Origin of the sequence: Mannheimia haemolytica (assembly GCF_004342115.1) — a bacterium.
GTDB classification, from domain to species: Bacteria; Pseudomonadota; Gammaproteobacteria; order Enterobacterales; family Pasteurellaceae; genus Mannheimia; species Mannheimia haemolytica.
This window is the reverse complement of sequence record NZ_SMAC01000013.1, coordinates 1-56,718: the sequence shown is the minus strand read 5'-3', so window position 1 is coordinate 56,718 and position 56,718 is coordinate 1. Positions and strand designations below refer to the sequence as shown.

General features: G+C 41.2%; 60 protein-coding genes, 1 other RNA gene and 1 pseudogene (1 of these 62 only partly in view). 40 read left to right on the top strand and 22 right to left on the bottom strand.

Annotated elements, in window-relative coordinates:
- The 4 genes from rsmH to rnr all read right to left on the bottom strand — a co-directional run.
- Positions 1-544, bottom strand: partial view of a 16S rRNA (cytosine(1402)-N(4))-methyltransferase RsmH gene (gene rsmH / locus EDC41_RS06290; RefSeq protein ID WP_006251636.1) — the 5' portion only. Its footprint begins 395 nt before the window's first position; 544 of the gene's 939 nt are visible here — the first part of the coding sequence; its start codon is at positions 542-544; its stop codon lies off the left edge, out of view.
- A 15-nt stretch (positions 545-559) separates the two neighbouring features.
- On the bottom strand, positions 560-1,018 hold the full coding sequence (gene mraZ, locus EDC41_RS06285; protein WP_006249739.1) for a division/cell wall cluster transcriptional repressor MraZ: 459 nt from the start codon (positions 1,016-1,018) through the stop codon (positions 560-562).
- Positions 1,019-1,240: 222 nt separating this feature from the next.
- Positions 1,241-1,507, bottom strand: coding sequence for a hypothetical protein (locus tag EDC41_RS06280; RefSeq protein WP_006251635.1), 267 nt, complete (start codon positions 1,505-1,507; stop codon positions 1,241-1,243).
- Positions 1,508-1,510: 3 nt separating this feature from the next.
- Entirely contained in the window at positions 1,511-3,874 is a 2,364-nt protein-coding gene (rnr, locus tag EDC41_RS06275; protein WP_006249741.1) for a ribonuclease R, read from the bottom strand.
- Between the two features lie 140 nt (positions 3,875-4,014).
- Here rnr and EDC41_RS06270 point away from each other — a divergent pair, with 140 nt between their 5' ends.
- On the top strand, positions 4,015-4,335 hold the full coding sequence (locus EDC41_RS06270; RefSeq protein ID WP_006249742.1) for a zinc ribbon domain-containing protein YjdM: 321 nt from the start codon (positions 4,015-4,017) through the stop codon (positions 4,333-4,335).
- Between the two features lie 51 nt (positions 4,336-4,386).
- Here the strand turns inward: EDC41_RS06270 and znuA are convergent, their stop codons facing one another.
- Positions 4,387-5,361, bottom strand: a complete 975-nt coding sequence (znuA, locus tag EDC41_RS06265) for a zinc ABC transporter substrate-binding protein ZnuA (RefSeq protein WP_006251634.1) — start codon at positions 5,359-5,361, stop codon at positions 4,387-4,389.
- 136 nt (positions 5,362-5,497) lie between these two features.
- Here znuA and ubiD point away from each other — a divergent pair, with 136 nt between their 5' ends.
- Positions 5,498-6,961: a 4-hydroxy-3-polyprenylbenzoate decarboxylase gene (gene ubiD, locus EDC41_RS06260; protein ID WP_032844835.1), complete on the top strand. Its 1,464-nt coding sequence runs from the start codon at positions 5,498-5,500 to the stop codon at positions 6,959-6,961.
- Between the two features lie 83 nt (positions 6,962-7,044).
- On the opposite strand, the gene EDC41_RS06255 is transcribed toward ubiD, so the two are convergent.
- Entirely contained in the window at positions 7,045-7,869 is an 825-nt protein-coding gene (locus EDC41_RS06255; RefSeq protein ID WP_006251631.1) for an AraC family transcriptional regulator, read from the bottom strand.
- Between the two features lie 126 nt (positions 7,870-7,995).
- On the opposite strand from EDC41_RS06255, the gene EDC41_RS06250 reads away from it, so the two are divergent.
- The 3 genes from EDC41_RS06250 to EDC41_RS06240 all read left to right on the top strand — a co-directional run bounded on the left by EDC41_RS06250 (position 7,996) and on the right by EDC41_RS06240 (position 12,946).
- Positions 7,996-8,841: a cysteine hydrolase family protein gene (locus EDC41_RS06250; RefSeq protein WP_006251630.1), complete on the top strand. Its 846-nt coding sequence runs from the start codon at positions 7,996-7,998 to the stop codon at positions 8,839-8,841.
- A 456-nt stretch (positions 8,842-9,297) separates the two neighbouring features.
- Positions 9,298-12,240, top strand: coding sequence for a ribonuclease E (gene rne / locus EDC41_RS06245; RefSeq protein WP_006251629.1), 2,943 nt, complete (start codon positions 9,298-9,300; stop codon positions 12,238-12,240).
- Between the two features lie 145 nt (positions 12,241-12,385).
- A complete protein-coding gene (locus tag EDC41_RS06240; protein ID WP_006249749.1) occupies positions 12,386-12,946 on the top strand; it encodes a hypothetical protein in 561 nt (186 codons plus the stop codon).
- Positions 12,947-13,034: 88 nt separating this feature from the next.
- On the opposite strand, the gene EDC41_RS06235 is transcribed toward EDC41_RS06240, so the two are convergent.
- From EDC41_RS06235 to EDC41_RS06220, 4 genes are all read right to left on the bottom strand, one after another.
- Complete coding sequence (locus tag EDC41_RS06235; RefSeq protein WP_226318009.1) at positions 13,035-13,325, bottom strand: HU family DNA-binding protein; 291 nt, start codon at positions 13,323-13,325, stop codon at positions 13,035-13,037.
- A 117-nt stretch (positions 13,326-13,442) separates the two neighbouring features.
- Positions 13,443-14,033: a YjaG family protein gene (locus tag EDC41_RS06230; protein WP_020824246.1), complete on the bottom strand. Its 591-nt coding sequence runs from the start codon at positions 14,031-14,033 to the stop codon at positions 13,443-13,445.
- A gap of 146 nt (positions 14,034-14,179) precedes the next feature.
- Positions 14,180-15,244, bottom strand: coding sequence for a uroporphyrinogen decarboxylase (gene hemE / locus EDC41_RS06225; protein WP_006250854.1), 1,065 nt, complete (start codon positions 15,242-15,244; stop codon positions 14,180-14,182).
- 97 nt (positions 15,245-15,341) lie between these two features.
- Positions 15,342-15,899 (bottom strand): UPF0149 family protein, encoded by a 558-nt coding sequence (locus tag EDC41_RS06220; protein ID WP_006250350.1) that lies wholly within the window; start codon positions 15,897-15,899, stop codon positions 15,342-15,344.
- A 78-nt stretch (positions 15,900-15,977) separates the two neighbouring features.
- Here EDC41_RS06220 and EDC41_RS06215 point away from each other — a divergent pair, with 78 nt between their 5' ends.
- The 6 genes from EDC41_RS06215 to EDC41_RS06190 all read left to right on the top strand — a co-directional run bounded on the left by EDC41_RS06215 (position 15,978) and on the right by EDC41_RS06190 (position 20,855).
- Positions 15,978-16,268, top strand: coding sequence for a cell division protein ZapA (locus EDC41_RS06215; protein ID WP_006250856.1), 291 nt, complete (start codon positions 15,978-15,980; stop codon positions 16,266-16,268).
- A 104-nt stretch (positions 16,269-16,372) separates the two neighbouring features.
- Positions 16,373-16,564, top strand: a non-coding RNA gene (ssrS, locus tag EDC41_RS06210) — 6S RNA.
- A gap of 1 nt (position 16,565) precedes the next feature.
- Positions 16,566-17,144 (top strand): 5-formyltetrahydrofolate cyclo-ligase, encoded by a 579-nt coding sequence (locus EDC41_RS06205; protein WP_006250352.1) that lies wholly within the window; start codon positions 16,566-16,568, stop codon positions 17,142-17,144.
- Entirely contained in the window at positions 17,141-17,929 is a 789-nt protein-coding gene (locus tag EDC41_RS06200) for an IclR family transcriptional regulator (RefSeq protein ID WP_006250353.1), read from the top strand. The genes EDC41_RS06205 and EDC41_RS06200 overlap by 4 nt, the downstream gene beginning before the upstream one ends.
- A 93-nt stretch (positions 17,930-18,022) precedes the next feature.
- Positions 18,023-19,537, top strand: a complete 1,515-nt coding sequence (putP, locus tag EDC41_RS06195) for a sodium/proline symporter PutP (RefSeq protein ID WP_006250857.1) — start codon at positions 18,023-18,025, stop codon at positions 19,535-19,537.
- Positions 19,538-19,688: 151 nt separating this feature from the next.
- The gene (locus EDC41_RS06190) at positions 19,689-20,855 is read left to right on the top strand and encodes an MFS transporter (protein WP_006250858.1); all 1,167 of its coding nucleotides are present in this window, start codon (positions 19,689-19,691) and stop codon (positions 20,853-20,855) included.
- Between the two features lie 244 nt (positions 20,856-21,099).
- On the opposite strand, the gene rsmI is transcribed toward EDC41_RS06190, so the two are convergent.
- A complete protein-coding gene (gene rsmI / locus EDC41_RS06180; protein WP_006250859.1) occupies positions 21,100-21,972 on the bottom strand; it encodes a 16S rRNA (cytidine(1402)-2'-O)-methyltransferase in 873 nt (290 codons plus the stop codon).
- 73 nt (positions 21,973-22,045) lie between these two features.
- On the opposite strand from rsmI, the gene EDC41_RS06175 reads away from it, so the two are divergent.
- From EDC41_RS06175 to EDC41_RS06150, 6 genes are all read left to right on the top strand, one after another.
- Positions 22,046-23,767, top strand: a complete 1,722-nt coding sequence (locus EDC41_RS06175; RefSeq protein WP_006250357.1) for a penicillin-binding protein activator — start codon at positions 22,046-22,048, stop codon at positions 23,765-23,767.
- Complete coding sequence (locus EDC41_RS06170) at positions 23,742-24,113, top strand: YraN family protein (RefSeq protein ID WP_006250860.1); 372 nt, start codon at positions 23,742-23,744, stop codon at positions 24,111-24,113. The genes EDC41_RS06175 and EDC41_RS06170 overlap by 26 nt, the downstream gene beginning before the upstream one ends.
- A gap of 5 nt (positions 24,114-24,118) precedes the next feature.
- Positions 24,119-24,703 carry a D-sedoheptulose-7-phosphate isomerase gene (locus EDC41_RS06165; RefSeq protein WP_006250861.1) on the top strand — a complete coding sequence of 195 codons (585 nt, stop codon included), beginning with the start codon at positions 24,119-24,121 and terminating at the stop codon, positions 24,701-24,703.
- Between the two features lie 9 nt (positions 24,704-24,712).
- Complete coding sequence (gene dolP / locus EDC41_RS06160) at positions 24,713-25,303, top strand: division/outer membrane stress-associated lipid-binding lipoprotein (RefSeq protein WP_006250862.1); 591 nt, start codon at positions 24,713-24,715, stop codon at positions 25,301-25,303.
- A gap of 289 nt (positions 25,304-25,592) precedes the next feature.
- Complete coding sequence (locus EDC41_RS06155) at positions 25,593-25,784, top strand: hypothetical protein (protein ID WP_006250361.1); 192 nt, start codon at positions 25,593-25,595, stop codon at positions 25,782-25,784.
- Positions 25,777-26,064 carry a type II toxin-antitoxin system RelE/ParE family toxin gene (locus EDC41_RS06150; protein WP_020824245.1) on the top strand — a complete coding sequence of 96 codons (288 nt, stop codon included), beginning with the start codon at positions 25,777-25,779 and terminating at the stop codon, positions 26,062-26,064. Before EDC41_RS06155 ends, EDC41_RS06150 begins: the two co-directional genes overlap by 8 nt.
- A gap of 146 nt (positions 26,065-26,210) precedes the next feature.
- On the opposite strand, the gene argE is transcribed toward EDC41_RS06150, so the two are convergent.
- From argE to rdgC, 4 genes are read right to left on the bottom strand one after another with little or no spacing between them, the layout of a single operon-like run.
- Complete coding sequence (gene argE, locus EDC41_RS06145) at positions 26,211-27,353, bottom strand: acetylornithine deacetylase (RefSeq protein ID WP_006250863.1); 1,143 nt, start codon at positions 27,351-27,353, stop codon at positions 26,211-26,213.
- Positions 27,354-27,356: 3 nt separating this feature from the next.
- Complete coding sequence (locus EDC41_RS06140; RefSeq protein WP_115262483.1) at positions 27,357-28,148, bottom strand: DUF998 domain-containing protein; 792 nt, start codon at positions 28,146-28,148, stop codon at positions 27,357-27,359.
- Between the two features lie 15 nt (positions 28,149-28,163).
- Positions 28,164-28,769, bottom strand: coding sequence for a beta-phosphoglucomutase family hydrolase (locus tag EDC41_RS06135; protein ID WP_006250366.1), 606 nt, complete (start codon positions 28,767-28,769; stop codon positions 28,164-28,166).
- A 20-nt stretch (positions 28,770-28,789) separates the two neighbouring features.
- On the bottom strand, positions 28,790-29,698 hold the full coding sequence (gene rdgC / locus EDC41_RS06130; RefSeq protein ID WP_006250865.1) for a recombination-associated protein RdgC: 909 nt from the start codon (positions 29,696-29,698) through the stop codon (positions 28,790-28,792).
- A gap of 76 nt (positions 29,699-29,774) precedes the next feature.
- Here rdgC and proC point away from each other — a divergent pair, with 76 nt between their 5' ends.
- Both proC and EDC41_RS06120 read left to right on the top strand, forming a co-directional pair.
- Complete coding sequence (gene proC, locus EDC41_RS06125) at positions 29,775-30,593, top strand: pyrroline-5-carboxylate reductase (protein ID WP_006250866.1); 819 nt, start codon at positions 29,775-29,777, stop codon at positions 30,591-30,593.
- Positions 30,590-31,744 carry a 3-phenylpropionate MFS transporter gene (locus EDC41_RS06120; RefSeq protein ID WP_006250867.1) on the top strand — a complete coding sequence of 385 codons (1,155 nt, stop codon included), beginning with the start codon at positions 30,590-30,592 and terminating at the stop codon, positions 31,742-31,744. Before proC ends, EDC41_RS06120 begins: the two co-directional genes overlap by 4 nt.
- A gap of 59 nt (positions 31,745-31,803) precedes the next feature.
- Here EDC41_RS06120 and EDC41_RS06115 read toward each other — a convergent pair whose 3' ends face one another.
- Complete coding sequence (locus EDC41_RS06115; protein WP_006250370.1) at positions 31,804-32,016, bottom strand: cold-shock protein; 213 nt, start codon at positions 32,014-32,016, stop codon at positions 31,804-31,806.
- Between the two features lie 327 nt (positions 32,017-32,343).
- Here EDC41_RS06115 and proQ point away from each other — a divergent pair, with 327 nt between their 5' ends.
- The 5 genes from proQ (at position 32,344) to EDC41_RS06090 (ending at position 37,968) form a co-directional block, all read left to right on the top strand.
- A complete protein-coding gene (gene proQ, locus EDC41_RS06110; protein WP_006250868.1) occupies positions 32,344-32,877 on the top strand; it encodes an RNA chaperone ProQ in 534 nt (177 codons plus the stop codon).
- An 85-nt stretch (positions 32,878-32,962) separates the two neighbouring features.
- Positions 32,963-34,975, top strand: coding sequence for a carboxy terminal-processing peptidase (prc, locus tag EDC41_RS06105; RefSeq protein WP_006250869.1), 2,013 nt, complete (start codon positions 32,963-32,965; stop codon positions 34,973-34,975).
- A gap of 90 nt (positions 34,976-35,065) precedes the next feature.
- Positions 35,066-36,598, top strand: a complete 1,533-nt coding sequence (locus tag EDC41_RS06100; RefSeq protein WP_006250870.1) for a L,D-transpeptidase family protein — start codon at positions 35,066-35,068, stop codon at positions 36,596-36,598.
- Between the two features lie 169 nt (positions 36,599-36,767).
- Positions 36,768-37,322, top strand: a complete 555-nt coding sequence (gene mepK, locus EDC41_RS06095) for a peptidoglycan L,D-endopeptidase MepK (protein WP_006250374.1) — start codon at positions 36,768-36,770, stop codon at positions 37,320-37,322.
- 16 nt (positions 37,323-37,338) lie between these two features.
- Positions 37,339-37,968 (top strand): MBL fold metallo-hydrolase, encoded by a 630-nt coding sequence (locus EDC41_RS06090; protein WP_006250375.1) that lies wholly within the window; start codon positions 37,339-37,341, stop codon positions 37,966-37,968.
- A gap of 34 nt (positions 37,969-38,002) precedes the next feature.
- Here EDC41_RS06090 and EDC41_RS06085 read toward each other — a convergent pair whose 3' ends face one another.
- Genes EDC41_RS06085 through rsgA form a run of 4 tightly spaced genes read right to left on the bottom strand, consistent with a single transcriptional unit; the run spans position 38,003 to position 40,382 of the window.
- Positions 38,003-38,374 (bottom strand): YcfL family putative periplasmic lipoprotein, encoded by a 372-nt coding sequence (locus tag EDC41_RS06085; RefSeq protein WP_006250376.1) that lies wholly within the window; start codon positions 38,372-38,374, stop codon positions 38,003-38,005.
- Positions 38,375-38,376: 2 nt separating this feature from the next.
- Complete coding sequence (locus EDC41_RS06080) at positions 38,377-38,736, bottom strand: HIT domain-containing protein (RefSeq protein WP_006250871.1); 360 nt, start codon at positions 38,734-38,736, stop codon at positions 38,377-38,379.
- 12 nt (positions 38,737-38,748) lie between these two features.
- The gene (gene rnhB / locus EDC41_RS06075; RefSeq protein WP_171814965.1) at positions 38,749-39,348 is read right to left on the bottom strand and encodes a ribonuclease HII; all 600 of its coding nucleotides are present in this window, start codon (positions 39,346-39,348) and stop codon (positions 38,749-38,751) included.
- Entirely contained in the window at positions 39,345-40,382 is a 1,038-nt protein-coding gene (rsgA, locus tag EDC41_RS06070) for a small ribosomal subunit biogenesis GTPase RsgA (protein WP_006250872.1), read from the bottom strand. The genes rnhB and rsgA overlap by 4 nt, the downstream gene beginning before the upstream one ends.
- 445 nt (positions 40,383-40,827) lie before the next feature.
- Between rsgA and EDC41_RS06065 the strand changes: the two genes are divergently transcribed.
- The 4 genes from EDC41_RS06065 to EDC41_RS06050 all read left to right on the top strand — a co-directional run bounded on the left by EDC41_RS06065 (position 40,828) and on the right by EDC41_RS06050 (position 44,105).
- Positions 40,828-41,721: a transcriptional regulator GcvA gene (locus tag EDC41_RS06065; protein ID WP_006250380.1), complete on the top strand. Its 894-nt coding sequence runs from the start codon at positions 40,828-40,830 to the stop codon at positions 41,719-41,721.
- A 75-nt stretch (positions 41,722-41,796) separates the two neighbouring features.
- Positions 41,797-42,480, top strand: coding sequence for a pyrimidine 5'-nucleotidase (gene yjjG, locus EDC41_RS06060; protein ID WP_006250873.1), 684 nt, complete (start codon positions 41,797-41,799; stop codon positions 42,478-42,480).
- Positions 42,477-43,460: an HTH-type transcriptional regulator CysB gene (gene cysB, locus EDC41_RS06055; RefSeq protein ID WP_006250874.1), complete on the top strand. Its 984-nt coding sequence runs from the start codon at positions 42,477-42,479 to the stop codon at positions 43,458-43,460. The genes yjjG and cysB overlap by 4 nt, the downstream gene beginning before the upstream one ends.
- The gene (locus EDC41_RS06050; protein ID WP_006250384.1) at positions 43,461-44,105 is read left to right on the top strand and encodes a hypothetical protein; all 645 of its coding nucleotides are present in this window, start codon (positions 43,461-43,463) and stop codon (positions 44,103-44,105) included.
- A 73-nt stretch (positions 44,106-44,178) separates the two neighbouring features.
- Here EDC41_RS06050 and ansB read toward each other — a convergent pair whose 3' ends face one another.
- Entirely contained in the window at positions 44,179-45,228 is a 1,050-nt protein-coding gene (gene ansB, locus EDC41_RS06045) for an L-asparaginase 2 (RefSeq protein ID WP_006250875.1), read from the bottom strand.
- Between the two features lie 263 nt (positions 45,229-45,491).
- On the opposite strand from ansB, the gene pyrG reads away from it, so the two are divergent.
- Positions 45,492-47,129 (top strand): glutamine hydrolyzing CTP synthase, encoded by a 1,638-nt coding sequence (pyrG, locus tag EDC41_RS06040; protein WP_006250876.1) that lies wholly within the window; start codon positions 45,492-45,494, stop codon positions 47,127-47,129.
- Between the two features lie 168 nt (positions 47,130-47,297).
- Here the strand turns inward: pyrG and nfuA are convergent, their stop codons facing one another.
- A complete protein-coding gene (gene nfuA, locus EDC41_RS06035) occupies positions 47,298-47,894 on the bottom strand; it encodes a Fe-S biogenesis protein NfuA (protein WP_006250877.1) in 597 nt (198 codons plus the stop codon).
- Positions 47,895-48,340: 446 nt separating this feature from the next.
- Here nfuA and EDC41_RS06030 point away from each other — a divergent pair, with 446 nt between their 5' ends.
- The 11 genes and pseudogenes from EDC41_RS06030 to EDC41_RS05980 form a co-directional block, all read left to right on the top strand.
- Positions 48,341-49,699: a Na(+)-translocating NADH-quinone reductase subunit A gene (locus EDC41_RS06030; RefSeq protein WP_006250388.1), complete on the top strand. Its 1,359-nt coding sequence runs from the start codon at positions 48,341-48,343 to the stop codon at positions 49,697-49,699.
- 2 nt (positions 49,700-49,701) lie between these two features.
- Positions 49,702-50,937 carry an NADH:ubiquinone reductase (Na(+)-transporting) subunit B gene (locus tag EDC41_RS06025; protein ID WP_006250389.1) on the top strand — a complete coding sequence of 412 codons (1,236 nt, stop codon included), beginning with the start codon at positions 49,702-49,704 and terminating at the stop codon, positions 50,935-50,937.
- Positions 50,930-51,703 (top strand): Na(+)-translocating NADH-quinone reductase subunit C, encoded by a 774-nt coding sequence (locus EDC41_RS06020; protein WP_006250878.1) that lies wholly within the window; start codon positions 50,930-50,932, stop codon positions 51,701-51,703. Before EDC41_RS06025 ends, EDC41_RS06020 begins: the two co-directional genes overlap by 8 nt.
- Complete coding sequence (locus EDC41_RS06015; RefSeq protein ID WP_006250391.1) at positions 51,703-52,329, top strand: NADH:ubiquinone reductase (Na(+)-transporting) subunit D; 627 nt, start codon at positions 51,703-51,705, stop codon at positions 52,327-52,329. Before EDC41_RS06020 ends, EDC41_RS06015 begins: the two co-directional genes overlap by 1 nt.
- A 1-nt stretch (position 52,330) precedes the next feature.
- Complete coding sequence (nqrE, locus tag EDC41_RS06010; protein ID WP_020824243.1) at positions 52,331-52,927, top strand: NADH:ubiquinone reductase (Na(+)-transporting) subunit E; 597 nt, start codon at positions 52,331-52,333, stop codon at positions 52,925-52,927.
- 10 nt (positions 52,928-52,937) lie between these two features.
- Positions 52,938-54,167 (top strand): NADH:ubiquinone reductase (Na(+)-transporting) subunit F, encoded by a 1,230-nt coding sequence (gene nqrF / locus EDC41_RS06005; protein WP_006250393.1) that lies wholly within the window; start codon positions 52,938-52,940, stop codon positions 54,165-54,167.
- Between the two features lie 111 nt (positions 54,168-54,278).
- Positions 54,279-54,713 carry a nucleotidyltransferase substrate binding protein gene (locus tag EDC41_RS06000; RefSeq protein ID WP_006253177.1) on the top strand — a complete coding sequence of 145 codons (435 nt, stop codon included), beginning with the start codon at positions 54,279-54,281 and terminating at the stop codon, positions 54,711-54,713.
- Positions 54,706-54,999, top strand: a complete 294-nt coding sequence (locus tag EDC41_RS05995; protein ID WP_006250395.1) for a nucleotidyltransferase family protein — start codon at positions 54,706-54,708, stop codon at positions 54,997-54,999. The genes EDC41_RS06000 and EDC41_RS05995 overlap by 8 nt, the downstream gene beginning before the upstream one ends.
- Positions 55,000-55,047: 48 nt before the next feature.
- A complete protein-coding gene (locus EDC41_RS05990; RefSeq protein WP_020824242.1) occupies positions 55,048-56,082 on the top strand; it encodes an FAD:protein FMN transferase in 1,035 nt (344 codons plus the stop codon).
- A gap of 12 nt (positions 56,083-56,094) precedes the next feature.
- Complete coding sequence (gene nqrM, locus EDC41_RS05985) at positions 56,095-56,340, top strand: (Na+)-NQR maturation NqrM (protein WP_006250397.1); 246 nt, start codon at positions 56,095-56,097, stop codon at positions 56,338-56,340.
- A 1-nt stretch (position 56,341) separates the two neighbouring features.
- Positions 56,342-56,542: pseudogene (locus tag EDC41_RS05980) on the top strand (nucleotidyltransferase substrate binding protein); the annotation flags it as partial.
- Positions 56,543-56,718: the final 176 nt, after the last annotated feature.

Here is a 56,718-nt window from a genome sequence, read left to right as displayed (position 1 = left end):
TGCGGCTGATTTTTTCATTTGCAGATTTATTGTAAGAAACGACCGCTTGTGCAATCCGTTTGGCAAAACGCTCTTCGCCAAATTCTTTCAATACCCAAGCTAAATCTTCTGCCGAAACTTGGGCAAGCCACTCGGCTGCCGATAAGCCTTTGGTGGTATCCATTCGCATATCAAGCGGCCCGTCACGCATAAAACTAAAGCCTCGTTCGGCTTCGTCAAGCTGCGGGGAAGACACACCTAAATCCAATAAAATACCGTCAATTTTGCCCACCAACCCCATTCGTTCACACAGTTCGGGAATGGCAGAAAATGCCGTATGTTCAATTTGAAAACGAGGGTCACTAATCGTTTGAGCTTCGGCTATCGCTCGTGGGTCACGATCAGTTGCGATTAATCGCCCATTTTCGCCCAGTTTGGATAAAATCAAGCGAGAATGCCCGCCACGCCCGAAAGTACCGTCAATATAGATACCGTTAGGCTTAATTGCCAAGCCGTCAACCGCTTCGTGCAATAATACTGTAATATGTTTTGGGTTCTCGCTCATCTCAATTTCCAATTACTAGAGAGACAGGTTTTTCAATGCTTCGCAGTCTAAAATTTCTGCCGAACTGCCAAAAGCAAGATCTTCGGCAATTTGTGCTTGCCATTGTTTATCTTGCCAAATTTCAAATTTGTTTAATTGTCCAACCAGCATAATTTGTTGCTCTAATTGTGCGTGTTGGCGAAGTGTAGGGCTAAGCAGTATTCGCCCTGCCGAATCCATTTCACATTCGGTAGCAAAGCCTTGCATTACTCGCTGAATACGGCGTTGAACAGGGTCAAAATTAGATAGTGCCAACAATTTCTGTTCAACCATTTCCCATTCGTGAAGTGGGTAAAGCAACAAACAAGGCTGGCGGATATCCACAGTGCAAACTAAGATCCCGTGATGTTTTTCCAATAGCTCGGCACGATAACGGGTCGGAATAGCGATCCGCCCTTTGCTATCAATGCTGATTGAACTTGCACCACGAAACATTTTACTGATTTACCTTTTTAAATGAGGTTAAATTTAAGGAAAAGTTCCACAATTTACCACTTTTTCCCACTTAATTGCTGGAATTTTATAGATATGTGATACATCTATCAAGGAGTTTTAGTTTATTTACACAATAAAGGTCTATCTTTTTTGATAGACCTTTGATCTTGGAAGGATTATTCAGATGAGATTTGCAACTTTTTGCAAAAACAAAACCGCTTGTTAGCGTTTGAGCACTGCTTGCACTAATGAAATCATGCCATAAACCGCCCAATATAATAACACCGAGCCGAAAAACAGCGTGGTAGTGTGCGGCAGCCAGTAATAAACGCCCAGAACTTCGGCAGTTCGGCACTCTAAACGTTGTGAATCGTTGAGTTTGCTCAGATCGCTACAATCAAACGGGATATAGGTAAACAAAAAATAGCTTATTATTGCAATTACTAAAGCAAATAAAAGGCTGAATAAAATTTGTTTTTTGTAATCCATTTGCTATTTTTTCCTTGATTTACTAGCGGTCGTTTTTGTCCGTTTTTTTGCAGATTTTGCCGGTTTTTTCTCAGCGACTTTTTTGGCTTTTTTTACCGTTTTAGGCTCTTTGAAAACAGGAACCTCTGTCGCTTTTGCTTTTTTCTTGGCGGTTTTGCCGGTTTTCTTATTACCGGTGAGTAACTCAAAATCAATTTTTTTCTCGTCTAAATTCACATTGATTACTTTTACTCTAACTGCATCGCCTAAACGATAGATGATCCCACTGCCACCGATTAAACGTTGTCGGTCCGCATCATAGTGGTAATAATCATTATCCAGCGTTGAAATATGAACCAATCCGTCAATTAAAAGCTCATTGAGTTTTACAAATAAGCCAAAGCCGGTAACACTCGAAATCACGCCATCAAACTCTTCGCCAAGATGATCTTGCATAAATTCGCATTTCAGCCAATCTGCCACTTCTCGGGTTGCCTCATCAGCTCGGCGTTCGGTGGCAGAACATTTATCGCCGAATTCGTCCATATCATCTAACTTGTAGTGATAACCACCGCCATCGGTATAGTAGCGAGTGTTGCCTTTGCCTTTTTCGATCAGATATTTAATTGCACGGTGTAACAGTAAATCCGGGTAACGGCGAATCGGCGAGGTAAAATGAGCATATTCGGTTAATGCCAAGCCGAAATGCCCGATATTATCCGCCGCATACACTGCTTGTTTCAGCGAGCGGAGCAACATCGTTTGAATCAACTCTTTATCGGCACGTTCGGCAATTTGCTCCAGTAGTACACCGTAATCTTTTGGGGTTGGATCTAAGCCTACGTCCCAGGTTAAGCCACACTCACGCACAAAGGATTTAAAACTGAGCAATTTTTCTTCACTCGGCTTATCGTGAATCCGATATAACGCCGGTTCGTTCGCTTTTTCCACAAAACGAGCGGCAGCAATATTGGCTAAAATCATACATTCTTCAATCAATTTATGAGCATCGTTGCGGATTAACGGCTCAATTCGCTCAATTCGCCCTTGCGGATTGAAAATAAATTGATTTTCAATGGTTTCAAATTCAATCGCCCCTCGTTTATGGCGAGCTTTCATTAAGGTTTGGAACATTGCATAGAGTTCTTCAATATGCGGCACTAATGGAGCATAGCGTTCACGCAAGGCTTCATCACCTTCCAACATTTTCCACACTTTAGTGTAAGTTAAACGGGCGTGAGAGTTCATTACCGCTTCGTAGAATTGATAATCTTGTAATTCCCCTTTGCTGGAAACCGACATTTCCGCCACCAAGCAGAGCCTGTCAACCTGTGGATTGAGTGAACACAAGCCATTGGAAAGCACTTCCGGCAACATTGGCACAACCCGATTCGGGAAATAGACCGAGTTACCACGATTTAGGGCTTCCAAATCTAATGCGGTTTTTGGGCGAACATAATAACTTACATCGGCAATCGCCACCCATAACCGCCAGCCGTTGCCCTCTTTTTTGGCAAATACAGCATCATCGAAATCTCGGGCATCTTCGCCGTCAATGGTAATCAGTGGCAGATCTCGCAAATCCACCCGCCCTTGCTTGGCTTCTTCCGGCACTTCTTCGCTACTAAATTGGCGGATTTGTTTTTCTACCCCTTCCGGCCAAATGTGCGGAATATCGTGATTGCGTAGGGCAATTTCAATTTCCATTCCCGGCGCTAAATTATCGCCTAGAATTTCAGTAATGATTCCCACCGGGCGGCTAAAACTCGCTTTTCTTTCCTGTAATTCCACCACCACAACTTGCCCCATTCTCGCCCCCATACGGTGTTCATCCGGAATGAGAATATCTTGGTTAACGCGGCTGTCATCAGGCACAACAAAACCGATACCGCTTTCAAGGAAAAAACGCCCGACAATCTGTTTCTTACGGGCCTCCAACACTCGCACAATGCGGACTTCTTTCCGACCTCTGCGGTCTGTGCCGTTTGGTTGTGCCAGCACAAAGTCACCGTGCATTACCTTTACCATTTGGGCGTTGGGAATAAACCAATCTTCGCTTTTAGTCGCCCCTTTTTCGTGTCCTTCCACTTGCAAAAAACCGTAACCGTCACGATGGCCGATAACTGTACCTTTGATTAAATCCATCTTTTCCGGCAACGCATAGCGTTTGCCTTTGGTGAACACCAATTCACCGTCATTTTCCATTGCACGCAGACGGCGGCGAATGCCTTCCATTCGTTCTTCATCGTCAATATGAAAAGCCGACAATAATTCATCACGGCTCATTGGGGCGTTATGTTCACGAATTGTATTTAAAATAAACTCTCGGCTTGGTACCGGATTTTCGTATTTTTCTAATTCTTGCTGATAATTCGGATCGACTATCATAGTATCCTCCTTTTTGTGTAATTAAGGCTATTCTAACTGACTTTTAGCTCGATTGGTAAAAAATCGGCAAAATATGACCGCTTAGCGTTTTGCTGGATTTCGGTATATAATCTGGTTCTTTATTAATTTGAGGAATTAAAATGATTTACCCAACCTGCCCTGAATGTAAAAGCGAAAATACTTACCACGACTCAATTCAATTTGTTTGCCCGGATTGTGCGTATGAATGGACGGGCGAAGAAACGGATCAAGATGATGATGTGCTAATTGTAAAAGACAGTAATGGCAATTTATTATCTGACGGGGACGATGTATTATTAATCAAAGATTTAAAATTAAAAGGCTCGTCTGAAGTACTGAAAAAAGGTACAAAATTCAAAGGAATCCGTTTAGCTCAAGGTGACCATAATGTCGATTGCGGTAAAATTATGTTGAAATCAGAATTCTTAAAAAAAGCTTAAGTGATGTAATCGCAAAATCCCCCATTTATATTTAAATGGGGGATTTTTAACTTATTTTGTTAAACATTGGCTAAATTCGTCAGCCAAAACTTGTAAAAATTCAGGGTAAGCAGTCGCACTTAACTGAACTTTTGCACCGAGTGGGTCTAATTGGCCAACATTTACTTTAGTTTCTTTTGCTAAGGTTTCAATTACTTTCGGCGTAAATTGCGGCTCGGCAAATAAACATTGTGCTTTGTTTTTCGCAATGTTTTTCTTGATTGCTGTAAGTGTTTTTGCACCCGGGGCAACAGTTGGGTTAATGGTAAATGAACCCAATGAATTTAAACCATATTCTCTTTCAAAATAGCCGTAAGCATCGTGGAATGTGTAGTAACCTTTGGCTTTTACCGGCTCTAATTGTTTCGCAATTTCGGCTTTTTTAGCGGTTAAATTTGCTTTAAATTTTGCAAGATTTTCCGCAATTTTCGCTTTGTGTTCAGGCATTTGTTCGCTTAAACGTGCCGCAATTTGCTCTGCTGCCAGCTCACTTGCCTCGCTTGAGAGCCAAATATGCCAATCTTCATCGTGGCTATGTCCGTGATGATCGTGGTTATGTCCTTCGTGATTATGCCCTTCGTGTTTATGCTCGTGCTTGTGTTCGTGCTTATGTTCATGTTTATGATCGTGATCATCGTCTTTATCTTCTTTTTTGCTTGCTTTATCGACAATATCATCAATCGCATCAACATCTTCAAGGGTTAATACTTTTTCTTTCGGCAGTTTTTCAATACTTTTTTCTAAAAAGCCTTCCAAGCCGTCACCCACCCAAACCACTAATTGAGCAGATTGTAATTGAGTCACATCTGAAGGTTTTAAGCTGTAATCGTGTGGAGAGGCAGTTACCGGTAATAATACTTTAGTTTCAGTTACCCCTTCGGTAATGGCACTGGCAATAAAGCCTAAAGGCTTAATACTGGTTAATACATCCGCTTGAGCAACACTTGCACCTAACACGGCTAGACCGATTAATGTTCTTTTAAACATAAAATTCCCCTTATGGCATTTAATTTGAACCGAGCTATTCTAACAAAATAAAACAAAATTTCTATAAATTTTTTATGGGTATTTTTCATTTACGTTTTTCTATATACTTGCAAAAAAATCGAAAAATATGACCGCTATGAAGTATAAAAATCTCCGTGAATTTCTCGATTTCCTTGAGTCTCAGGGTGAATTAGTCCGTATTCAGCAAGAAATCGATCCTTATTTAGAAATGACAGAAATCGCCGACCGCACCTTACGCAAAGGCGGGCCGGCATTACTGTTTGAAAACCCGAAAGGCTATCAAATGTCGGTGTTGTGTAATTTATTCGGCACGCCCAAACGGGTAGCTCTGGGAATGGGGCAAGAAGATACCAAAGCTCTGCGTGAGCTGGGCAAGTTACTTGCCTTTTTAAAAGAGCCTGAACCACCGAAAGGGTTTAAAGATTTGATCGGGCAACTGCCACAATGGAAGCAAATTTTAAATATGCCGCCTAAGGTACTGAGCAAAGCCGATTGTCAGCAAGTGGTGATTTCGGGTGATGAGGTTGATCTCTACAAATTACCGATTATGCACTGTTGGCCGGGTGATGTCGCTCCGCTGGTCACTTGGGGGCTGACGATTACGCAAGGGCCTTACAAAAAACGCCAGAATTTAGGCATTTATCGTCAGCAACTTATCGGCAAAAACAAACTGATTATGCGTTGGCTTTCCCACCGTGGTGGTGCGTTGGACTTCCAAGAGTGGAAAGCCGAAAACCCGGGTAAACCGTTTCCGGTGTCGGTTGCGATTGGTGCAGATCCAGCCACTATTTTAGCGGCAGTCACCCCTGTGCCGGATACGCTTTCGGAATATGCGTTCGCAGGGCTGTTGCGAGGGCATAAAACCGAAGTGGTCAAATCTATTTCCAATGAGTTAGAAGTGCCGGCAAGTAGCGAAATTGTGCTGGAGGGCTATATCGATCTGGAAGAAACCGCATTGGAAGGCCCTTATGGCGATCACACCGGCTACTACAACGAGCAAGAGTATTTTCCGGTATTTACCGTTACCCATATTACTATGCGAAAAGATGCGATTTATCACTCCACTTACACCGGCAGACCACCTGATGAACCGGCAGTGTTAGGCGAGGCGTTAAACGAAGTCTTTATTCCGATTTTGCAAAAACAGTTTCCGGAAATTGTCGATTTCTACTTGCCACCTGAAGGCTGTTCTTACCGTTTAGCGGTGGTGACAATGAAAAAACAATATGCCGGACACGCCAAACGGGTGATGATGGGGGTTTGGTCGTTCCTACGTCAATTTATGTACACCAAGTTTGTGATTGTGTGCGATGATGATGTGAATGCCCGAGATTGGAAAGACGTGATTTGGGCGATTACTACTAGGTGCGATCCGGCACGAGATACCACACTCATCGAAAATACCCCTATTGACTATCTGGATTTTGCCTCACCGATTGCCGGACTTGGCTCAAAAATGGGGATTGATGCCACCAATAAATGGGCGGGTGAAACCTCAAGAGAGTGGGGAACGCCAATCAAAAAAGATGACAATGTGGTGAAACGCATTGATGAAATTTGGGATTCTCTTGGCATTTAAGGCAACATTTAACCGCTTGTGCAACATAACAAGCGGTTAAATTTCTGATATTTTTACCATTCTGCTCTTTATTGCCAATCAGGTTACGATTCTTTATTTTGAGCTAACCACTCGGTAGGCGAAAGCCCTAATTCCCGCATAAAGACACGGCTGAGAGCAGCATTATGGCTATAACCGACTTGCTCTGCCACCAATGCTACCGGTATCCCTTTTTGTAATAAATGCTGGGCAACCGCTACTCGCCAGTTAGTGAGATAATCCATCGGTGAAACCCCCATAATTTGTTTAAAATAAGCAGCAAAGCGTGAGCGAGACATTAATGCCACATTTGCCAACTCCTCTACATTCCAATCTCGTTCCGGTGCACTGTGAATAGCTAACAGCACTTTCCCCAGTTGCTTATCTGCCAAGCCTTTTAACAAACCTGTTTGAATATACCCTTTTTCTAAACATTGACGAGCAACCTTCAAGGTAAAATAGGCACATAAATGGTGGATCATTGCCTGATAACCACACCCTTTCTGATTTACTTCACTAAAAATTTGATCGGCTAATACCCCCAATTCCGGATACTGTGCCAACTCTAAGATCACAATATTGTGCAAGGTATGCGTTAATGGGTTGCGAATCCCTTTGCCAAAATCAAAATTAATGCAGAAGATATCTAACCCACTATCATCTAACGGGTGCAAACTGTGCAAAATATTGGTCGGTGAAAAAATAATCGCTGGGCGTTCAATCGTAATCGGGCGTTCAGCAGCCTGATTTAAAATAAAACGTCCTTGGCGAACAAAATGTAAATAGCCTTTATTCTCTTCATTAAAAGTCCCGATTTGGCACAACTGACCTAGATGAAATAAGTCCGTACGAAACTGAAATTGGGTAAAAAGATGAGTCAAACTATCCACATTAAGCTCCTTGGGTAAACAATTGAGACGAACGGTTAAAACAAGCGGAAGGGAGTCATTATAATAGCAACCCGTTCGGTAACGCAAGTTATCATTACAATTTGTATATCTATTAATGAGGATAAAATGATGTCACAGGAACAATTTGAAGAAATCAACCAAGAACGCCGTCAAGCCCTTAACCACGGCTCTCGTATTGCAATGGCAGCCAGTGTATTAGGTGCATTAGGTATTGCATCAACAGCAAATGCAAAACAAGCCAGTGCAGAAAAATCACCTTATGCCGAGCCGGAACAATACGGTTTAAAACGCCATGGAATGACTATTGATCCAAAACGTGTGGCATTAGTGGTAGTTGATCCACAAATTGATTTCCTAAGCCCGAAAGGCGTGATGTGGGGCGTGTTAGGTGATTCAATAAAAGAGAACAACACGGTAGCGAATATTGAAAGTTTATTTAAAGCAGCAAAAGCAGTAGATATGCCAACCTTTGTTTCGTCACACTACTATTACCCAACCGATCACAAATGGGAATTTGGTTCACCGGGCGAACACTTTATGCACGACAGCGGAATGTTTGCAAGAAAAGGTCAATACACCATGGAAGGCTTTGAAAATTCAGGTGCAGACTTTATGCCTGAGTACAAGCCATATATTTTTGATGGCAAAACAGTGATCGCCTCTCCACACAAAATCTTTGGACCGGAAACCAATGACTTAGTGCTGCAATTACGCAAACGTAAAATCGACCAAGTAATTTTAGCCGGTATGGCTGCCAACTTATGTATTGATTCACACTTGCGTGAATTAATCGAACAAGGTTTTGAAGTAACAGTGGTGAAAGATGCAACCGCAGGGCCTCGTATTCCTGAAGGTGACGGCTACCTTGCAGCATTAACCAACTACCGTATTATCGCAAATGACCTCTGGACCACTGAAGAAGCAGTGAAAAAAATGACGGCAAAAGCATAATATTCGCTTTACAAGCGGTTAAATTTAGCTCTTTTTTTGCAAATTTAACCGCTTGGATTTCACGCTTATCTCCAGCACTCACACTAAATCTCATTATTTTTCCTTATCACCCCATTCATTTTCATTATATTCATCTCCACAACAAATAACAGCTACCATACAACAATTACCTTGCCTTTTTCAGGGTTAAAATGCGATAATGACTCGTTATTTTTGGCTTGAAAAAGCAATAGAAAATTGCAAAAAATAAAGCAAAAATAACCGCTTGTAATAGAGATAAACAAGCCTTAAGTGATTGATTTTGCAGTTTCTTTAAGACAAGACAAAGTAAACGTAAGACAACCATCAATGCACTATCGGGAATGAAGACAGTCGTGAGATAGACATTAAATCCATTCCCTTATTAATGGGTCAAAATGACCGTGTAAGACAAAAACAAAATAATGAGAAAACACAATGAAAAGAATGTTAATCAATGCAACTCAAAAAGAAGAGTTGCGTGTTGCCCTCGTTGATGGGCAACGCTTATTTGACTTGGACATTGAAAGCCCGGGTCACGAACAGAAAAAATCCAATATCTACAAGGGTAAAATTACCCGTGTCGAACCAAGCCTTGAAGCTGCATTCGTAGATTACGGTGCAGAACGCCACGGCTTCCTACCTTTAAAAGAAATTTCCCGAGAATACTTCCCGTCAGACTATGTGTTTAACGGTCGCCCGAATATCAAAGATATTATTCAAGAAGGGCAAGAAGTGATTGTTCAAGTCAGCAAAGAAGAGCGTGGCAACAAAGGGGCTGCCTTAACCACTTTTATTTCGCTTGCGGGCAGTTACTTAGTTTTAATGCCGAACAACCCTCGTGCCGGTGGTATTTCCCGCCGTATTGAAGGCGATGAGCGTTTAGAACTCAAAGAGGCATTAGACTGCTTAGATGTGCCGGAAGATGTCGGCTTAATCGTGCGTACCGCCGGTGTCGGCAAATCGCCGGAAGAGTTACAATGGGACTTAAAAGTCTTGTTACACCACTGGGAAGCGATTAAAAAAGCGGCGGAATCTCGCCCTGCTCCGTTCTTAATTCACCAAGAAAGTGACGTGATTGTGCGTGCAATTCGTGACTATCTACGCCGTGATATTGGCGAAATCTTAATCGACAACAAAAAAGTGTTCGAGAAAGCCAAAAACCACATTCGCCTTGTTCGCCCGGATTTCATCAACCGTGTGAAATTATACGAAGGCGAAGTACCACTATTCAGCCACTATCAAATTGAATCGCAAATCGAATCGGCGTTCCAACGTGAAGTGCGTTTACCTTCCGGTGGCTCTATCGTCATTGATGTCACAGAAGCCTTAACCGCGATTGATATTAACTCTTCACGCTCGACCCGTGGTGGCGATATTGAAGAAACTGCACTCAATACTAACTTAGAGGCAGCCGATGAAATTGCTCGTCAGTTACGTTTACGTGACTTAGGCGGTTTGATTGTGATCGACTTTATCGATATGACGCCGGTTCGCCACCAACGCGAAGTGGAAAACCGTATTCGTGAGGCAACCCGCCAAGACCGTGCGAGAATCCAATTTGCCCGTATTTCCCGTTTCGGTTTGTTAGAAATGAGCCGTCAGCGTTTAAGCCCATCATTAAGTGAGGCTTCATCGCATATCTGCCCTCGCTGTCAGGGAACGGGTAAAGTACGTGATAATGAATCAATCGCACTGTCAATTTTACGTTTATTAGAAGAAGAGGCAATCAAAGAAAACACTGCACAGGTTCACACCATTGTGCCGGTGCAAATCGCCAGCTACTTACTCAATGAAAAACGTAAAGCGATTTCCAGCATTGAAAAACGCCACGATGTACAAATTGTTGTAGTACCGTCTGAAAGTATGGAAACACCGCATTTCAGCGTATATCGCCTGCGTGAAAATGAAATTACCCCAACGTTAAGCTACGATTTAACCAAGCATTATGAAGCTCGCAATGAGGAAGAACACCCACATCATCACCATCAAGAAGATGTGCTGGTTACCCGTAACGAGCCGGTGATTACGGTAGAGTCTGTGTTACAAAGCTCGGAGCTGAATCTCCAACCTTCGCCAACACCTACCGAACCACCAAAACCATCGCTATTAAGCCGCTTAATTGCGACCATTAAAGGCTGGTTTAGCGAAGAAAAAGTGGAAGAAAAACCGAAGCCGAAAGCACGCAACCAGCGTGATCGTCGCCAACGCCGTGAACGCCCGAACCGCAATACCAAAGCGGAAAACCAAGAGCGTAAAACCGTGCAAGCGCAAGCTACTCCGGCGGAAGAAAAACCGGTGCGTAGCGAGAAAAAAGCACGCCGAGCGGTAGTGGAAGAAGTTTCCGGCGTAACCGAGCAAGAGAGTCGTAGCAACTCTCGTGAGGTTCAAACCGAACGCCGCCAACGTCGCGACCTACGCAAAAAAGTGCGTGTTGAAACACAAGACGTGGAAGCAGAAAACCTCACGCCAGCAGTTGAAGAAACCGTTGCGAAGCAAGTTGAAAATGTGCAAAAAAATCAGCAAATTCAACCGCTTGCAACTCAAGAGTTGCCGGTTGAAACAGTTCCTGTGGTAGAAACAACGAACGAAGGACGTGAAAATAACCGCCAACGCCGTTTACCTCGCCATTTGCGTGTGGGTAATCAACGTCGTCGTGATAATCAACGTAATCAAATAGCTTCGCCTATGCCTCTGACATCAGCGGTTGCTTCGCCGGAGCTTGCCAGCGGTAAAGTTTGGGTTCAGGTTACCTCTACTGTCAAAGTAGAGGAAAAAGCATCATTCTTATCTGTTGATCAAATGCTTGAACAGCAAGAAAATCAGCTTGTTGAGACAGAGAAAAAATCAGAAGAGAAGAAGCTTCATACAGTTAGTCCGCTAGGTGGCTTTGTAGCACAAGCAACTAACCGTGATTTGGTTAAGGAGAAGCAAGAACAGCTTTCCAAACCGAAAGAAGAAAAAGTTGCTTCTGAAGACGTAAAACCAGTAGAGGTAAAAGAGCATATTGCTCCATTTGGTAGTGTTGTTGCTCAGCATTCTGAACGTGATTTAGTTAAAGAGAAAAATGAGCGAGTCAGTAAATTCCAATCGCAAGCAACGGTTGCACCAGCGATTGTGGAAGAGGTTACTAACCCGATTGAAGTGCCAAAATCAACTTACGAAAGCGATTATCGATTTAACGGCAGATTAGGTACATTCTCTCGTGTTGAGCATACCCAAGCCGCTATGACCATTGCTTCTGCACCAAGTGACAAGCTTGAAGTAGTCGAAATTAGCCAATGGCAAAACTCTAAATACTATTTCTATGGCAAAGGGTTTGGCGGATATACCAGCGCAGTGAGCCAAGTGCAGTCAGCGCCTCGTTCAACCAATGGTTAAGTACAATTAATTGGTTTAAATGCCTATTAGTTATAACTAATAGGCATTTTTTTATCAAAGTATGAACTTTCTATCAATTTTTCTGCCTAAGTAAACGCACTTTATTACAAAGTGCGTTATTTTTAGTTTATTTAAGGAACTCGGTATGAAAAAATCATTTTTATCATTATTAGTGTTAGGTACAACTATGGCACTTGCTGCTTGTGATCAGGCAAAAGAAGCCGCGCAATCAACTACAGACAAAGCGGTTGAAGTAAAAGAAGCTGTAGCTGAAAAAGCTGCAGAAGTTAAATCGGCTACTGAAGCGAAGGTTGAAGAGTTGAAAGCGGCAGCAAATGATGCAGCTCAAGCAACAGCAGATAAAACAGAAGAGGCAAAAAAGGCAGTGGCAGAGAAAGCCACTGAGTTAAAAACCACAACTGAAGCTAAAGTGGAAGAACTAAAAGCAGCAGCAAATGATGCAGCTCAAGCAACAACAGATAAAACAGAAGAGGCAAAAAAGGCAGTAGCAGAGAAAGCTGCTGAGTTAAAAGCCACAACTGAAGCTAAAGTGGAAGAACTAAAAGCAGCAGCAAGTGATGCGACTCAAGCAACAGCAGATAAAGCAGAAGAAGCTAAAAAGGCAGTAGCTGAGAAGGCAGCAGAAGTGAAAGTTGAGACAGAAACAAAAGTTGAAGAAATGAAAAAAGCGATTGAAAGCAAATAGTGCTTTTTAGTTTCTCTGTAGCTATCGAAACACGCTAAAAATAAAGCCTGGATTATAATCCAGGCTTTATTTTTATATCTTTAAAGAATTATTTTACTAAATCTTTTAATGCTTTACCTGAAACGAATGCAGGTACTTTAGCTGCTGCAATTTTGATCTCTTCACCAGTTTTTGGGTTACGACCAGTACGTGCTTTACGCTCATTTACTTTAAAAGTACCGAAGCCGATTAATTGAACAGCGTCGCCTGCTTTTAAGCTTGCAGAGATTGCATCAAGAGTTGCTTCTAATGCTGCTTTAGCATCTTTCTTGGTTAAGTTTGCACCAGCGGCGATAGCATCGATTAACTCAGTTTTGTTCATAGTTTTATCCTCTAAGATATGTGTTTTTAATAAATGACGTAAAACGTCTGAGAAGTTATTGAAACCTTGCGATAGCTTAATTCAAAGTTAAGATTTCTCAAAGTATTATTAAGCAAGATTTTGCAAATATCAATGCTATTGGTTAATATTTAACCCGATATTACTAATCCCGCTGCTTCTGATTTCATCTTTAAGTTCAAAAATGAGATCAAGATCACGTTTTTCACATTCGTTTAGCAAGCGGTATATTTGCCACTGTACGTCCAGTTCTTCTTGAATTTCTTCAGAATTCTTTAGCTCTTGCTCGTTCAGTTCTTTATCTTGTTGCATTTCCAAATAGCTGGCAACTGTGCCTAATGAAATTTGGCTGATGCGGATTGCTTGTTCAAGGGTTGAACCAGCGATAATACTGTGAAGAAGTTCAGAAAGGGCTTCGCAAGCTTCCTGTGCAGGTAAGACACCAAAAAACGCATATTCGTTCACATCAGGAATGATTTCTTCTAATTTTTCCAGTTGGTTATCGAAATTAATTTTTGCCCCTTTTATGGTTAAATATTCCCAGACTAAATTTAAAATATTTTGGAATACCTTAGCTTTTTCAGGCTGTTCGGTTACTTCACAAAAAAGCTGATAGTTGGGGTACATTCTTTCGCATAGGCACGCCATAAATGTGGTGTTTTGCCAAGGCTCGAAATGTTCCATGCGTTTATGAATCGGGTTTCTCATTGTATTTCCTTCTTTATTTTTCAGAGAGAAGGGAACGATTTTGCAAAATTCTGTATAAAAATGACCGCTTGCCCCTCTCCCTGATTTTTCTTCTGAACAAAGAAAAATCTGTCCCTCTCCCACAAGGAGAGAGGGCATTTTATCCATTATTTATGATACTGCTTCGAGTAGTTGTGAATCGCATCAACAAACACTTTCGGGCTTTCCACCGGCACATCTAAATGAATGCCGTGTCCAAGATTAAAGACGTGTCCGCTGCCGTTGCCGAAGCCGGCAAGAATGTTTTTTACTTCTTGTTCGATTCGTTCAGGGCTTGCATACAGCACGCTTGGATCCATATTGCCTTGCAACGCAACTTTGTCGCCAATACGGCGGCGAGCATCGGCAATATCGACTGTCCAATCTAGCCCAACGGCATCGCAGCCCGTTTCTGCAATCGCTTCTAACCATAAGCCTCCGCCTTTGGTGAATAGGGTAACAGGCACTTTACGTCCTTCATTTTCTCGAATTAAGCCGTCCACAATTTTGTGCATATAGTGTAATGAGAAGGCTTTGTAATCCTCGTGAGCCAATACACCGCCCCAAGTGTCGAATACCATCACCGCTTGAGCACCGGCTTTGATTTGGGCATTTAAGTATAAGATGACACTGTCAGCTAACTTGTCCAGCAATTTGTGTAGAATGTGAGGCTCAGCGTAAAGCATTTTTTTGATTTTGGTAAATGCTTTGCTTGAACCACCTTCCACCATATAGGTGGCGAGTGTCCAAGGGCTGCCAGAAAAACCAATTAGTGGCACTTCGCCTTTCAATTCTCGGCGAATGGTACGCACCGCATTCATTACATATTGCAACTCGTCTTCCGGATCAGGAATCGGTAGCTGATTGACATCATTGAGGCTTGCCACCGGGCGGGCAAATTTAGGGCCTTCACCTGCACCAAAACTTAAACCTAATCCCATTGCATCAGGCACAGTTAAAATATCGGAAAATAGGATAGCTGCATCGAGTTCATAACGGCGTAGCGGTTGTAAGGTGACTTCACACGCTAAATCAGCGTTACGGCAGAGTGACATAAAATCGCCGGCTTCTGCTCGGGTGGCTTTATATTCCGGCAAATAACGCCCGGCTTGACGCATCATCCAGACCGGGGTCATATCCACAGGTTCACGCAATAACGCTTTTAAATAGCGATCGTTTTTTAATTCTGACATTGGTTTTTCCTTTGATTTTGGTAGGGGCGAAATATTTTTCGCCCCGCATAATATATTTGCAAAATAGAGATGAAATTGAACCGCTTGTATTTATTCATTAGTGTAATGGTGGCTTTTCTTCGGTTTTCGGCACGCCTAAAGCAAAATGGCTGTGCAAGAATAAGGCTAAAACTCGCAGATATTCCAACACTTCTTCGCCAGCCTCCAGTAGTTCCTCGTTATTATCATCGTCACTGTAGCCTAGTTTGGCGATTTCATCTAAATCATCGATTGCCTCGCCAACCTCATCGGTTTCTTGTTGTAATTTAGGTTGAGCAACGCCAAGTCCAAGTAAGAAACTGTTTGTCCATTCGGAGATACCATCAGCTAAGGCAAAACCATCTTCTTCGTTTTGTGGCAACCAAAGGCTAAACAGCGTGTTGGCTTCTGAAAAGCTTTCACTTAATTGCTGATAAAAATCGGTTAAAGTGTTTAACGGCTCGATGGAAAATGCGTGTCCGTCATTGGTAAATTGGTAGGTGAGGGTTTTCCAAGACTCATCTTGAATACCGCCGGCAATTAAACCGCATAAAAAACCGTGAAACTCTGCCGGTGTATCATCAATTTGTAATTGTGATACCAGTTGTTTAAATTGTTGGGAATCTGTGATAGCCATAATGGGATTATTTGTGATTTTGCTAAAGAATGGCATAATATAGCAAAAATTTTGCGATTAAGTGAGGATTTCGTATTTATGTCGGCAAATAATATCGAACTACAGATTTTTGGGCAGGTTTTACGCTTGCAATGCCCTGTTGAACAGCAAGAGCATTTACTGGCTTCAGCACAGCGTTTGGAAGAGCGTGTGGCGGTATTGAAAGAGCAGTCCGGCATTATTCAGCTTGAAAAAGTGTTAGCGATTGTGGCACTGAATTTAAATTATGAACTGGAGCAAGCCCAACGCCAAAATGCAGAAAATAAAAATGTGTTGGTGGCTTGTATTGAGCAGTTAGATAATTCGCTTGGCAAATTTCAATCCAATTAGGTAATTTTTAATCGAATTGATTAGGAATAGAGCCAAAAAGATTGAGAATTTGCATTTTGTGGGATTAAATACTAGGAAAAATCATCAAATTCCGTTACTATAAGTCTTGCCTGGGGTGTGCGTTACGAGTTACGTCCCTGAGCCGATAATTTGAAACTTTGAGTTGGACATCTAACGCTGGTGAGCAAGCTTACCCTAATTTAATTAGGAGTAAGAAGCCTAAAAGCAGTTAAGTTTGACTCCCTTGAACCGACTGGTTCAAGGACCATTACTGGTAGCGGCATCTCGGGTCTTTATATGAATCAATCATCTTTAACCGATCTTCGTAGCCAATTACGGCAATCAATGCGGCTTAAACGGCAAAGTTTAACTGCCGGTCAGCAAACTCAAGCAGCCGAATCCATTATTCCTCAAGCTCTTTCATTGATTGAATCTTACCAAGCCTCACATATTGCCTTTTATTTGCCTTTTAACGGTGAAATTTCTCCTATTCCTTTAATGGAACAATTACTTCAACAGGGCAAAAAGCTGTATCTGCCGCTGTTGCACCCTTTTACAAGCGGTCAATTATTGTTTGTAAATTACAATTGCAAAACTATTCTAAAATTTAACCGCTTGGGGATTCAAGAGCCGATATTAGATGTTAGAAATATCCTTCCGTTGCAAGAATTAGAGATGATTTTTACCCCACTTGTTGCTTGTGATAAAGCCGGAAATCGGCTGGGAATGGGAGGTGGCTTTTATGATAGAACCCTTGCTCAAGCACCTCATCTGATTAGTGTCGGTTTGGCACACGAATGTCAGCAAGTCGAACAATTACCGATTGAGAGTTGGGATATGCCGTTAGATCATATTATTTTGGGAGCAGCCAAATGAATGCAAAGAAAGAAAAGGAATCGAGTGGAAATCAAAGTTTAATTCGTGGCTTAACACTATTGGAATTGTTAGCGAAATTCCCAAACGGCTGTCCGCTTGCCCATTTAGCCGAGCTTTCGGGGCTGAACAAAAGCACGGTTCACCGTCTGCTACAAGGCTTACAACAAGAGGGCTACGTCCGCCCTGCACCGACTGCGGGCAGTTATCGTTTAACCACCAAATGTTTGGCAATCGGGCAGCGAGCCTTAAGTTCGATTAACATTTTGCATATTGCCGCCCCACATTTAGAAGCCCTAAATTTAACCTTAGGCGAGACGGTAAATTTTGCGATGCGGGAAAACGATCACGCTATTTTAATCAATAAATTAGAAGCTACCACCGGAATGATGCGTACCCGAGCCTATATCGGGCAACAAATGCAACTCTATTGCTCGGGAATGGGAAAACTGTTTCTTGCTTATGGTTCGGCAGATTACATTCCACAATATTGGCAGACTAAATCGGACATCATTCAAAAACTGACGGTCAATACCATCACCACGATTGACGGAATGCAAACCGAGCTGGAAACCATTCGCCGTCAAGGTTTTGCAATGGATAACGAAGAAAATGAATTAGGGGTTTCTTGTATTGCTTGCCCGATTTTTGATCACCAACAAAAAGTCCATTATGCGATTTCTGTTTCGCTTTCAACTGCTCGTTTAAATCAGCTGGGGCGGGAAAATCTACTACCGGCTATTCAAGAAACAGCAGAAAAAATTTCAGCTGAGCTGGGCGGACGGTAATTTTGTGTTGCCATTTTGATTATTTCAGGTAATCTTTTACCCTTTACTCACTTTAATCTTTATACAATAAGAAATCTTGAGGATTCATTAATAATGTTTGGTCTTGATCCAACAACAATTATGTTTGTTGTCTATATTCTAGGAATGATTGCCATCGGCTTTATTGCCTATCGTGTTACCAATAACCTTTCAGACTATATTTTAGGCGGTCGCCGTTTAGGTAGCTTTGTGACCGCACTTTCTGCCGGTGCATCAGATATGTCCGGCTGGTTGCTGATGGGATTACCCGGAGCCGTTTATGCAGGCGGTTTGATAGAAGGCTGGATTGCTATCGGTTTAACTATCGGTGCTTATTTAAACTGGAAATTAGTCGCAGGCAGATTACGCTCTCACACGGAACACAGTGGCGATGCCTTAACCTTACCCGAATACTTCCACAATCGTTTTGGCGATAAAACCCGTTTAATTAAGATTTTATCAGCGGTCATTTTTTTACTCTTTTTTGCAATTTACTGTGCATCGGGCGTCGTGGCCGGTGCGAGAGTATTTGAAAACTTATTTGGCTTACCTTACCACCAAGCAATTTGGTATGGGGCTGTTGCTACCATTCTTTACACCTTTATTGGTGGTTTCTTAGCAGTAAGTTGGACGGATACTATTCAAGCTTCATTAATGGTTTTTGCCCTGATTCTTACCCCGTTTTTTGTGATGTATAACTTAGGTGGTTTTGATGAAATGCAAGCCTTAATTGATCGTGCAGGCGAGATGGCACAAAAAGACTACAACGACATTTTCACCGGCACCAGCGTATTAGGCATTATCAGCTTAATGGCGTGGGGGCTGGGTTATTTCGGACAACCGCATATTGTGGTGCGTTTTATGGCGGCAGAAAGTGTGAAGTCTCTTGAAAATGCACGCCGTATCAGTATGACTTGGATGGTGATTTGCTTATTAGGTGCAATCGGTATTGGTTATTTTGGTATGGCATATTTCTTCGGACACCCGGAGCAAGTCGGCAATATCAGCAAAAATCCGGAACAAATTTTCATTGAATTAGCTAAATTGTTATTTAACCCTTGGGTAGCCGGCATTTTATTATCTGCCATTCTTGCTGCGGTAATGAGTACCCTTTCCGCTCAATTACTGATTTGTTCAAGTGCGATTACCGAAGATTTATACAAAGGCATTTTACGCCCTCAAGCCTCCGATAAAGAACTGGTTTGGTTAAGCCGCTTGATGGTGCTTGCGGTGGCAGCATTAGCTATTTATATTGCCCAAGACCCGGACAGCAAAGTATTTGGCTTAGTGCGTAATGCGTGGGCAGGTTTCGGCTCGGCATTTGGGCCTGTGGTATTGCTTTCACTATTCTGGAAACGTATGAACGGTTTTGGGGCGATTGCCGGAATGCTGACCGGTGCGTTAATCGTGCATTTTTGGGGCGATATTACACTTAAGCTCGCCTTACCGGAAATTTACTCGATGATCCCGGGCTTTATTGCTGCTACCCTAATGATCATTGTGGTATCACTTATCACGCCAATGCCAAGCAAAGCCGTATTAGACACCTTTGACCGTGCTAATAAGGCCTATTTGGCAGAAGTGAAATAATAAAATTTGGCTTAAGGTCTCCTTAAGCCATTTTTTTACAAAAAATTTATCAAAAATTATTCACAATCCTTGTAAGGATTGTTCACAGCTTCGCTCCCGTTGGCAGAGCCAACGTTCAAAAAGCGATGCTTTTTGTGACCGATTGTAAGCTATGACTAACCTCCTACTCGCTATTATTTATCTCTCTTTTATCAGCCTTGGGTTGCCTGATGCAATTTTAGGCTCGGCGTGGCCGTCAATGCACCAACAGCTTGCTGTTCCGCTTTCCTATGCCGGTGTGGTCTCGATGATTATGTCGATTGGCACTATTACCTCTAGCTTAATGTCGGACAAACTGACCTACCATCTCGGCACAGGCAAAGTAATGGTCATCAGCGTTGCCTTAACGGCTTTAGCATTGTGGGGCTTTTCAATCAGTGATGCTTTCTGGATCTTATGTTTATGGGCAATTCCTTACGGCTTAGGGGCTGGAGCGGTTGATGCGGCGTTGAATAACTATGTAGCAGTTCACTACGCAAGCCGCCATATGAGCTGGCTGCATTGTATGTGGGGCGTTGGAGCTTCTATCGGGCCGCACATTTTAGGCTACGCCTTATTGCAAGGGCGAGGCTGGGAGGCAGGCTATTTCACCATTTCAATGTTACAAATCGGGCTAACGCTAATGCTGTTTTGCTCACTGCCTTTTTGGAAATTACGCAAGCAGATTACCGCTGAAATCAACCATTCGGCAAAACCGATGAGCTTAAAAGAAACGCTAAAAATTCCGGGCGTGAAATATGGCATTTTAGCTTTTTTTGGCTATTGTGGCGTAGAACAAACCGCCGGACTGTGGGCGAGTAGCTATTTTGTAATGGTTAAAGATGTCGGCTTAGAACAAGCGGCTGCGTTCGGCAGTATTTTCTTTATCGGCGTTACCGTTGGCAGAGGCGTAAGTGGCTTCTTGACGCTTAAATTTAGCAACAGACAAATGATTAAACTTGGTTCAGCCTTGATCTTAGTCGGCATTGCGATACTGTGCTTGCCGTTAGGCAAATATGTTACGCTGGCAAGTTTAATTATTATCGGGCTAGGTTGTGCCCCGATTTTCCCGTGCTTAATTCATTCGACCCCTGCGTTTTTCGGCGAGGACAAATCTCAATCGGTGATCGGCGTGCAAATGGCAAGTGCCTATATCGGCGTCCTGTTATTGCCACCGATTTTCGGCTTTATTGCTAATGCTATCAGCATTCAATTATTACCGCTTTACTTGCTGTTGATGTTTGCGATTATGGCGTATGCTTATCGGAATTTAGTGCGAGAAACTTCCCCCTCTCCCTGATTTTTCTTCTGAACGAAGAAGAATCTGTCCCTCTCCCACGAGTGGAGAGGGGTCGACAAGCGAATAATTTAGCTCTCTCCCCTTATGGGACAAATGTTTACATTTGAACGTTGGCTTTGCCAACGGCTCCGAAGGAGCGAGCGTAGCGAGTATTGAGACCGGGAAATGTTTCGTTCAGAAACATTTTTCAGAGAGAGGGGAGTGCCAATCTGCAAAAAACTCACAAAATCTGACCGCTTGTATGTTACTCAAAATGCTCCAATCCATATTGATACAGGGCATTTTTCTTATAGCCGAAGGTTTCTGCCACAATGGCAGCGGCTTTTTTAAGCGGGAGTTCTTGGCAGAGTAATGTCAGTAATTTGATCGCTTGGCTGGAAAAGGCTTCCTCACTACTTTGCGGTTTACCTTCAACCACCAGAACAATTTCGCCTTTAATTCGGTTGCTATCCTCATTTAGCCATTCAATTAAGTTACCCAGTTGATCTCCATAAATGGTTTCCCACGTTTTCGTGATTTCACGCGCCATTACCACATAGCGATCTTCGCCAAAAACAGTCTGCATATCGGCAAGAGTGTCTAAAATACGGTGGGTGGATTCATAAAAAATCAGTGTGCGAGGCTCGTTTTCAAGCTCGGTAAGTTTATCGCAACGGGATTTTGTTTTTGCCGGTAAGAACCCTTCAAAACAAAAACGGTCTGAAGCTATGCCTGAAGCACATAAGGCAGTAACAGCGGCACAAGCCCCGGGGATCGGCACAACTTTTACCCCGGCTTGGCGGCAATGACGGACAAGATGAAAGCCCGGGTCGCTAATCAGTGGCGTTCCGGCATCGGAAATTAACGCAATATTTTCCCCTTTTGCTAATTTTTCGACTAAAACGACCGCTTTCTGCTGTTCGTTATGGTCGTGCAAGGCAAAAAACGGTTTTTTAATACCGTAATGGCTCAGCAATAAACCGCTGTGGCGGGTGTCTTCGGCGGCGACTAAATCGACAGAGGAAAGGGTATCTAACGCTCGTTGGGTAATATCGCCTAAATTGCCGATGGGGGTGGCAACAATATATAAAATTCCGTAATTTGGGTTGATTTCAGATGAATTTTGTCTGTTTTTCATTTGCTTTTAGCTCGTTTGATAAGTAAGATTTCACATTAAATTTAGCACATTATATTCTATTGAGGATCTGACAATGGCAACTATTTTAAACCATACAATGAAAAAAGCATTGGTGCCAACGGCGATTGCATTATTCATTTCTGCCTGTACATCGGTAAATCCTGTCACCGAATCCATTAAAAATGAAGCCTATTCAAGCTCGGAATTCTATATTAATAAAGCAGATCAAACCAAAGAAGCGGAAGATAAAATTTCGTATCAACTTTTAGCTGTACGCAAATTAATTGATGAAAATAAGGAATATGAGGCTCAAAATACCTTTAGTGAAATTCTGACCGCAGAGATGAACGAGGTGCAAAAGTTAGAGTATGCCTTGGTTTCCGCCCAGCTTGCCGCCTTACAAGGGAAAAACGAGCAAGCAACAAGCCAATTAAAAGCCATTCAAGATCCGCTATTAAGTTCGGCACAGCGTTTGCGTTATATTCAAACCCAAGCCCGTATTGCTGCCAATCAGAAAGATGTGATTGGCATTGTGCGTGCAAGATCGCAACTTAACAATTTCTATAAAATGAACCGTGAACGCCAAGAAAATAACGATATTATTTGGCAAACCTTGCGTGATGCAAATCGAGGAATGCTGGAAAAAACTGTGCCTGAAGCGGGTGAGATGGAGCTTGCTGGTTGGTTGGCATTAATTAATATCTATAATCAAAATGTGACGACACCGGCACAAATGCCACAAGCAATTAATAATTGGAAAGCCCAATACCCGAGCCATAGTGCGGTTGCCGTAATGCCAACGGAATTACAAGGGGTGAGTAATTTCCAACAAACCCAGTTAAACAGTGTCGCATTGCTATTGCCTCTAAGTGGTGATGCAAAAATTTTGGGTGATATTATCAAGCGTGGTTTTAATGATGCTAAGGCTGATGACTCAACCGCAGTGCAAACTTTTGATACCGATTCATCTGATGTTAATTCCTTAATTTCACAGGCAAAACAGCAAGGGGCAAATGTGATTGTCGGGCCATTGCTCAAATCTCGTGTTGATGAAATGCTACTTAGCCCAGAAATCCAAAACGTGAATATTTTGGCACTGAATGCCACTGAAAATGTGCGTAATATTGCTCAGGTGTGTTACTACGGTTTATCTCCTGAATCTGAGGCACAATCAGGGGCGGAAAAAATTTATCAAGACGGTAATAGTGTCGCTATCGTTGCGGCCCCTCAAGATGACTACGGCAACCGCTCGGCAGAAGCCTTTGCCAAACGCTGGCGTCAGCTTACCAATAGCGATGCTGATGTGCGTTACTACAATCAACCGCTTGATGCCGTTGCCGCTATTCAAAATGCAGGTGTGAGCAAAGCAGCTTTATATATTTTGGGGAATGCCGAGCAAGTATTAGAAATTAAACAAGGTATTGATAGCTCAACCTTAAAAGATCGTTTAGCGATCTATACCTCATCTCGCAGTAATTCGCCAAATAACGGCATTGATTTTTACACTTCAATGGAAGGGGTAAAATTTAGTGAAGTGCCACTGTTAGCTGATCAAAGTTCTAGTGAATATAAAAAAGCCGAGAATTTAGCCAATAGCGATTTCTCAATGATGCGTTTATACGCAATGGGGGCTGATGCGTGGTCATTGGCAACCAAATTCAATGAATTCCGCCATATTCCGGGCTACAAAATTTCAGGTTTAACCGGTGAGTTAAAAGCCGGACAACATTGTAATATTGAACGTAGTTTATCTTGGATGCAATATCGCAATGGAGCTATTCAACAAGCTTATTAATAAACGGGAACAAGGCTCGTTTTATGAACAAAAAGCCCGAGTGTTTTTAGAACAGCAAGGGCTTCGTTTTGTTGCCGCTAACCAAGCATTTAAAGGTGGCGAACTGGATCTGATTATGCAAGACGGACAAACCGTTGTGTTTGTAGAAGTTCGCCAGCGTAAAAGCAACCGCTTCGGTTCAGCCGTTGAGAGTATTGATTACCGCAAGCAACAAAAATGGCAAAATGCCGCTAATATGTGGTTGCTTAAACAAAACCAAAGTTTAGAAACTGCAAATTGCCGTTTTGATGTGGTTGCTTTTGAAGGAAACCAAACGCCTGTGTGGATTCCTAACTTTTTAGGTTAGAAAGAATGTTAAATAAAATCCAAGATAGATTTACCGAAAGTATTCAAACCCAAATTTCCGCCGCTGAGCTATTGCCGGCTAAATTAAGTGAAGCGGCAAACCGCATTGTTGCCTGTTTGTTGCGTGGCGATAAAGTTATCGTCTGCGGACACGGTCGCTCTTACGGTAATGCCGAATTATTGGTCAGCCACTTACTTCACCGTTATGAACTGGCAAGACCGAGTTTTGCTGCCGTACAACTGCAATTAAGCGGTGTATTGGCAGGAGTTGTGGCACAAGATAACGAGTTAGAGGCTGTTTATAAAAAACAGTTGCAGGCGGTTGCAAAAGAGGGTGATCTCTTCATTGTTTTTTCGCCTGTGGGTAATGAAGAATGTATATTGCAAGCTATTCATACGGCGAAAAATCAACATTTAGATTTAGATATTATTGCTTTAACAGGCAGTAATAACGACCACACACTCGGCTTATTAGATGAAAGTGATATTGAAATTTCAGCCCCTTCCACCAATCAACTGAGGGTGATTGAAAGCCATCATTTTTATGTGAATTTATTATGTGAACTTATCGACCATTTACTATTTTCGTAAGGAGAGATTATGAACAAATTAGCAAATAAACTATTAAAGGGCAGCCTATTAGTATTAGGTTTTATCTCTTTACAAGGTTGTATCACCACGGCGGTGGTGACTTCTGTGGCGGTTGCAACTAAAGTGGCGACAGACCCACGCACCACCGGCACGCAAGTTGATGATGAAATTTTAGAAGAAAAAGTCGCTTACAACATTAATAAAGACGAGCAAATCAAACAAGAAGCCCGAATTAACGTGGTGGCTTACAACGGCAAAGTGTTATTAATCGGGCAAGCACCAAGTATGGACGTAGTGGAAAATGCGAAAAACCTCGCTGCTGGGGCGGAGGGCGTGACGGAAATTTACAACGAAATCCGCCAAGGCGAAAAAATCGGCTTTGGACAGATTACACAAGACAGCTGGATTACCACCCAAGTGAAATCCAAACTGTTAGTAAATGGCGAGGTAAAAGCCACCGAAGTGAAAGTCGTCACCGAAAACGGCGAAGTGTTTTTAATGGGCAAAGTCAGCCAAAACCAAGCTGATGCCGCCGCCGAAGCCGCTCGCAATGTAGGTGGAGTAACCAAAGTGGTGAAAGTATTTAGTTATGCGCAGTAATTGATAAGCTCAATTAGTTTATATTTTTGTAACTCACAAGCGGTCTAAATTTGTCATTTTTTTGCAAATTTAGACCGCTTGTTTGATATAAGAAGATGACCTTAGATAGGAAGATAAAATCTATGAGTGGATGATCGTAATGATGATTTTTAATTCATTTGACTCGAAAAATATGCACACCCTATCAACATAAGGATTCCCTTGACTCTTCATTGCTTTGAGCGTAGATTTAAACTTAAACTATGTCTTGAACATAGTGGAATCAAGACACAAATCAAAGGAGCAGAATATGCTATTCAAAGAACAAGGATATGATGAGTTTCTTGCAGAGCAAATTAAAGCTGGTCAAGAAGCAATAGCTCGAGGAGAAACCTTTACCAAAGAACAAATCAATAACGAATTAAATCATTTATTTGCGGATATGCAGAAACGTCAGCAATTACGAGAAAATGAAAATTTGTTTGAGGTTAATTATGCCTAAATCTTGGGAGCTGTCACTTACCGCAAGGTCTAATGTCATTGAGATTTTACAGTCGGTAGAAGATTATACAGGGCATTGGTTGAGCGTAGTTTCACTTTGGGAACAATTACAAAATAAACTCGATCTCATTGCATTTATGCCTACAATAGGGCGACGTAGAGAAGATGGCACATTAGAAACATTCTGCCGCAATTATCGTATTGTCTATGAGATACACCTAGAAAAAGTATATATTATTACTATAATTCATTCTCGCCGTTTGTATCCAAGACCTAGCTAGAGATTAATACCTATCTAACAGAATCTCCTTAAATCAATGATGAAGTATGGAAGTTTATAGGTCACTCAATACTAAATATCAAGCGGTCATTTTTGCCGATTCTTTTGCAAAAAGTATGGCGAAAATGAGCGCTTGTTTCTGTTGATTTATCCACAAAAATGATAAATCAATTTAGTCAATAACTCTTTTGTCGGTTCGATATATTTCATTTCCAAAAACTCATCGGGCTGGTGGGCTTGTTCAATGGAGCCGGGGCCTAGTACCAGCGTTGGGCAGAGTTGTTGAATGAATGGGGCTTCAGTGCAGTAATTGACGGCATCGCATTTTTCGCCCAGTAGCTTTTCAACCACTTGCACGATTTGTGCCGAGTGTTCGCATTCGTAGCCCGGAATTCCATCGTGTAAATGGCGGATTTCAATTAAATCGCCATATTGTTCCAGCATCGGTTTTAAATGCTCGTTTACCATTGCATACAAATCTTGCACCGCCATATTCGGTAGTGGTCGCATATCAAATTGCAATTCGCAACAGGCACAAATGCGGTTAATGGCATCGCCGCCGTGAATATTGCCGAAGTTCATTGTCGGGTGGGTGACTTGGAACAGCGGATTGTGGTATTTCTCTCGCAGTTCATCACGCATTTTCATTAAATAACCGATAGATTGGTGCATTAATTCAATCGCATTAATGCCTTTGGCGGGGTCGCTGGAGTGTCCGCTTCTGCCGGTAATGCGAACCGATTCGCCAATATGCCCTTTGTGGGCTCGAATCGGTTTGAGCGAGGTCGGCTCGCCAATAATCGCACAATCGGGGCGAATGTGGCTGTGCTGAGCAAAGGTTCTTGCCCCCAGCATTGTGGTTTCTTCATCAGCGGTGGCAAGAATGCGAATCGGCTTTTTGATTTGGGTTAGGTCGAGTTGGCTCACAACCTCCACCACAAAGGCGAAAAAGCCTTTCATATCTGCCGTGCCTAAGCCGTAGAGTTTGCCTGCTTTTTCGGTTAATTGGAATGGATTGAAGCGCCATTTTCCTTCATCAAACGGCACGGTGTCGGTATGCCCTGCCAATAATAAACCGCCCTCACCCTCGCCATAGGTCGCAAGTAAATTGTATTTATTATGGCTACCTTCTACCGCTAAAATCTCGGTTTTAAAGCCGAAATCTGCCAGCCAAGTGGCGAGCAATTCAATCAAACGGCGGTTCGATAAATCTTCTTCGGCAACAAGGCTGGAAATGGTCGGTAGCTCAATCAGTTGAGCATAGCGTTGAATAAAGGAAATCTGTTTCATTGGTTATCCTTGTTGTCTGAATGAGGGCAATTTCAACAGGCGTTTAATGATGGCAAAACCGGCTAAAATTTCCCACAGCATAATGGTATAAATACCTGCTCGTTCAATTAACGGGCTAAACAGGGTTGGTAGGAAAATCGTGATTAAAATACAGATTGCCCCGATAACGCCCGCACCAATGCTAAAGCGTTTAAAAAATTGCATTGAAGGGTGGTAGAGATCGAAGCCTGCGATGATCAGCGTTAAATTGCCGATTAAAAACGTAATGCTTGCCCCTAAATTGTAAATGCCGAATTCGCCACGACTGCTTGGCTGAATACCGGCAACTAGTGAGCAGCCAATCGCAAAGCATAGCGAAAGCAATAAGCCGATGACCCGCAATTTGTTGTGAGCAATGTGGGTGATGCCGATTGCATAAATAAAGAAAAAAACGACTGCTTGTAGCACAAACATTGAACGCATTACCACCGAAAGTGGTGATAATTCGCTGATTTTTTCATCTATCATTGTGCCGACTGGAATCATCAATTCAAGGGTGCTATGGTGGAAGTAAGTGGTGAGCGATCTTTCGCTAAATAAAATCGTGATGTGTTCCGCCACCAAATAAAATAGCCCGCTAAAACTTGAAACCATACCAATAATAAAAATCAAAAAGGCACAGCTTTTACGAAAACAAGGGTGCATTAGAAAAAGGTAGAATTTCACCCCAAATGAACCGCTGGTAAAGTAGTTTTCGATGGCTTTGGAAAGCGTGGTTAATTGTTGAATTAAATGTTTAATCCACTCTGTTTTCATATAAACCTATCATTTTTAACGGGTTGAGTGAGTTATCGTATTCGTACGTACATCAAACACGTTCATATTGCCGTTGAGGGCGGCTTGCACGCCTAAATCGGCATCTTCAAACACCAAACAGCGGTGTGGGGCAATGCCAAGTTTTTCCGCACATTTTAAAAAGGTTTCAGGGGCTGGCTTATGGTTGCTTACATCATCAGAATCTACAATAACCGAAACATATTGACGTAAGTTAAATTTTTGGTCTAATAATTCCACCATTGCACGGTGTGAGCCTGTGCCGATTGCCATTGGTTTTTTGCCAACGTTAGCTTTAATAATCTCAAAGGCAGGCAACAGAGTGGCATTGGCTAACACCATTTCAATCCCAAATTCCCGTTTTAGTTGTACCACTTGCTCAAAATAATGCTCGGGGATATTGGAGCGTTGCATTATTTCTCGGGCAATCACAAAAGTGGTTGAGCCACTCAGTTCGTACATTGGCTTTGGATTGATTGGGTAGCCTAACACTTCGCCCACCTTTTCCCACGCCTTGGCGTGGCTTGGCATCGTGTCAATTAATGTGCCGTCCATATCAAAAATCAAGGCGTCATATTGGTCGATAATGGTTTGATCTAACATTGCTTTCCTTAAATTTTTTTCTAAATTCTGGATTTAATTCCGCCAAATTCGGCAATCATTTTTTCGGTGAAAAGTTTCAGCTCTTCGGTCATTAATAAGAAATCGGCATCAAAGCGTTGAGCCACATCTTCTTTGAGAATATCGTCATTTTTCTCTCGCACTTCATCGGCAAACTTCAGGCGTGAAAGCGTGGCGTCTTCATTTAACACGCAATTGAAATGCCCTTCCCATTCAATCGCAAGTTTTGTGATAAATTTGCCCGCTTGCAAGTGCCGGGCGATTTCTTCCGTCTCTAAATCTTGGCGTTTACAGCGAATAATGCTGTCGGTATCGAAAGATTTCAGTTCTGCCTCTTCCAACAAATTCAACCAACTTGGCGTATGCCCTTTGGCGATCCAATTCGTCATTACCTCTGCCGGCGGTAGGGTAAAGGAAATCGGCACAACCGGCAACGAGCCAAGTGTTTTTCGCAGTAACGCCAGCGTATCTTCCGCCCGTTTGCTCGAGGCTGCATCCACATAAACCAACTGATTATCTAAATCCAACCAAAGAGCGGTGAATTGATGTTTGCTGAATGCTCGAGGCAATAACGCAGAAACGATCTGATCTTTCACGGCTTGTTTTTCGGTTTTTTTCAGCTTACGAGCCTCTTTTTCTTCCAGTTCTGCAATGCGTTGCTCGGTTTCGGCTTTCACCACATTAGCAGGTAATAATTTATCTTCTTTGTGTGAAATCAGCAAAAATTGGTTCGCTTGTGAGAAATGCAGTAAATCCGAGCCGGTAAGTGGCGTAGCCCAGCCGAATTTGCTCATATCGTGCTGGCTGCAAGGGGTAAAGCGGGTTTCTTGCTGTAACTCGTTAAGGCTATTGCTTTCCAACGCCAGCTCGCCGGTTAATTTATAGATCATCACATTTTTGAACCAAACCATTTTTGCATATCCTTTATCGGGTGTAGAATAGTGTTATTTTAACAGACCCCAACCCAACACAGTAGAGAATTTGCGAATGAACGAGAAAAAACTTGCCTTTATCGGCACCGGAAATATGGCGTATGCGATTATTCAAGGCTTATTAAAAAGCGGTTATTCTGCCGAACAAATCATTGCGTGCAATAAAAGTAATTTGGCTCGCCGAGAGGAGTTACAAGCGGTCGGAATTGCGACAAATTTTGCAAATCGTGAGGCGGTAGAGCAGGCTGACGTGATCGTGCTGGCGGTAAAACCACAGATGATGGCACAAGTGTGTGCCGAGTTTGCCGATGTTGATTTTTCCAACAAATGGGTGATTTCAGTAGCAGCAGGTATTTCTGTGCAACGCTTGGAAACGCTGTTGCCGAGTGCGAAAAATATCATTCGCACGATGCCAAACACCCCGTCTTTAATCAGCGAAGGAATGACCGGATTATTTGCAAAAAAATCGGTAAATCCGACCGCTTGCCAATTTGCCGAACAGTTGATGTCAGCCGTTGGTAAATGTTACTGGGTGGAAACCGAGGAGCAAATCAACCACATTATTGCGATAACCGGCTCAAGCCCGGCGTATTTCTTCCGTTTTATGGAGGCAATGCAGCAAAGTGCGGTGCAAATGGGCTTTTCCGAGCAGGACGCAAGAACGCTTGTACAATCTGTCGCATTGGGGGCGACGAAATTGGTGGAAGCGAACCCGACTACGCCACTTTCGACCTTGCGGGAAAATGTGACCTCAAAGGGAGGCACAACGGCGAAAGCCCTTGAGGTGTTTGAGCAGCACGATCTTGCTAAAACCGTTGATGATGCAATGTGGGCGGCAATTCATCGAGCCAGAGAAATGGAGCAATCGTTATGATGAAAGTTTCCCCGTTCCAATGGGCGGCATTTAATTACTTTGGCTTTTTTTGTGCCTATGGCGTGTTGTTGCCGTTTTTGCCAGTGTGGCTTAAACATCACGGCTATTCGACTGAAATGATCGGCTTATTTGCCGCAGTTGGCTATTTGTTCCGCTTTGCCGGCAGTATGCTTGCCTCACAACGGGTAAAAACCGTGAGCCAACTCATTCCCACCGCCCGCAGTTTAACTTGGCTGAATATTGCGGCTGCGGTGGCGTTGCTGTTTTCAGGGGATTTCATTTGGCTACTTTTTCCGGTGTTAATGTTGTTTCAAATGTTCAATTCGGGGGCAATGCCGATAGCCGATAGCATTGCCTCAATTTGGCAACATCAGATCGGGCTGGATTACGGCAGAGCAAGGTTATTCGGCTCAATGGCGTTTGTGGTAGGCTCACTTTCTGCCGGCTATCTTATCGGCTTGCTTGGTGAAAATTCGGTGGTGTGGATTATCATCGGTTTCTTGGTTTTTTTAGGAATAGGGCAGCTTGCTACGCCCAAAGTCGGGTTTGAAGAACAAGGTAATAAAGCCAATACTTCAAGCGTAACTTATCGCCAATTATTGAAAGAGCCGGAAACCTTAAAAATGTTGATCGCGGTGTCGTTAATTTCAGCCTCGCACGCCGCTTATTACACTTACAGCACCATTCATTGGTCAAATGCCAGTATTTCAACCGCAATGACTAGCCTGTTTTGGGGCTTGGCGGTGGTGGCGGAAATTTTGTTCTTTTTGGTCTCTAAACGCTTGTTTAAATCGTGGAAAATCAGCCATTTAATGATTTTAGCTGCCGTTTTTGCAGTGATTCGTTGGGCAATAATGGGTAGTACTACAGAGATCGTGCTGATTATTGTAATGCAAATGCTACATTCTATTACCTTCGGGGCGGCTCATATTGCGATGATTCGCTATATTTCGATGCAATCGGCAGAGCGTGTGACGAAATTACAAGGTCTCTATTTTGGCTTGGCAAGCTGTGCTTTTATGGCAGTATTTACCTTTATTGCCGGAATGGTCTATCAACATTCCCCAAGCCTGACATTTTGGTTGATGGCAATTTTTACCCTACCTGCCATTTTTATTGTGCCGAAAAGGTTTGAAGTACAGATTAATTGATAGCAAAAATGCCGACAAGTTGTCGGCATTTTTATCGAAATTCATTGAATTTGCTGAAATTAGATTGTTTTCACGTTTACGGCTGAAGCTCCACGCTCTGAATCTTGGATTTCAAATTGTACTTTAGCACCGTCTTCTAATGTGCGGTAGCCGCCGTTTGCTTCGATAGCAGAGAAGTGTACGAATACATCTTTGCCACCTTGATCAGGGGTGATAAAACCAAAACCTTTGGTGGCGTTGAACCATTTTACTGTGCCGGTAATTGCTGACATAAAATTTTCCTTATATAAATACAAAAAGTGATAAAAGATAGCTAAACGGGATATTACAGACGTATCTATCAATCACTTGCCTTGAGGAAAATAACTAACAAGATTCAACTTTAATTAACGCACGAACAGCTTGAGCCATTACACCACTTATTCATTTTTTAAGCAAATCATTTTTATACTTTTATGAACATTCAAATGAAAAAAGAGTCTATCTCTTTTGTAAACGTAATGTGGAATTTATATGGACGAAGCCTTATAAATCAAATATAGTATCCAGTTAGATTTTCACTTATCTAATTATTAGATTTTTATTAAATGGGACTTATTATGTCAGAGCAAATTGAGCAAAAAGTAGAACAAACTCAGAATAAAACCAATCCAAGTACCAAGGAAGTGATTGCTTATTTAGCGGAGAAATTTCCGCTTTGTTTCACGCTTGAAGGTGAAGTAAAACCATTGAAAGTTGGGTTGTTTCAGGAATTAGCTGAAGCATTAAAAGATGATGAGAAAATCAGTAAAACGTTATTGCGCCAAGTATTGCGGAATTACACTAATTCTTGGCGTTACTTGGCTGCCAGCCAAGCTAATGTTGCTCGTGTCGGCTTACAGGGTGAAGAAGTTGGCGTGGTAACAGAAGACGAAGCTACTCACGCCGCAGAAGCTTTGGCTGCTGCGAAAGTGGTTGCAGAACGTAAAGCACAAGAGCGTAAAGCACAACGTAAAGAGTACTTCAAACAGAAAGCACGTGAAGAAAATGCGAAAAAGCGTGCAGAATTTAAGGCGAAAAAAGCAATAGATAATTTACCTAAAGCTTCAGAAGAAAAATTAGCTGCATTAGCAGATAAATTCGGTCGTAAATAGTTTTCAAGTCGCTTTGTGCTTACAAGCGGTCGGATTTTAGTAAAATTTTGCAAAAAAATGACCGCTTGATTATTTGGAAAAGAAGATGAAATTAACAAGATTAAATAAAATTTTTGCCCTAGCCCTAGGTTTAATGATAGGAAACGCTTTTGCCGTTCAGCCGGACATTAAAGAAAGTGCGATTGTGATGCCAAAACCTAATGAGCAGCATAGCTTATCAACCAAGCGTGTAACAGCCCGATTAACTCAATCGCATTATCATAAATTTCAACTGAATGATGAGTTTGCAGGGAAGGTTTTTAACCGCTATGTCGATTGGCTTGATCCTTCTCATAATACTTTTCTTCAAGCCGATATTGATGAAATGCGTAGTAAATATGCTACAACATTAGATGATGATTTATATGCTGGTAAATTAGATGCAGCATTTGCAATGTATGAGTTAATGTCTAAACGTCGTTATGAGCGTTATAGCTATGCCTTATCTTTACTAGATAAAGAGCCTGACTTAAAAGGGAATGATGAAATTGAGATTGACCGTGAGAAGGCCGCATTTCCAAAAAGTGTAGAAGAGGCAAATACACTTTGGGAGCAGCGAGTTAAAAACGATATTATCAATTTATATCTTAAAGATAAAAAATGGCTTGAAATTAAGAAAACACTCACTAAACGTTATAACTTTGCGATTAAGCGTTTAACTCAAGTTAAGGCTGATGATATTTTACAAACTTACTTAAATTCATTCTCTCGTGAGATCGATCCCCACACTAGCTATTTGTCTCCTCGTGCGGCAAAAGCGTTCCAAGAGAGCATGAATCTGTCGCTAGAAGGAATTGGTGCAACGCTAACCCAAGAAGATGATGTAACCAGCATTAGAGCATTAGTGCCAGGAGCCCCTGCCGCTAAAAGTAAGAAGCTGGTAGTCGGCGATAAAATTGTCGGTGTAGGTCAAGGTGAGAGAGGTGAGATTGAAGATGTTATCGGTTGGCGTTTGGATAATGTAGTCGATAAAATCAAAGGTAAAAAAGGCACTAAAGTTCGTTTAGAAATTGAGCCTGAAAAAGGTGGAAAAACTAAAATTATTACCCTTGTGCGTGATAAAGTTCGTATTGAGGATAGTGCTGCTAAATTAACGGTAGAAAAAGTAGATGGAAAAAATGTAGGGGTAATTAAGATCCCTACTTTTTATATCGGTTTGACTTCAGATGTACGTAAATTACTTACTCAAATAGAGAAAAAAAATGTTGAAGGATTGATCATTGATTTACGTGAAAACGGTGGTGGTTCGTTAACTGAAGTGATTGAATTAACTGGTTTATTTATTAAAGATGGGCCTGTAGTGCAAGTACAAGACGCATTCAATCGTATCAAAGTACACGAAGATCCAGAATCAAAATCAGTTTATGATGGAAAAGTGATGGTGATGATTAATCGCCATAGTGCTTCAGCCTCTGAAATCTTCGCTGCGGCAATGCAAGATTACAACCGTGCAATTATTGTAGGGCAACAAACCTTTGGTAAGGGAACTGTTCAACAGAGCCGTTCATTGAATTTTGTATATGATTTGGATCAAGAGCCTCTTGGTTTTATCCAATATACGATTCAAAAATTCTACCGTATCAATGGTGGAAGTACCCAGCTAAAAGGGGTTGAGGCGGATATTAAATTCCCGGAAATCATTAATGCTGCAAAAACAGGTGAAAGTTTTGAAGATAATGCGCTTCCTTGGGATAAAATTCCAGCAGCTAATTATAAAGAGGCTGGGAATGCTCGTAACGCGGTTGCTGCATTAACAGCGAAACATCAAGAGCGTATTGCTAAAAACCCAGAGTTTATAGTATTAAACGAGAATATTGCGATTCGAAAAGAACGTGATGAGCGTAAGTTTTTATCGTTAAATTTAGAAGAACGCCTGAAAGAAAATAAAGCAGATGAAAGCAAGCGCTTAAAAGATATTAATGCTCGTTTTGCCCGTGAAGGCAAAAAAGCATTAAAAGATATTGATGATTTACCAAAAGACTATGAAGCACCGGACTTTTTCTTAAAAGAAGCTGAACAGATGATGCTTGATTGGTCAGAATTTGATAAAAAATCATAAATGTGTTTATAATGCGCACATAACGTACCGCTTAGCTCTGCTAAGCGGTTTATTTTTTTATAAATTTGCAAATATTAAGAGGAAGAGTGGGTGAAAACCTTTAAATTATTACCTATTATGGTGGCGTTTTCTGGCATGGCTTTGGCTGAAACAGCCACAGTTGCTCAGGTGGCTTCTGAGCCTGTTGTACAAGATAATATTTTACCACAATTAAGTTTTGCAGCTCAGCAGGCTCGTGCTGCAGAATTGGTAAAACAGGCCGATTATGCGTTAGAACAGGAACAAATTCGTCAAGAGCAAGCAAGAAAATTTGCAGAAGCGGAAGCAAGAATTAAGCAAGAAATAGGTAATAATGCCTTATTGCTGAGCCAAGCAACAACTAAGGTTTATTTAGACAGTGAATTTGCGACAATGTGGAATGATAAAGCCGCAGAAAAAGCATTTTTGAAAGAATATGCATTATTTGCAGTAAGTGGGGTATCCTCTAAATCAGCTAAGGCATTGCAGCAAATCTTAAATCAACCGGAAGGTTTAGGTAGAGATATTTTATTAACTGATGGCTTCTTAGATTATTTGTATTACAACAAAAATGTGTTTAAAAATGCAAATAATTGGTTATATAACTTAGGCAGTTATGTACCAAAATCGCCCTCTTCAGAGCAAATCTTCCAATGGACTAATGCCGTGAGGGAAGGCGATTCTGGGCAGTTTGTAACAAACCTTGTTCCAAGAAACCATTTATATCGTGATACGGCACAGAGAGTATTGGCAATGGCAGGAGGCTCTTCAGCACCTAAAGCCAAAAAAGGTAAAGCTGTTACGGAGGTAGCTGGTGGCGGTAATGGGGCTTCTTTCTATAAATTAGCGCTCAATGCTCAACGTTTACGTATTATTCCAAGTTTTAACAATGGAATTTTTGTGAATATCCCAAGCTATCAATTATATTATTTCCGTGATGGTAATTTAGCTCTTCAATCTAAAGTGATTGTTGGGCGAGAAGATCGCCGTACACCGGTAATGGATAGTAAGCTGAGCAATGTGGTAGTGAATCCACCTTGGAATGTGCCGACTAGTATTATGACTAAAGATATTATTCCTAAACTAGCGCGTGACCCAGGTTATGCAGATCGTGCTAGTTTCGAAATTCTTGATAGTAGTGGCAATAAAATTAATCCGCGTAGCGTAAATTGGTCACAATATTTAAATGCTAAAAGTTCACCATACCGTATTCGCCAGAAAGCAGGTGATGATAGCGCTTTAGGACGTTATAAATTTAATATGCCAAGTTCGGATGCAATTTATTTGCATGATACGCCAAATAGAGGATTATTTGGTAAAACGGGGCGTGCGTTAAGTTCTGGTTGTGTCCGTGTAGAAAAATCTGATGAATTGGCAACCATTTTATTAAAAGAAGCGGGTTGGGGATCTGATAAAAAGAATCAAGTCTTAGGCAGTAAGAAGACGACCTCGGCTCAGATTCGTTCAGATAACCCGGTTTATCTCTATTATGTGACGGCTTGGGTTGAAGGTGGAAAAGTGCAAACCCTTCCGGACATTTATAACTTTGATGCCAAAATCCCACAACATTCTGTGAATTGGGGAAAATTAAAGAGCATTATTTAATCGTGCTATTTCTGATAAATTCCAAGAAGATATCATCTTCTTGGAACTTTTTGAAAATATAGCTTACATAAATTTACGATTGTAAATTTTTACTTTAAGTATGGTGTATAGAAATTCGCTCATTTGTGAGTGATTTTCTATAAATCATTAGCTAACCTATGAGGAAAAAATGAAACAAATTAATGTTCAACGCCGTAAGTGGCTATCACTCGGCGGACTTGTTTTAGGGGCTAGCCTTCTGCCGGGTCAAGTAATGGCAGCGCTTTCTACTCCTGCCCCAGCTGCGTTACGTTTTCGTAATGTGAATACAGGCGATACTTACACTGCTAAATTTGGTGCAGGTGGATTAAATAAAACCGATTTAAGCCAGTTAAACTATTTAATGCGGGATCGTCATATCAATCAAGTTAAAGCAATTGATCCAAAATTATTTGTCAAATTGAATCAATTACAACGCCGTTTAGGTTTCCATAATGCGGAAATCCTAGTATTAAGTGGCTATCGCTCCGCACAAACAAATGCAAGACTTCGTCGTAGAAGCCGTGGTGTTGCCAGCCATAGTTACCATATTCTTGGGCAAGCAGTAGATTTCCAAGTATCAGGTGTGCCGTTATATAAAGTAAAACAAGCGGCTGAGAGCTTGAATAATGGTGGCGTAGGTTATTATCCTCGTAGTAACTTTGTTCACGTAGATACTGGCCCAGTTCGCACTTGGAGAGGCTAACAAGCGGTCTTATTTTATGTTTAATTTGCAAATTATTCCTGTTAGTCCATTTCAACAAAATTGCACGGTGATTTGGGACGAAAATAAGAATGCGGCTATTATTGATGGCGGCGATAATGCCGAAGGCATTATTCAATTTGTTGAATCTCAGCAGCTTAAGGTTCAGAAATTATTGATTACGCACGGTCATTTAGATCATATTATGGCGGTGGAAAAGTTGAGAGAGCATTTTCAAGTAGAGGTTTTCGGCTCGCATCTTGCAGATAAACCTTTATTTGAACGTTTGCCGGAAATGTGCCAACAATTTGGATTACCACCAGTAAATGGCTTTTTGCCGGATCATTGGTTGGAGGAAGGTGATCGGGTCGAAGTCGGCGAGCTGAGCTATACCGTTCGACATTTGCCGGGTCATGCTCCGGGTCATATCGGTTTTTTTGATTTTGACAATCGTATTGCTTTTAGTGGCGATGTTTTATTCCAAAATAGCATAGGTCGAACAGATCTCTATTTAGGCAACCATAGCCAGTTATTGGAAACGATCAGGGAAAAAATGTTTGATTTAGATGATGATTTCATCATCATACCGGGACATGGTCCACACACAACTATCGGGCGGGAAAAACAGACCAACCCGTTTTTGAAATAAATAAAGAAGCAGAGCAGTTGGCTCTGCTTTTTTGCTATTTTACGCCTCGTAAATAGAGGCGGTAATTATGGCTTTCTTCCGTCGGTTTAATGAGTGCAATGGTCTGTTTTTGCTTAGGTTGCAACCATAGATGTTGCCAGCCGATACTATCTGATATACCGTTATGGGATTGTGTTACCCCATCTTTATTATACCAAAATAATTTATAAGTAAGATTAAGCGGAAATTCAGTTAAATTTGTGGTGCTAAATTGCTTGCTATTCGTTTCCAGCTCTATCTTTTCAGCAATGTCAGACTCAATATTGACAATAGGCTCTGAGCCGGTTGGTAAATAGCTGACAGGTTTGCTACCACAAGCGGTCAAAAAAATCGAAAAAATTGCAAATGCAAAGTAGGAAATACGCATAGTTATTTTGCCACTAAAGGTCCTAGTTTTTGTCCGCCTAACAAGTGCATATGAATATGGAACACTTCCTGCCCGCCGTTTTTATTACAATTCATCACTAAGCGATAGCCTTCTTCGGCAATGCCTTCTTCTTGGGCTAATTTTGCCGCCACCGTAAATAAACGCCCTAGGGCTAATTCATCTTCATTACTCACGTGATTGACGGTTGGAATAAATTTATTCGGAATAATCAAAATATGCGTGGGTGCTTGTGGAGCAATATCACGAAATGCGGTCACAAGTTCATCTTGATAGACAATATTTGCCGGAATTTCTTTATTGATGATTTTGGTGAAAATCGTTTCTTGGTACTCTGTAGTCATTGTGTTTTCCTTCTAATCGATTAAACCTAATACTTTTCTTACAGGGGCAAAACTCTTACGATGATAAGGTGTTGCCCCAAATTCTGCTAATTTTTCAAAATGGAGTTTAGTCGGGTAGCCTTTGTGCTGTGCGAAGCCGTATTGCGGAAATTGTTGGTCTAATTCGTCCATTTCTTGATCTCGGGCGACTTTGGCAATAATCGAAGCAGCACTGATTTCAGCCACTAAGCTGTCTCCTTTCACCACCGCTTGTGCCGGCATTGGCAGTTTTGGCGGACGATTGCCGTCAATTAGCACAAAATCCGGCTGAATATGCAAGCCGGCAACCGCACGTTGCATTGCCAACATTGTCGCATTTAAAATATTCAGCTCATCAATTTCTGTCGGCTCGGCACGTCCTAGCGACCAGCTCAGAGCCTTGGCTTTAATCTCTTCTGCCAAAGCTTGGCGTTTTTTCTCGGATAATTTTTTGGAATCGGTTAAGCCCTGAATCGGGTTATTCGGATCTAAAATCACGGCTGCGGTCACAACCGCTCCGACTAAAGGTCCTCGTCCGACTTCGTCAACACCGGCGATTAATCGGGCGTTAGGGTAAATAAATTCATTCATTATACTTCTTCTTTTCTGAAATGGCGTTGGCTTTTGGTTTCAGACAGGCTTTCAATTAAGCGATGGTAATTTTCAAACCGAATTGCAGAAATTTCGCCATTTTCGACCGCTTGTCTTAAGGCACAACCCGGGTCGGTTTTGTGTTTGCAATCACGGAATTTGCACGTGCCTAAAACCGATTGAAATTCTCGATAGCCTAAGGTGATTTGCTCAGGTTCTAAATGCCATAAGCCAAATTCTCGAATGCCCGGCGAGTCAATCAGCTGTCCGCCTTGCGGTAAATGGTATAAGCGAGAGGCAGTGGTGGTGTGCTGACCTAACCCTGAGTTATCGCTCACTGAGCCAGTGAGAGCATTGACTTCAGGTAACAGTTGGTTAATTAGGCTGGATTTCCCCACGCCGGATTGTCCGACAAAAATAGACGTACCTTTAGCAAGATATTGGTGTAACGCCTGCATATTTTCACCCGTATCAGCCGATAAACATAGGGTTTCATAGCCAATCTCTTCATAGATTTTGAGCTGCTCTTTAACTGCTTGCCGTTCGCTTTCGTTTAATAAATCAATTTTGTTTAGCACGATTAAGGCAGGAATATTCGCCGTTTCGCAAATCACTAAATAACGGTCGATAATATTCAGCGAAAGTGTAGGTAGCACAGCTGATACAATAATGATTTGATCGATGTTCGATGCCATCACCTTAATACCGTCATAATAATCGGGGCGGGTAAGTTCATTTTTACGTGGGAAGACGGCTTCAATGACCCCACTAATCCCTTGTAGTTGCTCACTACCTTTACGCCAAGAAACCTGATCGCCCACCACTACATTTTTCAATGTACGGCGGATATTACAGCGGAAAATTTGCCCCTCTGCGGTTTCAACATCAGCGTGTTTAACGTGGCGAGTAACGACGATGCCCTGTTGCATTTCTCCTAACATTTCATCTTGCCATTCAATCTCTTTTTTGTTGATACGCTTATGATGGTTAGATTGGATTCTACGCTGTTGGTTATGGGTTAATTTCGGTTTACTCAAAAGAACTCTCGGTAATTATTGCAAATGAAAAATAGGCTTTAGCATACTATAAAACCTCTTTTTATAATAGATTAAAGTGAAAGAATAAAAAAGCAGAAAGGCTAGAATAAAGGTAGCGAATAATATAGAATGCGATCTAGGTTTTGTGCTGTTTTTTTACATAGAAAAAAACCGCCCAAAGTGGGCGGTTATAAACCAATACGGTTCAAAATATACAGGAAGTGAAACAAGTAACTTTCGTTACTCTAGTCTAGTTTCCTAGACCAATATGCAAACACAACATCATACTTAAAATTTAGGAATAGAAATAAATTCTAAACTATCCATCTAAGTATGCGGATATTTTATTATTTCTATTTGCAAGCATCAAACGAATTTTTTTTATTTAAACTATCAGAAAAAATAATAGAGTTGCTTGTTTAGTAATCTATTAGATTGAAAAATTATGAACAAAAAACTTCCACCACTCAATGCATTGAAAGCATTTGAATCTGCTGCACGCCATTTAAATTTTACTAAAGCGGCAGAAGATCTTTTCGTCACACAAGCTGCAGTGAGCCACCAAATTAAACTATTAGAAGATTTTTTAGGTGCTTCCCTGTTCCATCGCCGTAACCGTTTGCTGGAATTAACTGAGTTAGGCGCACAATATTTCTATGAAGTTCAGCCATTATTAGAACAAATTGCTCTCGCAACAGATAAAATTAGGCAGCAAAGTAGTCGTCAAATTCTGACTATTAGCGTACCACAAACATTTGGTATGCATTGGTTAGTCCCACGTTTGGCGGATTTCCACGAAAAATATCCAGAAGTGGAAGTACGTATTAAGGGTGTTGATCAAGATGAGGGATTATTAGGTAAAGAAACAGATGTTGCTATTTATTATGGTAAGGGGGATTGGCAAGGTCTGGAATCTATCCGTTTGACGGAATCCCGTATTGTTATTTTAGCTTCGCCTGAGTATTTATCGCAAAATACCATTCATTTACCGGCGGATTTAGCAGGTAAGCATTTATTACATTCCTCCACCCATAATAAGTGGAAAAGAATGGTTGAACATTTGCATATAGAAGATATAGTAGATGCGGAAACTGGCTCAATTTTTAGCCATACTTTTATGGTGCTTCAAGCTGCAATGCACCAACAAGGCATTGCGATTGCCAACCAGTTGTTGGCACAGCACGAAATTGAAAAAGGTACTTTAATAGAGCCTTTCCCAACCACATTGTTTGATGAAAAATCGTTCTATGTTGTCTATCCTTCGCAATCAGCCCAAGTTCAGAAAGTACAATTTTTTGTTGAGTGGATTCAGCAAAAAATGAAAGAGTGTTGTGCTTAAGCGTGGCTTTATCAGCGGTATGCGAAAAATTAGAAAAATTTGACCGCTTGTTATCTAAGTTAAAAAAGGAATATTATGAAATATCAATGGGTATTATTTGATGCTGATGAAACCTTGTTTTCATTTAATTCTTATCTTGGTTTAAAAGCGATGCTGGCTCGTTACCAAATTGATTTTAGTGAACAAGATTATCAAGACTTTCAAGCGGTAAATAAACCACTTTGGGTGGCTTACCAAAATAATGAGATCACTGCTCAAGATATTCAAACCAGACGTTTTGCAAAATTATCTGCTCAAACAGGCGTAGATCCGCTACAACTTAATCAAGAGTTAATGGCGGAGATGGCATTCGTCAGTCAGCCTTTAGAAGGTGTAATGGATATGTTAAATGCTTTATATGGTAAAGTAAAAATGGGCATTATCACCAATGGTTTTACCGATTTGCAGCAAAAACGTTTAGATAATACTCAAACTTCACATTTTTTTGATATTGTAGTGATATCAGAACAAATTGGTGCCGCAAAGCCTGATCGCCAAGTGTTTGATTACGCTTTTGCATTAATGGACGAATTTGATCGTACTAAAGTGCTTATGGTAGGCGATACCCTCGCTTCTGATATTTTAGGAGGTAATAATGCTGGAATTGATACTTGTTGGTTAAATTTGCTTAGTAAAGAGAATGATACGGATATTAAGCCAACTTACGAAGTGCATACGATGCAACAGATTATTGCGATTGTAGAGGGGAAATCATTATGAAGCTACAACAGTTACGTTATATCGTTGAAATAGTAAACCAGAACTTGAATATTACCGAGGCCGCAGAGGTGCTTTACACTTCTCAACCGGGGATTAGCAAACAAGTTCGTTTGTTGGAAAGTGAGTTGGGAATTAATATTTTTGAGCGTAACGGTAAGCACGTTAAGGGGCTAACGCCTGCTGGTGAAAAAATTGTGGCGATTGCTCGTGAATTATTGGTAAAAGCCCAGAGCATTAAATCGGTTGCTGAAGAACAAACTCGACCCAACAAAGGCATCTTACGCATTGCGACCACCAATACCCAAGCCCGTTATATGCTACCGAGTGTAATTGAGAAGTTTAAGGCTCGCTATCCTGAAGTAAGTTTGCATTTGCACCAAGGCTCCCCGAATCAAATTTATGATGCTTTGGTGGCTGGAGAAGTGGATTTAGCCATTACCACAGAAGCTCAATATTTATTTGATGAAGCGGTTTTATTGCCGTGTTATTGGTGGAATCGTTCAGTTATTGTCAAACCAGAGCATCCTCTTGCGGCTTTTGTGAACCAAAGTAAAAATTTGACTGTCGAACAATTAGGTAGATATGATTTGATAACCTATACTTTTGGTTTTACAGGGCAATCGGATTTAGATCATGCCTTCAATAAGGAAGGTATTTTGCCTAATATCGTATTTACGGCGACAGATGCTGATGTAATCAAAACTTATGTGCGCTTAGGCTTAGGGGTTGGTATTATGGCATCAATGGCACATACGGAAACGGATAAAGACTTAGTCGCTATCAATGCAAGTCACCTGTTTCAACCGAGTATGACGCAAATCGCCTTTAAACGAGGAACTTTTCTTCGTAACTATATGTATGATTTTATTAATTATTTTTCGCCACATTTAACACGGGTACAAGTGGAGAAAGCGGAACAATTACGAGATAACAATGCAATTTCAAGGTTGTTCGAAAGTATATCTTTAGAGGAGAAATAGATGAGAATTTGGCAGAAGTTAGCGAGCGTAATCGTGGTCACTTTGGGCTTGATTTCAAACGCCAGTGCGGAGAATTTTAAGTTGAAATACAGCTCAAATTATTTAATGCCAGCCTACATTAACTTTAATAACGGTGGTGGCCAATATAATATTCAGGCAAAAATTAATGTGCCTTTATATAATATTGTCTTTTCTGCGAAGGGAACAGAAAAAAACGAACAATTTCATATGTTGAGCTACCGAGATACCCGTAACGGCAAAACTTATGCGATGGCAGAAATTGATTCTAAAACGGTAAAATATGGCAAAGTGAAAGAGCCACTAAAAGAAGAAGCGCTGACTATGCCAACTTATGATTTGTTCACCACAGCCTTTCAGTTGAGCTATTACGATAAATTACCGAGCAGTTTTCAAACTACTAACGGTAAAAAACTTTACCCAACACCGAATGTGCAGCTACGCAAAGCCCAAAAAGAGGTAAAAGTAGGCGGCAAAACCTACCAAGAAATTACCTACAAGTTTAGAACCAGTGATAAAAAAGACATTACGGTGAAAAAATTTGAAGGTGAAAAATTCCCTCGCTATATCGCCTATAGTCGTGATGGCGACAATTATGAGCTAACTTTTGATAGCTTTGTAAAATAATAAAGATTAGTAATGAGACAAGCGGTCTATTTTGTGATTTGTTTTGCAAAATAGACCGCTTGTTATTTACTTTTTAGAAATCTTCAAAATATTGTTGAATAGTTTTTATATCATTTGTTTGTGTTAAGGCGAGCTGCAGTAATACTCGAGCTTTTTGAGGATTTAATGTGCCGGAAGCAATAAAACCATACTTGCTATCATCAATTTCTGCATCTCGGGTAGTATATCCGGTTGGCACTCGAGACGAGCGAACCACGGTAATTCCTTTTTTAGCTGCTTCTTCAAGTAAAGCCAAATTAGCCGCATTCATATTGCCATTGCCAACTCCTGCAACCACGATGCCTTGATAACTCGCATCTAATAATGCTTGAAGCGGTTCGGTTGGCATATTTGAATAAGCATAAATAATGCCGACTTTTGGCAATTCCGTTAATTCATCTACTTTGAAAGGGGTGTTTACGGTGTGTTTACTTTCAGGAGAGCGCTCATAATCAACTTTGCTATTATGGATATAGCCTAGTGCGCCAAAGTTTGGTGAGTTAAATGTTTGCACTGATGTAGTACTGGTTTTTGTAACATCGCGAGCGCCCAATACAATATCATTCATTGCAACCAACACCCCTTTGCCACTAGATTTAGAATCTTTGGCGACAACAACTGAGTTATATAAATTTAATACGCCGTCGGCACTTTTTTCAGTTGCTGGTCGCATGGCCCCCACTAATACTACGGGTTTTTCGCATTTTACAGTCATATCAAGGAAGTATACGGTTTCCTCCATAGTGTCTGTGCCGTGCGTAATAACGAAGCCATCTGTGTTTGGGCATTGTTGATTAATTGCTTTTGCCAGTTTTAGCCATACTTCATCAGACATATCCTGAGATCCGATTTTAACGATTTGTTCTCCTTTGATATTTGCTAATTTTTTAATATCCGGGACGGCTTCTATGAGTGTTTCAATATTTAGCTGCCCAGCTTGATAAGCTGAGGTTGCCGTATTTTTTTGGCTACCGGCAATTGTCCCTCCAGTTGCAAGAATTGTAATATTAGGTAGGTCGGCTGCTTGAATTGGCATAGTAGCAATGCTTAACAGAGTTGGCAGTAGTAATTTTTTGATTTTCATTGTATCGTCTCCAGTATTAGAAAAACAGGTATTATGATATCTATAAACATGTAGGTTAATTCTGATCTATCGCAAATAATAGTGTATTAATTAAGATTAGTCGGCATTATTGAAAAAAGAATTAATCTGACTGCTTGCCGATTTTCCATTAGCAAAAAAATGTAATTTGATGTAAACTACTTTCCCGTCCTGATAGTTTCTTTTTTACGAAGTAAACTGATATTCTGAATTTCCAACCTAATCAATCAGCAAAGGCAATCACAATGACAACGAATTATATTTTCGTCACAGGCGGTGTTGTATCTTCTTTAGGGAAGGGTATTGCGGCAGCCTCTTTAGCATCTATTCTGGAAGCTCGTGGTTTAAATGTAACCATTATGAAGCTTGATCCTTATATCAATGTCGATCCGGGTACAATGAGTCCAACTCAGCACGGGGAGGTATTTGTGACCGAAGACGGTGCGGAAACCGATTTGGATTTAGGTCACTACGAGCGTTTTATCCGTTCAAAAATGAGCAAAGCCAACAACTTTACCAGCGGTAAAATTTACTCTGAAGTGTTGCGTAAAGAACGCCGTGGCGACTATTTAGGTGCAACCATTCAGGTTATTCCGCATATTACCAACGAGATTAAAGCCCGTGTGTTAGAAGGCGGTAAAGGGCGTGATGTCGCCATTGTAGAAGTAGGTGGCACGGTGGGGGATATTGAATCACTGCCATTCTTAGAAGCACTCCGCCAATTAGCGGTGGATATCGGTCGTGAAAAAACCTTGTTTATGCATTTAACCTTAGTGCCTTATATTCCAACCGCAGGGGAAGTGAAAACTAAGCCGACTCAGCATTCAGTAAAAGAGTTGCTTTCAATCGGTATTCAGCCGGATGTGTTAATTTGCCGTTCAGATCGTGCTATTCCGGAAAATGAGAAGAAAAAAATCGCCCTTTTCTGTAATGTGCCGGAGCGTGCGGTTATTTCGCTTAAAGATGTAGATTCGATTTATCGCATTCCGGAATTATTGAAATCGCAAGGGTTAGATTCCTTTGTGTGCGATCGTTTCCGTTTAGATTGCAAAGAAGCCGATCTTTCAGAGTGGGAACAAGTGCTATACCGCCAAGCAAACCCAACCGGCGAAGTGACTATCGGTATGGTCGGAAAATATGTGGAATTACCTGATGCGTATAAATCGGTGAATGAGGCTTTGAAACACGCAGGTTTAACGCATCGTTTAACAGTGAATATTAAATACATTGATTCACAAGATATTGAAACCAAAGGCACAGAGTTATTGGCAGGCTTAGACGGCATTCTTGTGCCGGGCGGCTTTGGCTATCGTGGCGTGGAAGGCAAAATTCGAACCGCACAATATGCCCGTGAAAACAAGATTCCTTACTTAGGTATCTGTTTAGGTATGCAGATCGCCCTAATTGAATATGCCCGTAATGTGGCAGGTTTAACCGAGGCAAATTCTTCTGAATTTGATAAAGATTGCTCACAGCCGGTGATTGGCTTAATTACCGAATGGCAAGATGCGGAAGGGAATGTGGAAACCCGCAGCGATGAGTCAGATTTAGGTGGTACAATGCGTTTAGGCTCACAACAATGCCATTTAATTGAAGGCTCAAAAGCTCGTGAGTTATATGGTGCGGAAACGATTGTTGAACGTCATCGCCACCGTTACGAAGTAAACAATAAGCTGTTACCACAAATTGAAGCGGCAGGCTTAAAAGTGAGCGGTTTATCGGCAGATCGTAAATTAGTGGAAATTATTGAAGTGCCAAATCACCCTTGGTTTATAGCAGCACAATTCCATCCGGAATTTACCTCAACTCCGCGTGATGGTCATCCATTATTTGCAGGTTTTGTGAAAGCTGCGAAAGATCACCAAGAGAGTCGTAAGGCTTAATCAAACTTAACAAGCGGTCGAATTTACTCATTTTTTTGTACAAACGCTTGCGTTTGAACATCGGCTTTGCTGATGGCACGAAGTGCGAGCGAAAGCGAGTAAATTTGACCGCTTGCTCATTAATTATAAGAAAGGGATAAATCAAATGATTTATCCCTTTTAGTATTTTTAATAGTAAGAATGTTCACCGTGTTGGTGTTCGGTAATATCTTTCACACCAACTAATTCATCAGGGAACATTGCCAGAAGCTGTTTCTCAATTCCCTCTTTTAAGGTCACATCCACCATTGAGCAACCGTTACAACCACCGCCGAATTGTAGCACGGCATATTTATCTTCGGTGATTTCAATTAAGGTCACTTTACCGCCGTGGCTGGCAAGTTGTGGATTGACTTGGGTTTGAATCACATAATCTAAACGCTCGATAAACGGTGCATCATCAGCCACTTTACGCATTTTGGCGTTAGGGGCTTTGAGGGTAAGTTGTGAACCCATTGGGTCGGTTACATAATCAATTTCCGCTTCGTCTAAAAACGGTAAGCTAATATCATCGACAAATGCAGAGAAACTGTTAAATTTAAATTCGGTATCCGTCTCTTCAACTGCATTGGGTGGGCAGTAAGAGACACCGCATTCTGCCCCCGGTGTGCCGGGATTGACCACAAAAATACGGATATTAGTTCCCTCTTCTTGCTGTTCTAATAGTCTGGCAAAATGGGCTTGTGCTGCATCTGATATTGAAATATGAATGGTTTGTTCTTCCATTTAAATTATCCTGTTTTTTAATATTTTACAAAATTTATCAACTATTTTACGCCTGAATTTCAAAATTGCCTAGCTAAAAAAATTTTTGCAAATTGTTAATAAAATTTAACCGCTTGAAGGGAAATTGGATTAACTAATTATGGTTAATTTATGTTAAGAGGGAATTGAAATCTTGATTTATTTCAAATTTTACCGCGGGAATATGCAAAAAATAGGGGGTTTTCCTAGCCAGAAGGGGAGCTTTTTAGGTAAAATAAGAAGATTATTTTTAGTTAACCTTTTGTTAAGAAAAGATAAAGGTTGATCACAGATTTGAGAACTTAATGTGGCTTTTAAAAATAGGTGGGGGACCATTGTTTATTTTTAAGTAAAGCTGCGGCTCAATAGAAGCGATTGCGTTAGCGCAATCATATTTTTTAACCCAAAAGAAAAGTAGTGCAAACAATATGATTACAATCAAAAAAGGCTTAGATCTTCCGATTGCGGGAAAACCTGAGCAAGTAATCCATAACGGTAATACCGTTACTGAAGTTGCTATGCTTGGTGAAGAATATGTGGGTATGCGTCCTTCAATGAAAGTGCGTGAAGGCGATGTAGTAAAGAAAGGTCAGGTTCTTTTTGAAGATAAAAAGAATCCGGGCGTGGTATTTACTGCCCCTGCAAGTGGTACCGTAACGGCAATTAACCGTGGCGAGAAGCGTGTTCTTCAATCGGTAGTAATTAAAGTTGAGGGTGATGAGCAAATTACCTTTGCTCGTTATGAAGCCAGCCAATTAGCTTCATTAACTTCAGAGCAAGTAAAACAAAACCTTGTAGAGTCAGGCTTATGGACGGCTTTCCGTACACGTCCGTTTAGCAAAGTGCCTGCATTAGATGCAGAACCTTCCTCTATTTTTGTCAATGCGATGGATACCAATCCACTTGCAGCAAATCCGGAAGTGATTATTGCAGAACACCAACAAGCTTTCTTTGATGGCTTAACTGTATTAAGTCGTTTATTTGAAAGTAAAAAAGTGATTCATCTCTGTGGCAGTGCAGACTCAAATATTTTAAATGCGGCACAAAGCCGTCAGATCAATAATGTGGAAACTAACCGCTTTAAAGGTCCGCACCCTGCAGGTCTTTCTGGTACGCATATTCACTTTATTGACCCGGTAGGTGCAACTAAACAAGTTTGGTATTTAAATTACCAAGATGTAATTGCTATCGGTAAATTATTTACGACCGGTGAGCTATTTACTGACCGTGTAGTCGCATTAGCCGGGCCACAAGTGAAAAATCCACGTTTGGTGCGTACTCGTTTAGGGGCGAATCTTTCACAATTAACAGCCAACGAATTAAATGCGGGTGAAAACCGTGTCATTTCAGGTTCTGTGTTAAGTGGTGCTATCGCAACGGGAGTACACGACTATTTAGGTCGTTACGCATTACAAGTGTCTGCTTTATTAGAAGGGCGTGAGAAAGCGTTCTTCGGTATGATTGCTCCTTACTCTGATAAGTATTCAATTACGCGTACTACTTTAGGGCATTTTGCGAAGAAATTATTTAACTTCACAACAGCAGTTCACGGTAGTGAGCGTGCAATGGTACCAACAGGGGCTTATGAGCGTGTAATGCCGTTGGATATCATTCCAACACTCTTATTGCGTGATTTAGCAGCTGGAGATACAGACTCCGCTCAAGCTTTAGGCTGCTTAGAGTTAGACGAAGAAGATTTAGCGTTATGTACTTTTGTGTGTTCCGGTAAAAACAACTGGGGACCATTATTACGTCAAGCGTTAGATAAGATCGAGAAGGACGGTTAAAAATGGGTTTGAAAAATCTTTTTGAAAAAATGGAACCCGCTTTCCATAAAGGTGGAAAGTATGAGAAATGGTACACGCTATTTGAAGCTGCCTATACGATTTTCTATACACCGGGTACGGTCACTCGTAAAGATGCTCACGTGCGTGATGCGATTGACTCTAAGCGTATGATGTTAATTGTATGGTTAGCGTTATTCCCTGCGATGTTCTACGGAATGTACAATGTTGGTGCACAGGGTATTCTAGCGGCACTCAAAATGGGAACATTAACGGATTTAGTTGCTAACAACTGGCACTACAGCTTAGCCGATAGTTTAGGCTCTGTAGCTGATGCAGGCTGGGGAACTAAAATGTTGCTGGGGGCAACCTATTTCCTACCAATCTACTTAACAGTATTTGCAGTGGGTGGTTTCTGGGAAGTGGTGTTTGCAATGGTGCGTAAGCACGAGATCAACGAAGGTTTCTTTGTAACCTCTATCTTACTAGCATTAATTGTTCCTCCAACATTACCGTTATGGCAAGCAGCCCTTGCAACTACCTTTGGTGTTGTGGTCGCAAAAGAAGTGTTCGGTGGCGTGGGTAAAAACTTTATGAACCCTGCGTTAGCCGGTCGTGCTTTCTTGTTCTTTGCTTACCCGGGTCAAATTTCAGGTGATGCAGTATGGGTTGCCGCAGACGGCTTCTCAGGTGCAACTGCACTTTCTCAATGGGCAGTTGGTGGTCAAGGTGCATTACAGCACGTTGCAACCGGTGAAACCATTACTTGGATGGATGCGTTCTTAGGTAATATTCCGGGTTCTATCGGCGAGACCTCTACCTTAATGTTGATTATTGGTGCTGCAATCATTGTATTTGCCCGAATTGCTTCTTGGCGAATTATTGCCGGCGTAATGATTGGTATGGCGGCAACTGCGACATTATTTAATGTAATCGGTTCTGATACCAACCCATTATTCTCTATGCCTTGGCATTGGCATTTAGTATTAGGCGGTTTTGCGATCGGTATGTTCTTTATGGCAACCGACCCGGTATCAGCTGCATTTACCAACAAAGGTAAATGGGCATACGGTATCTTAATCGGCTTTATGTGTGTATTAATCCGTGTGGTAAACCCAGCATACCCTGAAGGTATGATGTTAGCGATCTTATTTGCTAACTTATTTGCTCCAATCTTTGACTATTTAGTAGTTCAAGGGAATATCAAACGCAGATTAGCGAGGGTAGCAAACAATGGCTAAATTTAATAAAGATAGCGTTGGCGGAACGCTAACCGTTGTAGTTTTATTAAGTTTAATTTGTTCTTTGATTGTGGCAGGTGCGGCAGTAATGCTTAAACCAACACAAGATATTCAGAAACAACTTGATAAACAGAAAAACATCTTACAAGCGGCCGGTTTATTGCAAAAAGATACCAATGTGCAAGAAACCTATACCAAATTTATTGAGCCGAAAATTGTCGATTTAGCAACAGGTGATTACGTTGAGGGTGTAACCGGTTTTGATGCTCGTGCAGCAGCTAAAGATCCTGCTCAAAATGTAGTTATCGCACCTGAAGATGATAAGGCGAATATCAAAACGCGTGCTAAATATGCTGAAGTTTATTTAGTAAAAGATGAATCTGGCAAAACGACTCAAGTAGTATTACCAATGCACGGTAACGGCTTATGGTCAATTATGTACGGTTTCGTTGCGGTACAACCTGATGCAAATACCGTTAACGGTATTACTTACTATGAACAAGGTGAAACGGCAGGCTTAGGTGGCGAAATTGTAAACCCGAACTGGCAGAAAAACTTTGTAGGTAAAAAACTGTATAACGAGCAAAACCAAGTTGCGTTAAGAGTGGGTAAAGGGGCATCTGCAGATAAAGATCACGGTGTTGATGGTTTATCTGGTGCAACATTAACCTCGAACGGTGTTGATGGTTCATTCAAATACTGGTTTGGTCAAAATGGTTTTGGTCCATATTTAGCAAAATTTAAAGCAGCGGCAGGAGCTAACTAATGGCAGACAATAACAATCTTAAAAAATTATTGTTATCGCCAATTGTCGATAACAACCCGATCGCATTACAGATCTTAGGTATTTGTTCTGCGTTAGCGGTAACGACTCAATTACAAACAGCAGTAGTAATGGCGATTGCGGTAAGTTTAGTTACTGCATTCTCAAGTATGTTCATTTCAATGATTCGTAACTATATTCCAAATAGTATCCGTATCATTGTGCAAATGGCGATTATTGCATCATTAGTAATTTTGGTTGACCAAATCTTACGCGCTTATGCTTACGATCTGTCAAAACAATTATCGGTATTCGTAGGCCTTATTATTACCAACTGTATCGTAATGGGGCGTGCAGAAGCATTCGCGATGAAATCAGGCCCGGTTGAAAGTTTTGTTGATGGTATCGGTAACGGTTTAGGCTACGGTGCAATGTTAATTATCGTTGCCTTTTTACGTGAACTTATCGGTTCAGGTAAAATTTTCGGTATCACCATTCTTGAAACTGTTCAAAATGGCGGTTGGTATCAAGCAAACGGTTTATTCTTATTAGCACCAAGTGCGTTCTTTATTATCGGATTTGTGATCTGGGCGATTAGAACGTGGAAACCGGAACAAGTGGAGAAATAAGATGGAACATCTTCTGAGTATCTTTGTTAAGTCCGTATTTATTGAAAATATGGCACTTTCTTTCTTCCTTGGTATGTGTACATTCCTTGCGGTGTCTAAGAAAGTTTCAACTGCTTTTGGTTTAGGTATTGCGGTAATTGTAGTGCTTGGCATTGCAGTTCCAGCTAACCAATTAGTTTATACCCACGTATTAAAAGAGGGTGCATTAGTAGAAGGTGTGGATTTAAGCTTCTTAAACTTTATCACTTTCATCGGGGTTATTGCGGCACTTGTTCAAATTCTGGAAATGATTTTAGACAAGTTTTTCCCGGCACTTTATAGTGCATTAGGTATCTTCTTACCACTTATCACCGTAAACTGTGCGATTTTTGGTGGTGTATCGTTTATGGTACAACGTGAGTATAACTTTGTAGAATCTGTGGTTTATGGCGTAGGTGCAGGTACAGGCTGGATGTTAGCCATCGTTGCCCTTGCAGGTTTAACCGAGAAAATGAAATATTCCGACGTGCCGGCAGGCTTACGTGGTTTAGGTATTACCTTTATTACGGTAGGCTTAATGGCGTTAGGCTTTATGTCATTCTCAGGCATTCAATTATAAGGAGCATATCGTGGATAGTAATTTTATTTTCGGTATTATCGCATTTACGGCTCTGGTATTAGTGCTTGCGGTGATCATTCTTTTCGCTAAATCAAAATTAGTTGATTCAGGTGATATTACCATCTCAATCAACAACGATCCGGAAAAAGGCATTACGCTACCGGCTGGTGGAAAATTACTCGGTGCTTTAGCAAGTAAAGGGATTTTCGTTTCGTCAGCTTGTGGGGGCGGTGGCTCTTGCGGTCAATGTAAAGTACAAGTGAAATCAGGCGGTGGTGAAATTCTTCCAACTGAGTTATCGCACATTTCTAAGAAAGAAGCGAAAGAAGGCTGGCGTTTAGCTTGTCAGGTAAACGTGAAATCTTCAATGGACGTTGAACTTCCGGAAGAGATCTTTGGTGTGAAAAAATGGGAATGTACCGTTATCTCAAACGATAACAAAGCAACCTTCATCAAAGAGCTTAAACTTCAAATTCCTGAAGGCGAAGAAGTACCGTTCCGTGCGGGTGGTTATATCCAAATTGAAGCTGAACCTCATACCGTTCATTATAAAGACTTCGATATTCCAAAAGAGTACCACGAAGACTGGGATAAATTTGACTTATGGCGTTATACTTCAAAAGTGGACGAGCATATTATTCGTGCATACTCAATGGCTTCATATCCGGAAGAGAAAGGCATTATTATGCTTAACGTGCGTATTGCTACACCTCCACCACGCAATCCGGACGTACCGCCGGGTCAAATGTCTTCCTACATTTGGTCATTAAAACCGGGTGATAAAGTAACAATTTCAGGTCCATTCGGTGAGTTCTTCGCTAAAGATACCGATGCGGAAATGGTCTTTATCGGTGGTGGTGCAGGTATGGCACCAATGCGTTCACATATCTTCGACCAATTAAAACGTTTAAAATCTAAACGTAAAATGTCATTCTGGTATGGTGCTCGTTCTGAGCGTGAAATGTTCTATGTGGAAGATTTTGATGGTCTTCAAGCAGAAAACGATAACTTCAAATGGTATGTGGCACTTTCTGATCCATTACCGGGCGACAGAGAAGATTACTTCCGTGGCTTTATTCATAACGTGCTTTATGAGAACTACCTCAAAAACCACGAAGCACCTGAAGACTGCGAATACTATATGTGTGGTCCACCGGTGATGAATGCTGCGGTAATCGGTATGCTGAAGAGTTTAGGCGTAGAAGACGAAAACATCTTATTAGATGACTTTGGTGGTTGATAAACCTTAACTTCTGACTACAAGCGGTCAAATTTGCAAAATTGACCGCTTGATTTAATTTATATTATTAAGTTTTGGTAATTTAATAATGTGAATTTTAAGGGGAAGCAAATGGAACAACTGGATATTACGGCACTTGAAAATGCCTTCAATTCCCTTGAGAAAACGATTGTCAGCCTTGAGAATCAAGCGTGGTTTAACCGGCAAGAAGCAATTATTCAAGACACTTTGATTGCAGGAGCAATCCAAAAATTTGAATTTGTTTACGAATTGTCGATAAAAATGCTCAAGCGTCAGCTCAAAAACATTGAGTCAAATGACACTGATATTGATAGCACCGAGTTCCGTGATATTTTGCGAATGGCTGCTCAATATGGGCTGATTGAATCACCGGAAGTTTGGCTGGATTATCGCAAAATGCGAAATATTACTTCGCATACTTATGATCAAAATAAAGCACAGCAGGTTTATAACGGAATTTCAAACTTTCTGGAAAGTACGTATTTTTTAGTTAAACAGCTCCAAAAACGCAATAGCTATGATTGATTTAACTGAGTCACAACGCCAACAGGTGTTGGATATTTTCAAAAAATACTTGCCTGATACACCCGTTTGGGTTTTTGGCTCTCGCATTAAAGGCACAGCCAAAGCTTATTCGGATCTTGATTTAGCATTAATCACCAAACAACCGCTCACAATTCGGCAACAAACAGAGTTAGAGCTTGCGTTTACGGATTCTGACCTACCTTTCACAGTAGATCTGATTGACTGGGCAAGTTGCAACGAATCGTTTAAACAAATTATTTTACAGCGATATGAAGTGCTTATTTAATCGCTAAATATGCTATAATTTCCCCAATTTTTAACTTTTGTGACACCAATGAAAAAATTTTTTCTTCTTTTAATTGCTTTTTTTACTTTAAGTGCTTGTGAAAAAGCCCCTGAGCAAATTACGCTGTCAGGCAAAACCATGGGAACGACTTACACCGTAAAATATATTGATAATGGTGAAGTGGAGAATTTGATTTCGCCTGAAAAAATGAAAAATGAGCTGGATGGCTTATTGATTGAGGTGAATAATCAGATGTCCACCTACCAACAAGATTCGGAAATTAGCCGTTTTAATCAAGCAAAGCAGGCAAATCAAGCGGTCGAAATTTCGCAGGATTTTGCAAAAGTGGTACAAGAGGCAATCCGTTTAAATAAAGTAACCGAAGGGGCTTTAGATGTAACCGTTGGTCCATTGGTGAACTTGTGGGGCTTCGGGCCGGATAAACGCTTAAATAAAGTGCCGTCTGATGAACAAATTGCAGAGCGTTCTGCTTATGTCGGCATTGATAAAATTTTGCTTGAAATGAGTAGTAAACCCAAGCTCACCAAGTCAGCAGCTAATCTTTATCTAGATTTATCGTCTATTGCAAAGGGTTTCGGTGTAGATAAATTAGCCGAGCATCTTGAAACTATAGGTGTGAGCAACTATTTAGTTGAAATTGGTGGCGAATTACGAGGCAAAGGAAAAAATTTACAAGGCTTAGATTGGCGGATTGCAATCGAGCAGCCGGTAATGACACAAGGTCAAGCCGCACAAATTACCGTGCCGTTGCACAATTTGGCGATGGCAACTTCGGGCAATTATCGTAATTATTTTGAAGATGAAAAAGGCAACCGTCTTTCACATATTATCGACCCAAAACAGTTACGTCCGGTAAACCATAATTTAGCCTCTATCACCGTATTTGCCCCAACTACAATGACGGCAGACGGCTTATCAACCGGTTTATTTGTTTTAGGAGCGGAAAAAGCATTAGCAGTGGCAGAGCGTGAAAAATTAGCTATTTTTTTAATTGTTAAAAACGGCGATAAATTTGAGACACAAATGTCGAGCGAATTTAGCAAACTTATTCAATCACAATAGTTGGAGTGAAAAATGGAAACTGTATTATTAACCTTTGGCTTTTTTGTAGCCGTAATTTTTGCGATGTCGATTGGTTTTATCGTGAAAGGCAAAACCATCAAAGGAAGCTGTGGCGGTATCACCGCTTTAGGTATGAAAAAAATGTGCGACTGCGAAGAACCTTGCGATAACCTAAAATCTAAAATCGCAGACGGCACAGCCGACCCTGAAGAAGTGGCACGTTTTAATAAAGAGCCACAATTTTATGAAGTGAAATAATATGAATAGAGATATTCGCTGGAAACAGCGGTTTGATAACTATCAAAAATCAGTAAGTTACCTTCAAGCAGAAGCAGAAAAATACGCTGATACCGACATTGATGTAATTAAAAAAGGAATTATCCAGAGTTTTGAGATTACACACGAGTTAGCGTGGAAGTTAATGCAAGATATTTTAAAATGGGAAGGTGAAGTTGATATTTATGTGTAGAAGATCAAACCTAATCTGACAGTTCCCGTTTAAAATTATAGTGCCTGTCAGATTAATTTGAGCTTAAATGCTTTGTAGAAGATCAAACCTAATCTGACAGTCCCCCGTTTTAAATTACCGTGTCTGTCAGATTAATTTGAGCTTAAATTCTTTTCCACCCAAATCCG

Bases quoted from the DNA above. Each gene is read 5' to 3' on its own strand.
- mraZ (WP_006249739.1), bottom strand. From the start codon at position 1,018: ATGTTTCGTGGTGCAAGTTCAATCAGCATTGATAGCAAAGGGCGGATC.
- EDC41_RS06280 (WP_006251635.1), bottom strand. From the start codon at position 1,507: ATGGATTACAAAAAACAAATTTTATTCAGCCTTTTATTTGCTTTAGTA.
- rnr (WP_006249741.1), bottom strand. From the start codon at position 3,874: ATGATAGTCGATCCGAATTATCAGCAAGAATTAGAAAAATACGAAAAT.
- EDC41_RS06270 (WP_006249742.1), top strand. From the start codon at position 4,015: ATGATTTACCCAACCTGCCCTGAATGTAAAAGCGAAAATACTTACCAC.
- znuA (WP_006251634.1), bottom strand. From the start codon at position 5,361: ATGTTTAAAAGAACATTAATCGGTCTAGCCGTGTTAGGTGCAAGTGTT.
- ubiD (WP_032844835.1), top strand. From the start codon at position 5,498: ATGAAGTATAAAAATCTCCGTGAATTTCTCGATTTCCTTGAGTCTCAG.
- EDC41_RS06250 (WP_006251630.1), top strand. From the start codon at position 7,996: ATGATGTCACAGGAACAATTTGAAGAAATCAACCAAGAACGCCGTCAA.
- rne (WP_006251629.1), top strand. From the start codon at position 9,298: ATGAAAAGAATGTTAATCAATGCAACTCAAAAAGAAGAGTTGCGTGTT.
- EDC41_RS06240 (WP_006249749.1), top strand. From the start codon at position 12,386: ATGAAAAAATCATTTTTATCATTATTAGTGTTAGGTACAACTATGGCA.
- EDC41_RS06230 (WP_020824246.1), bottom strand. From the start codon at position 14,033: ATGAGAAACCCGATTCATAAACGCATGGAACATTTCGAGCCTTGGCAA.
- hemE (WP_006250854.1), bottom strand. From the start codon at position 15,244: ATGTCAGAATTAAAAAACGATCGCTATTTAAAAGCGTTATTGCGTGAA.
- EDC41_RS06220 (WP_006250350.1), bottom strand. From the start codon at position 15,899: ATGGCTATCACAGATTCCCAACAATTTAAACAACTGGTATCACAATTA.
- EDC41_RS06215 (WP_006250856.1), top strand. From the start codon at position 15,978: ATGTCGGCAAATAATATCGAACTACAGATTTTTGGGCAGGTTTTACGC.
- EDC41_RS06205 (WP_006250352.1), top strand. From the start codon at position 16,566: ATGAATCAATCATCTTTAACCGATCTTCGTAGCCAATTACGGCAATCA.
- EDC41_RS06200 (WP_006250353.1), top strand. From the start codon at position 17,141: ATGAATGCAAAGAAAGAAAAGGAATCGAGTGGAAATCAAAGTTTAATT.
- putP (WP_006250857.1), top strand. From the start codon at position 18,023: ATGTTTGGTCTTGATCCAACAACAATTATGTTTGTTGTCTATATTCTA.
- EDC41_RS06190 (WP_006250858.1), top strand. From the start codon at position 19,689: ATGACTAACCTCCTACTCGCTATTATTTATCTCTCTTTTATCAGCCTT.
- rsmI (WP_006250859.1), bottom strand. From the start codon at position 21,972: ATGAAAAACAGACAAAATTCATCTGAAATCAACCCAAATTACGGAATT.
- EDC41_RS06175 (WP_006250357.1), top strand. From the start codon at position 22,046: ATGGCAACTATTTTAAACCATACAATGAAAAAAGCATTGGTGCCAACG.
- EDC41_RS06170 (WP_006250860.1), top strand. From the start codon at position 23,742: ATGGAGCTATTCAACAAGCTTATTAATAAACGGGAACAAGGCTCGTTT.
- EDC41_RS06165 (WP_006250861.1), top strand. From the start codon at position 24,119: ATGTTAAATAAAATCCAAGATAGATTTACCGAAAGTATTCAAACCCAA.
- dolP (WP_006250862.1), top strand. From the start codon at position 24,713: ATGAACAAATTAGCAAATAAACTATTAAAGGGCAGCCTATTAGTATTA.
- EDC41_RS06155 (WP_006250361.1), top strand. From the start codon at position 25,593: ATGCTATTCAAAGAACAAGGATATGATGAGTTTCTTGCAGAGCAAATT.
- EDC41_RS06150 (WP_020824245.1), top strand. From the start codon at position 25,777: ATGCCTAAATCTTGGGAGCTGTCACTTACCGCAAGGTCTAATGTCATT.
- argE (WP_006250863.1), bottom strand. From the start codon at position 27,353: ATGAAACAGATTTCCTTTATTCAACGCTATGCTCAACTGATTGAGCTA.
- EDC41_RS06140 (WP_115262483.1), bottom strand. From the start codon at position 28,148: ATGAAAACAGAGTGGATTAAACATTTAATTCAACAATTAACCACGCTT.
- EDC41_RS06135 (WP_006250366.1), bottom strand. From the start codon at position 28,769: ATGTTAGATCAAACCATTATCGACCAATATGACGCCTTGATTTTTGAT.
- rdgC (WP_006250865.1), bottom strand. From the start codon at position 29,698: ATGGTTTGGTTCAAAAATGTGATGATCTATAAATTAACCGGCGAGCTG.
- proC (WP_006250866.1), top strand. From the start codon at position 29,775: ATGAACGAGAAAAAACTTGCCTTTATCGGCACCGGAAATATGGCGTAT.
- EDC41_RS06120 (WP_006250867.1), top strand. From the start codon at position 30,590: ATGATGAAAGTTTCCCCGTTCCAATGGGCGGCATTTAATTACTTTGGC.
- EDC41_RS06115 (WP_006250370.1), bottom strand. From the start codon at position 32,016: ATGTCAGCAATTACCGGCACAGTAAAATGGTTCAACGCCACCAAAGGT.
- proQ (WP_006250868.1), top strand. From the start codon at position 32,344: ATGTCAGAGCAAATTGAGCAAAAAGTAGAACAAACTCAGAATAAAACC.
- prc (WP_006250869.1), top strand. From the start codon at position 32,963: ATGAAATTAACAAGATTAAATAAAATTTTTGCCCTAGCCCTAGGTTTA.
- mepK (WP_006250374.1), top strand. From the start codon at position 36,768: ATGAAACAAATTAATGTTCAACGCCGTAAGTGGCTATCACTCGGCGGA.
- EDC41_RS06090 (WP_006250375.1), top strand. From the start codon at position 37,339: ATGTTTAATTTGCAAATTATTCCTGTTAGTCCATTTCAACAAAATTGC.
- EDC41_RS06085 (WP_006250376.1), bottom strand. From the start codon at position 38,374: ATGCGTATTTCCTACTTTGCATTTGCAATTTTTTCGATTTTTTTGACC.
- EDC41_RS06080 (WP_006250871.1), bottom strand. From the start codon at position 38,736: ATGACTACAGAGTACCAAGAAACGATTTTCACCAAAATCATCAATAAA.
- EDC41_RS06065 (WP_006250380.1), top strand. From the start codon at position 40,828: ATGAACAAAAAACTTCCACCACTCAATGCATTGAAAGCATTTGAATCT.
- yjjG (WP_006250873.1), top strand. From the start codon at position 41,797: ATGAAATATCAATGGGTATTATTTGATGCTGATGAAACCTTGTTTTCA.
- cysB (WP_006250874.1), top strand. From the start codon at position 42,477: ATGAAGCTACAACAGTTACGTTATATCGTTGAAATAGTAAACCAGAAC.
- EDC41_RS06050 (WP_006250384.1), top strand. From the start codon at position 43,461: ATGAGAATTTGGCAGAAGTTAGCGAGCGTAATCGTGGTCACTTTGGGC.
- ansB (WP_006250875.1), bottom strand. From the start codon at position 45,228: ATGAAAATCAAAAAATTACTACTGCCAACTCTGTTAAGCATTGCTACT.
- pyrG (WP_006250876.1), top strand. From the start codon at position 45,492: ATGACAACGAATTATATTTTCGTCACAGGCGGTGTTGTATCTTCTTTA.
- nfuA (WP_006250877.1), bottom strand. From the start codon at position 47,894: ATGGAAGAACAAACCATTCATATTTCAATATCAGATGCAGCACAAGCC.
- EDC41_RS06030 (WP_006250388.1), top strand. From the start codon at position 48,341: ATGATTACAATCAAAAAAGGCTTAGATCTTCCGATTGCGGGAAAACCT.
- EDC41_RS06025 (WP_006250389.1), top strand. From the start codon at position 49,702: ATGGGTTTGAAAAATCTTTTTGAAAAAATGGAACCCGCTTTCCATAAA.
- EDC41_RS06020 (WP_006250878.1), top strand. From the start codon at position 50,930: ATGGCTAAATTTAATAAAGATAGCGTTGGCGGAACGCTAACCGTTGTA.
- EDC41_RS06015 (WP_006250391.1), top strand. From the start codon at position 51,703: ATGGCAGACAATAACAATCTTAAAAAATTATTGTTATCGCCAATTGTC.
- nqrE (WP_020824243.1), top strand. From the start codon at position 52,331: ATGGAACATCTTCTGAGTATCTTTGTTAAGTCCGTATTTATTGAAAAT.
- EDC41_RS06000 (WP_006253177.1), top strand. From the start codon at position 54,279: ATGGAACAACTGGATATTACGGCACTTGAAAATGCCTTCAATTCCCTT.
- EDC41_RS05995 (WP_006250395.1), top strand. From the start codon at position 54,706: ATGATTGATTTAACTGAGTCACAACGCCAACAGGTGTTGGATATTTTC.
- EDC41_RS05990 (WP_020824242.1), top strand. From the start codon at position 55,048: ATGAAAAAATTTTTTCTTCTTTTAATTGCTTTTTTTACTTTAAGTGCT.
- nqrM (WP_006250397.1), top strand. From the start codon at position 56,095: ATGGAAACTGTATTATTAACCTTTGGCTTTTTTGTAGCCGTAATTTTT.